The sequence below is a fragment of the Rhodococcus sp. Leaf278 genome (assembly GCF_001426085.1).
Taxonomy (GTDB): Bacteria; Actinomycetota; Actinomycetes; order Mycobacteriales; family Mycobacteriaceae; genus Rhodococcoides.
Genome location: NZ_LMRR01000011.1, coordinates 1 through 57,671, shown reverse-complemented (window position 1 = coordinate 57,671; position 57,671 = coordinate 1). Strand labels below are relative to the sequence as shown.

The window sequence follows — 57,671 nt, the reverse complement described above, 5'->3', positions numbered from 1 at the left end:
CGCTCAAGCACATCCCCGTCGACCGCGGTGCCGGGGCGCAGTCGTACAAAGCGGCCGTGGACAGTCTGCGCAACGGGGAACTGGTGGGCGTGTATCCCGAGGCCACCATCAGTCGAAGCTTCGAGATCAAGGAATTCAAGTCCGGTGCAGCGCGCATGGCCATCGAAGCCGGCGTCCCCATCATCCCGACGGTCATCTGGGGCGCGCAGCGCGTGTGGACCAAGGGCTACCCGAAGCGATTGGGCCGCACCAACACTCCGATCTCCATTGCCGTGGGTGAGCCGATTGCGCCGGTCGGACCGCCGAACGAGCTCACCGACACGCTGCGTGCGGTGATGCAGAAGATGCTGCTCGAGCTGCAGGAGGGCTACCACCACGAGCCGGGTGCCTACTGGGTGCCGGCCCGACTCGGCGGCAGTGCCCCGACTCTGGAGGAAGCCGACAAGCTCGACGCCCAGGACCTCGCGGCACGCGCGGCCAAGCGCGCCGAGTAGAACTGTGCGATGAACCTCCGCGGTGAACGGGTCGTGCTACGACCCGTTGCCGCCGAGGACGTGCAGGAGCTACGCCGAATCCTGCACACCCCCGAGGTGTACGCCCGGTGGGGTGACGGGGACGCCGACGAGAACTGGCCGTTCGACAACACCGACGAGACCCGTCTGATTGTCGAATTGAACAGTGCAACAGTCGGTTTGATTCAGTACGGCGAAGAGACCGATCCGATGTACCGGCACGCGTCGATCGACATCTTTCTCGACCCGGCCGTCCACGGCCGCGGAGTCGGACAGGATGCCGTGCGAACACTCGTGCGCTACTTGACTGTGGATCTGGGTCACCATCGCCTGGTGATCGACCCGGCCGCAGACAACGCGGTAGCAATAGCCTGCTACAGCGCAGTCGGTTTCGATCCGGTGGGAATCATGCGCAAGTACGAGAAGGGCCCGAGCGGGTGGCACGACAGCCTGCTGATGGATTTGATCGTCGAGTAGCAGGCGTATTCAGGGTTTCAGGGTTTCAAGGTTTCAGGATTCAGGGTTTTAAGGTTCGAGGGGAAGGGTCAGGCGGAATCTCGCGCCGGTAGGCCCTGCGAGGCAGGTGAGTTCGCCGCCATGTGCGCGCGCCAGTGTCCGGGCGATCGATAGTCCCAATCCGACGCCCCCGGACGAGCGATCGCGTGCAGAGTTCAGCCTGACGAGCCGCTCGAAGATGCGCTCACGGTCCGCCTCGGCGACCCCGGGCCCGTCGTCGTCGACGGTGACGATCGCCTGCGAATCCACGCCGACGGTTATCCGAATCGTGCCGCCGGACGGTGTGAATCGAGCAGCGTTGTCGAGCACGTTCGACAGGATCTGCTCGATGCGTCCGACGTCCACTCGAACCGGAACTGGTTGCGCTGCAGCGATATCGAACTGGATGTGCGGCGCGAGTAAGGCAGCGCGCTCGACCGTGCGACGCGTGACATCGGCGAGGTCCGCGTCGACCAGCTCGAGGTCCGAGGTGTTCTCTGCACGAACGGAATCGAGCATGTCCGATACCAGACGCGATGCTCTGGAGGATTCGCCGACCAGCAACTCGCTCCACCGTAAGACCCGATCGGGGCGTTGCTCGGCATCGCGCTGCAGCGACTGCGCCAGCGCCGAGATTCCGGCGACCGGAGTGCGCAGCTCGTGCGCGGCATCGGCCAGAAAGCGGCGCATGTCCTCCTCGGCAAGCCTGGCTGTGCGTGCGGCCGAGGCCTCCCGTCGTTCGGCATCCTCGAGGGCGTCGAGCATCTCGTCCACGGCCGATGCCGTGCGGCCGAGGTCGGTGTTGGGTTTGGTGGGGAGGAGCCGTCTGCCCCTGTCGCCATTGGTGATTCGACGGGCCACCGAGGTCATGGAGTCCAGTGGAGAGAGTGCACGTCGTACGGCAAACGTCAATGCAGCGGCGGCCAGCAGCAGGGTGACGGCTCCCGCCCCCAGCATCAGGATCCGGAGTTGACGTCGAACGTCGGCGATCGCGGTGGTATCGCCGAGGAGCGACAGCGTCGAACCGTCGGGTAGAGGTTCGGTGATTTCCAACGAATCCGACGGGGGTGCAGGAGGATCGGGTGGTCCGGGAGGGTTGGGAGCCCTCGTCTGGCCGCCAGGCGGAGCCGGGGTAGCGGGCCGAATGACCGGCTCGGAAGGTCCGCTGCCGGGAGCGCCGTACACAGTGCCGTCCGCAGTGGTCACGCGAACTCTGATGGCGTCGCCCTGAAGAGCCTGCACCAGATCCTCGGGGCTGACGCCGCTCTCCACGAGCTCGACGGCGCGGGTCGACCTGTCCGATAACCGTGCTTCCAAGTCGCGCCGAAGCTGCTGGCCGAGAACGACATCCACCGAAGAGCCGACGATCACCAGCAACACCGCGAACAACACGACGACAGTGGCGACCACCCGCATCCGAAGCGAGGGGGTAGGCGTCCGGTTCACTGCGGAGCCCGCAATGCATAACCGAGGCCGCGGACGGTATGGATCAACCGTGGCCCATGGGCTTCCATCTTGCGACGCAACGCACTGATGTGCACTTCCACCAGGTTGCCGTCGTACGCGCCGTAGCCCCAAACCGATTCGAGGATGGACGTTTTGGAGACGGTGCGTCCGCGCTGCGCGACCAAGAACGTGGCCAAACGGAGTTCCGTCGCCGTCAGATCGAGAACCTGACCGGCCCGAGTGACCACTCCGGCGGACTCGTCGACCAGTAGATCGCCTACCTGGACGGCGTCGGACGACCGACCGCGGCGACGCAACACCGATTTCGCGCGGGCAACCACCTCGTCGAGCTGAAACGGTTTGACCACATAGTCGTCGGCACCGTCGGCGAGTCCGCGCAGACGGTCGGCCAACTGGTCCTTGGCGGTGACCATGATGATCCCCGCATCGCTGCTCTGGCGGACGACGTCGATGAGATCGAACCCGTCGCGCGCACCGGGCAGCATGACGTCGAGGATCACCACATCGGGCCGGAAGCCTGCCATCGTCGTCTCGAAGTCGTCGCCGTCGGGTAAGGACGCGGCAGTGAAACCTGTGTCCTCGAACGCTGCCACCAGCGCTTCCCGGATCGGCAGCGAGTCCTCCACCACCATCACCCGGGGAGCGGAACTGTATGTCATGCCTCGATTGTCACCCACCACCTGAAGTGATCCTGAAGATGCGCCCAGCTTCAGGGTGTCTTCAGCTAGCGGCGGCAGTGTCGGTGACAGACCGAAACGAACGACACAGTCCCAACAAGGAGTGAACGTGAACGATCAGACTCAACCGATCCCAGCCGCATCCAACCCCGAGCCCACCCCGAGTGCCCCGGCGACTCGGGAGAACAAGCCCAAGCGTTGGAGAGGACGGGTACCGCTGGCCGCGACCGCAGCTGCAGGTCTGGCCGTCGGAGCCCTGGTGACCGGCGCGGTGTTCGCAGCAACCGGCCCCGACGTCTCGCCCGGCGTGTCCACGGTCGCGTCGTCGTCTGACCTCGGGCAGCGAACCGACGGTGGTGGGGGAACGGATGCATCCGAGGTGCCGGCGGCTCCTGCAGCACCGGATTCCGGCGATGGATCGACGGTTCCCGCGGTTCCGACCCCACCGGCACCGGGTGACGGCGCAACGCCGCCTGCTCCGCCTGCGGGTGGTCCGGGCAAGGGCGGCCCAGCCGATGGTGGTCCAGGTAAGGGTGGGCCGGGCGCAGGTGGCCCCGGTGGTGCAGTGTGTGCACCGGGAGACGGCGCGACGCCGCCTGCTCCGCCTGCCGAAGGTGATGGCGCTACGCCTCCCGCGCCGCCGGCACCGCCGGCAGCGCCGTCCGGTTCCTGAACGAGATGTTCTTCCAGCCCCCGCACCGCAGTGGTGCGGGGGCTGGTCTGGCTGCTCAGACGCGACTCACGAGCGCGCCGAAGAATTATCTTCCGCGGTACGCGGACGCCATTGCGGCGTACTCGTCGAGGATTTTCAGCGACTCGTCGTGCGGCGCGGTCGGCAGCATGAGCGCGAGGTGTCCGACTCCCAGTTCTTCGCAGGCTTTCCAGTATTCGGGGTCCGCGGGGGTGCCGAACTGGAGCAACGGAACGTCGTGCCCGAGTCCTTCGCGCATCTGATCGATGCGCGAGGACATGACATCGACGGGCTGCGGGTTGGCTATCCACCCGGCGTCGTGCCGGATGATGCGCTTGACCGTGGCATCGGAGGCACCGCCGATGTAGATCGGGGGATGTGGTGTCTGCACCGGCTTGGGGCGCAGGTAGGAGAGTTCGATATCGACGTGCTTGCCGTGATACTCGGCCGGCTCGTTCGTCCACAGGGCTTTGATTGCCTCGATTTGTTCGTCCAACAGCGCTCCCCGTGTCTTCGGGTCGGTGCCGTGGTTGCGGATTTCCTCGAGGAGCCAACCAGCCCCCACACCGAATCCGAACCGACCCCGCGAGATCACGTCGATACTGGCGGATTCCTTTGCAGTGGTGATGGGGTCGCGCTGAATGAGCAAGGCGATACCGGTGATCAGATCGATCTTGGATGTGACCGCTGCGGCCGCTGCCAGAGTGACGAATGGGTCGAGTGTCCGATAGTAGAAGTCGGGCATCTCCTCGCCCGTAGGAAACGCCGTCTCCCTACTGGCTGGGATGTGAGTGTGCTCGGCGACTACCAGCGAGTCGAATCCACGCTCCTCGATGGCGCGAGCCAGCGACACCGGGTCGATTCCGTCGTCGGTGACAAAGGTAGAGATCCCGATCTTCAAGGCTGTCCTAACGTTGGGTGATGCCCGTGCACCGGGCGTGAAGTGGGGTGTCCTGCAGGGTCACTCCAGAATGAAGACGGGAAGTTGACGGTCCGTCTGGGACTGGAATTCGGCGTACTGAGGGAAGGACTCGACGGCCAGCGTCCACCACTTCTCACGCTCGGCCCCCTCGAGCTCGCGGGCGTGGAGGGTGACAATTTTTGTCCCGTCCTGCACCGTGACGGTGGGGTTTGCCTTGATGTTGTAGTACCACGACGGGTTCGCGGTGCCGGCACCGTTGGAGCCGACCATGGCGTAACTGCCGCCGGCCTCGACACGCATCAGCGGCACGTACCGTTTTTTGCCGGATTTCGCCCCGGTGATCGTGAACAGCACAACGGGCCGGCCCTCGTACTCGGCCCCCTCTGTAGTGCCCTGCTCGAGAATCTGTTCGGTCAGCTCGCGGACCCAGGATTTGGGGCTCAGCTCGGTTTCGGTGGCGGTCTCGTTATTAAGCACGTCGGCGCCAACAATTGCCATGGCCGGAAATTCCCGATACGTCTCGCTCAACGAAACATCGACCGTGCGCCGTCGACGGTTGCTGCGCTACACCTACTCGTCGGAACGTCGCTTCGCCGAATGGGTGTCGTCAGCCTCTTGCGCAACGGTTTCCAGCTCGGATCGGTACTGATCCCACCAGGCTGCGTCGCCGTCGGCCATGTTCTCGTTGCCGAGGCGCAGTCCGACGGAGTTGTCGATCAATTCGCGCAGTATGTCTGCGTGTCCGGCATGTCGATTCGTTTCGATGCACATGTGCACCAGCACGCGATGCAACGTCACTTCTTGCTTCTCCACCGGCCAGTGCAGGACGCGTCCGACTGTGTCCAGTTCGTTGGCCTCGATGGTCTTGTCGGAGTGTTCCCAGGCCTCCCGATAGAGGGCGACAATCGATTCCGACGATTCTTCAGCGGTGGCCCACATGTCGGAATTCAGCCGGGCCACGGCCGATGCCTCCAGTTCGGCGAAACGAGCGGGAAACTCGCGACCGAAAGTGATTCCGAAATAGCCGTATTCGGTAATTGCCAAGTGCTTCACGAGACCCAGGAGATTGGTTCCGGTCGGCGTCATCGGCCGACGCTTCTGGTATTCGGTGAGGCCGTCGAGTTTCCACAGCATGTTCTTGCGGGCGATGCGGAGATACTCGTGCAGGTCCTCTTTCACGCTCGTCAGCTCACCGAGGCATGCCACACGAGGGCGGCGGCCAATGCACCGAGTCCGTTCAACGACCAGTGCAGGGCGATGGGTGCGATGAGACTCCCGCTTCGACTTCGCAGCCACGTGAACACGACGCCTGCGGCTGCGGTCGCAATGACGGCGAGCGCAATCCCCACGATTTGGCCGAACAGCCCGCCCCCGAGGAACCCACTGAGGCCGACATTGCCGGCGGTCAGACCGAGCGAGGACGCGATGTGCCACAGTCCGAAGAGCAGCGATCCCGCGGCGAAGACACCTCGTGCTCCGTAGATGCGCCCGAGCGTTCCGTGCAGAACCCCGCGGAAGGCGAGCTCCTCCGGAATGACGGTTTGCAGTGGAATCACGATCATCGACGCGATCACCGCGGCCGAGACGGTCGCATACCGATCGGCCATGAAGAACGGCCGAGTCATCGGGAGCAACGCGCCGATGGCCACGACCGTCAGGACTATTCCGACCGCACCCAGCGCGTACAGCGAGCCCGTCTTCCACTGCTTCGGTGACAGACCCAGTTCTGCCCAGCCCAAGCCACGTCGATTCGAGAGAACCACCAGCAGTACCGCCGCGATGGGAACCGTCGCGATACTGGCCCACGCCGTGGTGAAGTGCGCGATGAGATTGGTGCCCACGAGCACAAGGACGACGGTGGCGACGTCGAGGTAAGCGTGGAAGGCACGTCGGGGTGCCACGCTCCCGGCCGGATCAACAGCAAGCATTGGACCCACTGTACCGACGTCAGCTGATAGCACCTGGTGAATCGAGGCTTCTGTCGAAGCCCTTGCGGTCGTAGAGAAGGGTGAACACCAGTCCGAACACCAGGCCGATGACCAGCCCGAGCAACGTCATACCCGCCGAATGCAGCAGGCCGGCGTCGGGCGAGGCGTTGAAATACAGGATCGATCGGGTGCCGAGGAAAATCTGATGCATCGGCTCGAACTGCGCCAGCCAGGTGAAGACCGGCGGGCTGGCCTCGAGCGGAATCGTGCCACCGGACGACGGCAGCGCCAGAATGATGAAGACGATCAGGTTGATCAGTAATCCGGCTGTGCCGAACGCGGACATCACCGCCACAGCGGTAATGCCGACGGCGGTAATCGCGAAAGCGCCGTACAGCCACAGTGTCCACGCGTGCGTGATGGGCATGCCGAGCAGATGGCTGATCAGCAGATAGAGGCCGGACACCAGCATGGCCAGAACGAACATCACGAGCCACTTGACGAGCAAAGTCTGGAAGCGGCTGATCCGGGTGGGGCCGCGGTGGATGTACTTCGGTCCGATTTCGGTGGGGGTGAATCCCAACAGGCCGTCGACGAGGGTGCTGACAATGGTGGCGCCGGTGAATCCTGCCAAGACGAGCAGTAGCGCGTAGTAGAACGCGGACAGGCCCCCGCCGGTACCGTCGGGCAGTGGATCGTATTGGGCAACAATCACATTGATCGGCTGTGCCAACGTCAGTGCGCTCGCGCCGGCCAGGGGAGTGTCGCCGAGTTGTTGACGAACTTGGTCGGAGATCTGTTGTCCCACAGTCTGGTTGACGGACTCGAAGGCCGGAGTGGCCACTCCTGTGACCAGCGACATGCCGAAACTGCCTGCGCGTGGGTTGGTGTAGACGGTGATGATCGGCTTCTCGATGTCGCCGGGAATGATGCTGCCCTCGGCCAGGATTCCCATTCTCTTGGTGAAATCACTGGGGATCACGATGGAGCCGTAGACCTCGGCCGTGGACAACAGCGAGTCGGCCTGAGCGGGCCCGACCTCGCGAAAGTCGACCTTCTCGGAGTCCACATTCTGGATCAGTCCGTCGACGATGTCGTTGCCGATGTTGCGCTGCTCGCCCGCGAGCGTGTCGCCCTCGTCCTGATTGACGATCGCGATGGGCAGATCGTGCAGGTTGCCCCGCGGATCGAGAACACCGCCCAGATACAGGGCCGCGAGAAACGACATCAGAGCCGAGACGACGAGGATCGGCGCGAGCCAGAAACGCGGTGAACGAAGGACCTCGGCCATCGACCGAGGGGTTCTGTCGGAGATCACCGAATCAGTGTCGCAAGTTGCGTCACTATCTGCGCGGTAGTTCGACCCCGGTGACGAATTCAGTGGAGCCGGCAGAACGCCCGCCGGACGGTGGCTGCAAGGGCCGCTCTCCGCCGGTCGTGATCGGCGACGGGTTCGCTGGTGTCGGCGGTGTGAATGATCGCCGCCTGAGCCCACGTTCCGGCCAGCGCGATGAGCATGGACCAGATGTCGGCGGCATCCACGTCCTCGACCAGCAGGCCGCCGCGTTGGGCGTCGGCGATCGCGGCGAATTTCACGTCGTCGTGGTCCGGCCTGCGGTCGAACAGTGGCCCGACCGGTGTCCGTTCCAGCCGGGCCCACGTCAACAGGCGCACCAGCATGGGGTCACCGAGGTACATGTCGTACAGCTTGATCGCGTAGCCGGGCAGGTCCTCGGGCGTGAACGCGATGTTCGCGATGTCGGCATCGACTCGAGTGTCGAATGCGACGTCGAACAGGGCGTCCTTGTTGCCGAAGTAGCTGTAGATCAACGATTTGTTCGACGCGGCCGCCGCCGCGATTCGGTCCACCCGTGCCCCGGCGATGCCGTGCGTCGCAAATTCCTCGGTGGCTGCGGCCAGCAACCGTGCGCGGGTGGCGGTCGAATTTCCCATACGAGAACCCTACATTTCCAACTGGTTGGTTGAAAAGCGTCTCTAGAACCGCTACTGTTTCCAACCAGTTGGTTACTTTCTGAAGGGATGCGAACGTGCGAACAACTATTGGGTACCGGGCTGTCGACGAGTCCTTGCCGCTCGAACAGTGGACATTCGATCGACGGGATCTGCGCGACGACGATGTTGCCGTGCGAGTGACGTACTGCGGGGTGTGCCACACCGATCTGCACTCGACGCGGAATCCGGGAGACTTTCCTGTGGTGCCCGGGCACGAGTTCGTCGGTGAGGTGACCGAGGTCGGATCCGGTGTCACGGAATTCGCCGTCGGCGACGCGGTGGCCGTGGGAAACATCGTCGATTCCTGCGGCACATGCGACATGTGCACTGCCGGGCAGGAGAATTTTTGCCGAAAGTTCCCGACGCTGACCTACGGCGGACGCGACCGGCACGATGGAACGATCACTCGCGGTGCGTATTCCGATGAATACGTGGTACGCGATCGCTTCGTCTATCATCGCCCCGAAAACCTGGATCCCGCCGCTGTTGCACCCCTGATGTGTGCAGGTATCACCGTGTGGGAACCGTTGCGCCGGTGGAAGGTCGGCCCGGGCGTGCGGTTGGGTGTTGCCGGAATCGGCGGACTCGGTCATCTGGCGGTGAAGCTCGGTCGCGCACTCGGGGCCGAGGTCACCGTATTCACCACCAGCGCAGCCAAAGCCGCTGATGCGAAGACGTTGGGAGCGCATCACGTCGTCGTGTCCACAGAGGAAGCCGAGATGGCTCAGCAGAGAGGTGCGCTGGATCTGATCATCGATTGTGTGCCCGTCGAGCACGATCTCGCGCCCTACCTGAACACCCTCGCGCTCGACGGAACCCTGTGCACCGTGGGCTATCTCGGCTCCACGAGCGTCGACTTCATGGACCTGCTGATCGGCCGGAAAAGTCTGGCGTCGGCGGGCAGTGGTGGACGCCGCTACACCCAGGAACTACTGGATTTCTGCGGCGAGCACGGCATCGTCGCCGAGGTGGAGACGATGCCGTCCGCTCAGGTCAACGTGGCCTTCGACCGGTTGGCGGCCAACGATGTTCGATACAGATTCGTACTCGACATGTCGGACTTGCCGGGCTGACCTATGTGAGTGGAGCCTGCGGAACGACCGCAGGCTCCTCACTCACATGCGGCGGAGCCGCTCAAGCAGTTGCGCGACGCGGCAGCTTCCAGTCCGGACGAACCCAGTGGCAGGTGTAGCCCTCGGGGTACTTCTGCAGGTAGTCCTGGTGCTCGGGCTCGGCCTCCCAGAAGTCTCCGGCCGGGGTCACCTCGGTGACGACCTTGCCCGGCCACAGTCCCGACGCGTCGACGTCGGCGATCGTGTCCTCGGCGACGCGCTTCTGCTCGTCGTTCAGGTAGAAGATCGCCGATCGGTAGCTGGCACCGATGTCGTTCCCCTGGCGGTTCTTGGTGGACGGATCGTGGATCTGGAAGAAGAACTCCAGCAGATCGCGGTAGGACGTCTTGGTGGGGTCGTAGACGACCTCGAGGCCCTCGGCATGGTTGCCGTGGTTGCGGTACGTCGCGTTGGGGACCTCGCCGCCGGTGTATCCGACGCGGGTGGAGACCACTCCCGGAAGCTTGCGGACGAGCTCCTCGGCTCCCCAGAAGCATCCTCCGGCGAGAATTGCGGTTTCGGTGGCTGCAGACATCGTCACTCCTTGGGCTCTATCGATCGATACATGGGGTCCAACGAACGAGCGGCCGTCATAATTCCGAGTCGTGGGGGCGCTCGCCGACCTCGAGAACCAGTTTGCCGGTGTTGGCACCATCGAACAACAGGTTCAGTGTGGATCCGAAAGCGGCGACGCCGCCGATCTCGATCTGCTCGCGCGCTGTCATCCTGCCGCTGGTGAGCAGTTCGGACAGGGCGTCGATGCCTTCCTGGTACCGATCGAGGTAGTCGAAGATGATGAAGCCCGTCATAGACGCACGATTGATCAACAGGGACAGATAGTGCGCAGGACCGGGCTGGGGATCGGTGGCGTTGTAGCCGGAGATGGCCCCGCACAGCACTACTCGCGCGCCCTTGCGTAGACGTGAGAGGGCCGCGTCCAGGATCTCACCGCCGACGTTGTCGAAGTACACGTCGATCCCCTTCGGCGCAGCTGCCTTCAGGCCCTGGTAGACCGACTCGTTCTTGTAGTCGATCGCCGCGTCGAAGCCCAGCTCCTCGGTGAGCCAGGCGCACTTCTCGGGTCCACCGGCAATGCCGATCACAGTGGCTCCCTTGGCTTTCGCGATCTGACCCGCGATGCTCCCGACGGCACCGGCGGCCCCCGAAATGACGACCGTGTCACCCTCGGTCAGCTTCCCGACATCCATCAGGCCGAAGTACGCCGTCAATCCGGGGAATCCGAGGGCTCCGAGCCACGTGGGTGCCGGTGCGACGGATTCGTCGACCTTCTGCACTCCCGTGCCGTCCGACACTGCATGCTCGGTGACGCCGAAGGAGCCCGAAACAATCTCTCCCACAACATAATCAGGATTCCGAGATTCGAGAACCCGGCCGACGGCATGAGCGCGCATCACCTCGCCGATGCCGACGGGCGGCACGTACGACCGTGCATCGTTGAGCCAGCCGCGCATCGCCGGGTCGAGAGAGACGTAGTCGACGGTGACGACGAACTCGCCGTCGCCCGGGGTGGGAATCGGCTCCTCGGTGAGATCCCACGTCGAATCGTCGGGACGTCCCACCGGGCGCTGAGCCAATCGGATCTGACGGTTCACAGAAGTCATCTACCGTTCCTTCCACATCGAAGACATGCATGTCGAAAACAGTGCACTTCGACACTAGGGCAGAATGACGTCACGATGACCAACGCGCCGAACACCACCCGCCTCGCCCCCCGACTTGTTGCCAGCGACGTCGACGGCACCTTGCTCGACCAGCACGAACGCGTCACCGAACGCACCAAGCGTGCCGTCTCGGCCGTGGTGGCCGACGGCGTCCCGTTCGTGCTGTCCACCGGCAGGCCACCGCGGTGGATTCAGCCGGTCGTCGACCAGTTGGGATACGCACCGATGTCGGTGTGCGCCAACGGTGCGGTGATCTACGACGCGGCCACCGATCGCGTGCTCAGCGCCGAGACGTTGTCGGTCGAGACACTGCAGTGGTTGGCCGACGTCGCCTACCGCGCGTTGCCCGGCTGCGGTCTGGCCGCCGAGCGAGTGGGGGAGACCGCACACGACTCGGCCACGCCTCAGTTCGTCAGTTCACCCGGCTACGAGCATGCGTGGCTCAACCCCGACAACGTCGAAATGACCGAGAACGACGTCGTCGATGTCCCCGCGGTGAAGCTGCTGATCCGGCTCTCGGCATCGACCAGTGGCCACATGGCCGACATCCTCTCGCCGCTGATCGCCGGACGCGCCGACCTGACGTTCTCCACCGACAACGGGCTCATCGAGCTGTCGGCCCCGGGGGTCACCAAAGCGTCGGGATTGGCCAAGGTGGCCGAGACACTGTCGGTCGACGTATCGGACATCGTCGCGTTCGGTGACATGCCGAACGATGTGCCGATGCTGTCGATGGTCGGACTCGGCGTTGCGATGGGCAACGCGCACCCGGCTGCCGTCGCGGCCGCCGACGAACAGACCGTCACCAATGCGGAAGACGGAGTGGCGCAGGTTCTCGAACGCTGGTGGTGACGCTTCGGTCGTGGAGCACTTCGAACACGAGGAGGGCCGAGTCACCACGGTGACTCGGCCCTTCTTGCTGTTGGATCTCAGCCTGCGGGTGCAGGCTCCGGTGCGGGGGCAGGCTCCGGCCCGGGTGCCGGTTCCACCGGTGCCGCAACGGGGTTCTGCATTTCCGCGTTGTAGGTGTCGTTGTACGTCTTGATCACGGTGGTGACGATTCCGGTGAGTTCGTTGAAGATCAGCGAACCGTTCTCGAAGTCCGTCCGGAAGCCCTCCGGCACCTTGAACTCGTCGGTGATCGGGAGACCGAGGATGCCGTCGACGCCACCCTGCTGCAGGTACTGCTGGAATATCTTGCCGATGACGGCCACGGCCTGACCGGCCATGTTGGTGATGATCTCGCCGTTCTGGAACTGCGCCTTCTCACGGCCGCCGCTCACCTGCACCAGGCCGCTCACCGGCACACCGAGTGAGCCGGTCTCGCCGCCCGAGGCCAACCATTTCTGCGCGACGGGGCTGGTCGCAGCGAGCCGCTGCAGCTCGGCGACCAGTGCCGGAATGTTTTCGCCCAGAGTGGAACTGACGTCGGTGCCCGGGCGTGACGGAGCCGGGTCGGTCACCACGGTGTCGGGAGTGGTGTCGGTCGTATCGGGGGCCGCCGGTGCGGCATCCCCTCCGCCGAGGTTGGCTGCGGCGATGTCGCGAATCTCGCCGAGGCGGGCGTACCCGGCGTCACCGGGGCATTCGGTGTTGCCGACGTCGCGGTGCCCGAAGATCACCGGCAGATCGACGGTTTTGCCCTTGCCGATGAACGTGAAATCCGTTCCCTCGGAGGTCATCGTCGTGGTTCCCTTGGGATCGAGACCGGCCTTGCCGAGTCGCCAGCCGAGGAACTTACCGACCGAGTCGACGGTCTCCTGCGACGGATCCTGGGTGGAGTAGTCGCCCATCATGGCCACGCCGACGGTGTTCTCGTTGAATCCACCTGCGTGCGCACCCTGAACCGGCTTGTCCAAGCCGCCTGCGCGGCCCTCGAAGATCTGGCCGTACTTGTCCACGAGTGCGTTGTAGCCGATGTCGCACCAGCCCAGGGTCTGGGCGTGGTACGCGTAGATCGCGCGGACGATCTCGGCGGATTCCGCCTTGGAGTAGTCGTTGCTGCCCGCGGTGTGGTGCACGGTGGCACCGCCGATGAAGTCGTCGATTGTCGGTGTGGCACAACGGATCGACTCGTCGGCACCCCACTGAGCGCGGGTGATGACGTTGGGGCCCGAATCGCCGGCCACCGGGGTGGCGAGGTCGCTGAGTGCAGAGTCGGCCGGGGACGTACCGGGAGTGATGAGCACGGCGCTGATGTCGTCGACCGCCGCAGCCAGCTGCTCGGCAGAATTCGCCTGGCTAGGATCCGCTGCCGGATCTGCCGGTGCAGGCTCGGCCGCAGCCGGATCCATCGCGGCTGGATCGAGTGCGGCTGGATCGAGCGGGGCCGGATCTTGCTGGCGCAGTGGCTTGCTGGACGATGCCGGGGTGTAGCCGAGGGGCTGTTCCGCAGCGACAGGGGCTTCCGCGGGAGCATCGCTCGGCGCGTCGGCTGCCGGCAATTCGACCACCGGGACCTCGGGAACAGGCGCACCCGCAAAGCTCTCGGGAGCGGCGCTGCTCGTCAGCGGCGTCAGCAGCACCTGCACGGCTTTCGTCAGTCCGACGAAGATCGGTTCGGTGCCCTGCTTGTCCGCAGCGGGAACGGCGTCGCTCGCCGTGGTGTCCACCGGCGCGGTCTGCAGCCACGGGCCCCAGGATCCGTCTTCGAGCTGCCGGCGAACCTGTGCAGACGCGCCGTTCAGCTGCTCGGAGGTCAACGCCACCATGCTGAACGGAGTGTCCTGGGAAATTTCCTTCACTGCCGCTCCGAGCGGAGGCCCGGTGGGGTCGGCAGCTTCAGGGTTGACCGGCGCCGATGCGTCCACCCTGGGAATCGGTGCCTGTGCGGTGGCACCACCGGGCGCGGGCGTGGTCAGGCCCGGAATGTCGGGGATCTGGATCGGCGGGATCACGATGGAATCCGGCAACGGCAGGTACTTCAGATCGGAGAGCCGTAGATCGGGCAGCGGCAGGCCGGTGAGCTCCTGCAGCGGAATCACGATGTCCGGTGCTGCGCTCAGCGCGGTCTCGACGATCTTCGTCGGCACGGTGACCGGGGTTGTCTCGTTGGCCGGTCGAACTCCGGTGGTCGTGCTGTCTGTCAGGCCTGCGACCGCAAAAGGGGTCGCGACGGCGAGTAGTGCGACAGCACCGAGAACGATCGACGGCTTCGTTCGACGGTTCGGCAAGGCGGTACTCCCTGGTTGTTGGTAGGTACGCGTCGTAGGATCTCCATTGCTGAACAACATCAATCACATCAGCAACATGAGTCCCATCAGACACAAGGCTAAACCTTAGCTTGACAGTTAGCCACACCCGGGAAGTTGCGGCGGCGCGGCGCGTCGGACATTTCACCCGGGTCGTTCCGCAGGCTCCACTCCTGCACACCTGGGTCATGCCGCAGGCTCCACTCCTGCACACCTGGGTCGTTCCGCAGGCTCCACTCCTGCCGACCTACGCTCTACAGCTGTGACTGTGCACTTCATCGGAGCCGGACCAGGTGCTGCCGACCTGCTCACGCTGCGGGCCGTCGAGTTTCTACGATCCAGCCCGGTCTGCGTCTACGCCGGTACCTACATCGACGACGCGATCCTCGAACACTGCCCACCCGGTACCCGGCTGGTCGACACCGCGAAGCTGGACCTCGATGCCATCACCGCCGAACTCGTCGCTGCCCACGAGCGCGGCGAGGACGTGGCCCGCCTGTGCTCGGGCGATCCCTCCCTCTACTCCGCACTGGCCGAGCAGTCCGCCCGACTCGACGCCTCAGGCGTGCCCTGGGACGTCACCCCCGGTGTGCCTGCCTACGCCGCTGCTGCCGCGTCACTGGGCGTCGAGCTGACGGTCCCCGAGGTGACGCAGTCGGTGGTGCTCACCCGTGCGCAGGCGCGCTCGACGGCGATGCCCGATACCGAGGCGCTGAAGAACTTCGCCGCCACCCGCGCCACGCTGGCGTTGCACCTGGCGATCACCCGCACCCGACTCATCGCCGACGAACTGAGCGAGTTCTACGGGCCGGAGTGCCCCGCCGTGGTCGTCTTCCATGCCAGCAAGCCGGACGAGCTGATCCTGCGCGGCACCTTGGCCAATATCGCCGATCAGGTCGAGTCCGCGGGGCTGCGTCAAGCAGCAGTGATTCTCGTGGGACCCGCCCTGGCTCGACGCGTCGTCACCGAATCGCACCTCTACGACGCATGCCGGGACCGATCGTGAAGATCCACCTGATCGGCATCGGCGGTGGACATCCGGATCAGGTGACCGTTCAAGCCGTGGAGAAGCTCCGGGCCGTGGACGTGTTCATCGTGGCCGACAAGGGCGCGTCCGTCGGCGATCTCGGCGCGGCCAGACAACACATCCTCGAGCGCCACCACGGTGGCAGCTACCGGGTGATCGAGGTACCCGACCCCCCGCGTGACCGCTCGCCCCGGCAGTACGAGACCGCTGTCCTCGACTGGCACGACGCCCGCGCCCAGGCCTACGCCGATGTGCTCGACGGTCTCGCCGACGGCACCGTCATCGGGTTCCTCGTCTGGGGAGACCCGGCGCTGTACGACAGCACCATCCGCGTCGTCGAGCGGTTGGCTGCACTGCGCGGCGACATCGAGTTCGATGTCACACCGGGCATCTCCAGTGTGTCGATGCTGGCGGCGAGCCACAGGCTCGTACTCAATCGCATCGGCGGACCGATCGTCATCACGACCGGCAGGAACTTGGCGGGCGACGTCGCTGCCGGTCTGGACAACCTGGTGGTCATGCTCGACGGCAACCTGGCCTGCAGTGCGCTGACCGGCGCGGGGTGGGGCATTCATTGGGGTGCCAACCTCGGCACGGTCGACGAGAAGCTGGTGGCGGGTCCGCTCGACGACGTGCTCGACGACATCCGCCGCGCCCGCGACGAGGTCAAAGCGGCGCACGGTTGGGTGATGGATACCTACCTGCTCCGTCGCCTGCCCAGTTGACACCCGACCGGCCGACCGACGCCTGGTGGGGTAGAGCGGTCACGATCGTCGGATACCCTGGTTGCCCGTGACTGCTGTGAGCTCCGAGACCACCTCTTCCGACGCCTCCGCGACCGGCCGATACGACTTGATCGTCGTCGGATCCGGGTTCTTCGGGCTGACTGTGGCCGAACGGGCGGCGTCCCAGCTGGGCAAGCGTGTTCTGGTGCTCGATCGTCGGCATCACCTGGGTGGCAACGCGTACTCCGAGGCCGAGCCCGAGACGGGTATCGAGATCCACAAGTACGGCGCGCATCTGTTCCACACCTCGAACAAGCGGGTCTGGGAGTACGTCAACCAGTTCACCGACTTCACCAGCTACCAGCACCGCGTCTTTGCTCTGCACAAGGGTCAGTCGTATCAGTTCCCGATGGGCCTCGGCCTGATCTCGCAGTTCTTCGGCAAGTACTTCTCGCCGGCCGAGGCGCGGGCACTCATCGAAGAGCAGTCGAACGAGTTCGACTCGAAGGACGCGCAGAACTTCGAGGAGAAGGCGATCTCGCTGATCGGGCGTCCGCTGTACGAGGCGTTCATCAAGGATTACACCGCCAAGCAGTGGCAGACCGATCCGAAGAATCTGCCAGCGGGCAACATCACCCGGTTGCCGGTGCGCTACACGTTCGACAACCGCTACTTCAACGACACCTACGAGGGCCTGCCGGTCGACGGCTACACCGCGTGGCTCGAGAAGATGGCCGCCGACGAGAAGATCGAGGTCCGGTTGAACACGGACTGGTTCGACGTGCGGGAGCAGATCGTGGCCGAGAGCCCGGACGCCCCGATCGTGTACACCGGCCCGCTGGATCGCTACTTCGACTACTCCGAGGGCGAATTGGGTTGGCGCACAATCGACTTCGAGACCGAGGTGCTTCCGACCGGTGACTTCCAGGGCACGCCGGTGATGAACTACAACGACGGTGACGTGCCGTTCATTCGTATCCACGAGTTCCGTCACTTCCACCCCGAGCGCGAGTACCCGAACGACAAGACGGTCATCATGCGCGAGTTCTCCCGCTTCGCGAAGAGCGGCGACGAGCCGTACTACCCGATCAACACTCCCGACGACCGGAGCAAGCTCGAGGCATACCGTGATCGGGCCAAGGCAGAGGCAGCTTCCAACGGTGTGCTCTTCGGAGGGCGACTCGGGACGTACCAGTACCTGGACATGCACATGGCCATCGCCAGCGCGCTGAACATGTACGACAACACCCTGGCCCCGCACTTCGAAACGGGTGCATCCCTCGGATCGGACGACAAGTCGGAAGGCAACGCATGACACCCAAGCATCTCCTCGAAGACGGGCAGGAGCGAAGCCTGCAGGCGCGACCGGAAAGCGGTGCGGACGTGGTTCCAGTACTCGGAAAGTCCCTGCTGCAGCGCGTGCTGCTGCCGCGTTCCGGCGAGCCGCTCGACGTGCGGACGCTGTACCTCGAAGAAGCGAAAACGAATGCGCGGCGGGCGCATTCGTTGAGCCGGACCTCCGTTGCTATCGGCGCCGAGTCCGAGGTGTCGTTCTGCACCTACTTCAACGCCTTCCCCGCGAGCTACTGGCGTCGCTACAGCACCCTCACATCGGTAGTGCTGCGTGTCGAGGTTTCCGGGCACTGCCGCATCGACGTCTACCGGTCCAAGGCCGACGCGTCGCGCATCCACGTCGAGGGCCGTGAAGCCGTCGACGGCGACGACGCACAGGAGTTCGTCATCGACCTGGCCCCGTTCGAGGACGGCGGCTGGATCTGGTTCGACATCACCTCCGACAGCGAGGTAGTCGTCGAGAGCGCCGGCTGGTACGCGTCGGTCGATGCCCCGGGTGAGGCGTCGGTCGCCATCGGAATTCCGACCTTCAATCGACCCACCGATGCGGTGAAGGCTCTGGCTGCTCTGGGTTCCGACCCGCTCGTACTCGACGTGATCAAGGCCGTCATCATGCCCGATCAGGGCACCCGCAAAGCGAGGGACGAGCCGGGATTCGAGGAAGCCGCAGCCGTCCTCGGCGACCGTCTCGCCATGCACGACCAGGCCAACCTCGGTGGATCCGGCGGCTACGGGCGCATCATGTACGAGGCCCTGAAGACCACCGACTGCCCGTTCATCCTTTTCATGGACGACGACATCGAGATCGAACCCGATTCCATCCTTCGCTCGCTGGCCATGGCTCGGTTCGCCAAGGTGCCCACGCTCGTCGGTGGGCAGATGCTCAACCTGCAGGCGCGTAGCCACCTGCATGTGATGGGCGAAGTGATCAACCCGAAGAACTTCATGTGGACCGCGGCGAAGAACGTGGAATACGACCACGACTTCAGCGAGTACCCGCTACGCACATCCAAGCTGCTGCACCGCCGCATCGACGTGGACTACAACGGCTGGTGGATGTGCATGATCCCGCGCGTCGTCGCCGAGGAGATAGGACAGCCGCTACCGCTGTTCATCAAGTGGGACGACGCCGAATACGGTCTGCGGGCCAAGAAGGCCGGTTACCCGACGGTGACCCTGCCGGGTGCGGCGATCTGGCACATGGCGTGGAGCGACAAGGACGACGCCATCGACTGGCAGGCCTATTTCCACCTACGCAACCGTCTCGTCGTGGCCGCACTACATTCCAAGACCAACGGCCGCGACCTGGTACTGGACACCGGCAAGGCGACGGTCAAGCATCTGTTGTGCCTCGAATACTCGACCGTGGCGATTCAGAACCTCGCCATCCGCGACTTCCTGGCCGGCCCCGAGCACATCCTCGAGATCTTGCCGACGTCACTCGGTGACGTGCACGCCCTGAGGAAGACCTACTCCGACGCCGTGGTCATCGGTTCGTCCACCGATCTGCCCGTGCCGTCGCACGAGGACGTGGGCAACGTGAGCCTGCCCACCAACGTCGGCGCGATTGCCGGTCGGCTGGTCAAGGGCCTTTACAAGAACGCAAAGCCTGCGCGGGCAGATCACCTCGAGCGTCCGCAGCTCAACGTCCCGACTCTCGACGCGCGCTGGTTCCTCCTCTCCCAGGTCGACGGCGTCACCGTCACCACTGCGGACGGCCGGGGCGTCGTCTACCGCAAGCGCGACCGAGCCCAGGCTGCGGCATTGCTCAAGGAAGCGGTGTCGTTGCGCAAGCAGTTGGCAGCCGAATTCCCCGCCCTCAAGGCTCGATACCGAGATGCCGCGCCGCAGCTGACCAGTAAGGAAACGTGGGAACGTGTCTTTCGTTACCAGGCGTAAAGGCCAGACTGAGGTGCCGACGGAAGTCCGAATCCTGGAGAAGGTGCAGAGCACCGTCGGCAGCGCGCCCGGCGCGATCGCCGTCGCACGCGGGATGTCGCATTTCGGCGAACACGCGCTCGGCTGGGTGGCGATCGCCGGCATCGGTGCTGCGCTGGACGCACCGCGTCGACGGCAGTGGGCGTCGGTGGCCGTCGGTGCCGTCGGCTCACACGCCGCGTCGATCGTCATCAAGCGCATCGTGCGGCGGCCGCGTCCTTACGATCCGTCCGTGCGCATCAATGTCTCGACGCCCAGCAAGCTGAGCTTCCCGTCCTCGCATGCGACATCCACCACAGCGGCCGCGGTTCTCCTCGGCCGGGTGACCGGGCTACCGTTACCGGCGGTCCTGGTCCCACCCATGCTGCTCTCGCGCTTGGTGCTCGGAGTCCATTACCCCACCGATGTGCTGGCCGGATCGGCCCTCGGCGCGTTGACGGCTGCGGCCGTCGTGAAGTTCGAAGGAGACAAATGAGCGAGGATGCCGCACCCGTAGGCGCACCGCCGAAGAATCTGGCGGACGGCATCGTCAAGGCGCTTCGCCCGCGTCAGTGGGTCAAGAACGTGCTGGTACTGGCAGCGCCGCTGGCCGCGGGCTCGGTCACCGACCCCGACGTGCTGCTGTCCGTCGCGTTGGCCTTCGTGGTCTTCTGTTTTGCGGCCTCGGGCATCTACCTCGTCAACGACGCGCTCGATGTCGAGGCAGACCGCGCTCATCCGACCAAGCGTTTCCGACCGATCGCGGCCGGGGTGCTGCCGGTCAACGTCGCGTACGCGATGGCCGTGGTGTCCCTCGGCTTGGCCATCGGGCTCTCGTTCATCGCCAACTGGAAACTCGCCCTGGTCATCGGCGTCTACATCGCCATCCAGCTGGCGTACTGCTTCGGCCTCAAGCACCAGGCCGTGCTCGACATCTGCATCGTCTCGTCCGGTTTCCTGCTGCGCGCCATCGCCGGTGGGGTTGCCGCCTCGATTCCGCTCTCCCAGTGGTTCCTGCTGATCATGGCGTTCGGATCGCTGTTCATGGCGGCAGGCAAGCGGTACGCCGAGCTGCAACTGGCCGAACGCACCGGGGCCAAGATTCGTAAGTCGCTCGAGAACTACACCACCACGTACCTGCGCTTCGTGTGGACGCTCTCCGCGACGGCGGTCGTCATCTGTTACGGCCTGTGGGCTTTCCAACAGGACGCCGAAACCGACTCCAACTGGTTCGCCATTTCGATGATTCCGTTTACCATCGCAATCCTGCGATACGCAGTGGACGTAGACGGCGGCGAGGCAGGCGAACCCGAAGAGATCGCGTTGGGAGACAGGGTTCTGCAGCTACTCGCCATAGCGTGGATCGGAGTGGTTGGTGTCGCTGTCTACCTCGCCTGACCAGCGAGATACGCGGGAGGAGGACTCCGCTCGGGGATCGATCACCAGGCCCGTGTTCTGGATCGGGGCCGTGGTCACCGGAGCGTTGTTCCTCTGGGGTGCGTGGGAGCGCCGCTGGATAGCCGACGACGGTTTGATCGTGCTGCGCACCGTCCGCAACCTGCTGGCCGGAAACGGCCCGGTGTTCAACGCCGGCGAGCGCGTCGAGACCAACACCAGCACCATCTGGACCTACCTCGTGTACGCGGGCAGTTGGCTGACCGAGGCGCGCCTCGAGTACGTGGTGCTGACGATCGCTCTGGTGCTGTCCACCGCATCCGTCGTCATCGCCATGATCGGCACGTTCGCCCTGCGTGGTCGCACCGCGAAGCGGACTTTGTTCCTTCCCGCAGGCGTCCTGGTCTACGTCGCTGTTCCCCCTGCTCGCGACTTCGCGACGTCCGGTCTCGAGACCTGCCTGGTCATCTTCTGGTTGGCGACGCTGTGGTTGCTGATGGTGCGCTGGGGCCAACGCCGCAGCGGTGGCGTCGAACTGCTGTTGCTGGCCTTCTTCGCCGGTCTGGGCCCGCTGGTGCGCCCGGAACTGTCCATCGTCGCCGTGTTCGCGCTGGCGATGATGTTCCTGGCTCCGCAGACCTGGCTGTCTCGATTCCGTGTGTTCGCTGTCGCCGGAGCCGTGCCGGTGCTCTACCAGATCTGGCGCATGGGGTACTACGGCCTGCCGTACCCCAACACCGCGGTGTCCAAGGATGCTGGCGGAGCCAAGTGGTCTCAGGGATTCGTGTACCTGTTCAACCTGGTGGGGCCGTACCTGCTGTGGCTGCCGCTCGCACTTCTCGTGGTGGCCGCGGCGCTGTCGGTACCGCGAATTCGACTGTCCGTGCCACGGTCGCCACGCGATTGGCTCGCTGCGCTGCGGACGCCCACTGCCGTCGTCGTGTTCGCCTTGATCAGTGGTGTCGTCCTGGCCGTCTACGCCATTCGCGTCGGCGGCGATTTCATGCACGGCCGAACGTTGTTACCGGCATTGTTCACGCTGTTGTTGCCGATTTCGGTATTGCCCGTTGCTTTACCGAATCGCTGGTCCAAGGACCGGGCGACGGCGGTATTCGTCGCCGACCTCGTCGTCTGGGGTGGCATCGTCGTGTGGGCGGTCGCGGCCGCGAATACGACGGGGATGCCGCAGGGCACGACCGTCGGCCGGAGTGGCATCGTCGACGAGCGAGCCTTCTATTCCCTCAACACGGGGCACGCTCATCCGATCCTGGCCTCGGACTACCTCGACTATCCGTGGATGCGGGCAATGGTTCGGACCATCGACGACACTCCCGATGGCGGTTTGCTGCTGGCACCCGCGCAATACACCTACTGGGATGTCGTCCCGCCGCCCCTCCCGATCCCAGAGGGTGGTGTCGGTCACACCGTGTATTTCCTGAACTTGGGAATGACGAGTATGAACGTCGGTCTCGACGTGCGGGTCATCGATCAGATGGGTCTCGCGTATCCGCTGGCATCGCACACGGAGCGGCTCGAGGACGGCCGCATCGGTCACGACAAGCGCCTCTATCCGGACTGGGTCGTTGCCGATCTCGGTCTGGTTGCCGTTCACCCGTTCCTGCCCTGGTACATGGACGAGGACTGGGTCACCGAGGCTCAGGTAGCCCTGACCTGCCCCGATACCGAGGAATTGCTCGCGTCGTATCGGGCACCGTTGACGAAGGACCTCTTCGTGAGGAATTTCAAACGCTCTTTCTTCTACGCCGGATACCGGTTCGATCGAGTGCCGAAATACGAAATACAACGATGTGATCTTCCGGCTCCCATATTGAAAGCCGATAATTAGATGTCAGGACACGAGACGATCACCGGGTTGCGCCGATTCGGTCTCGACGCCAAGATGAGCTGTCTCGATCCTGTAACGGACGACGTACTTCGTGCGATATGTGCGGAGGATATGTATGCGCCAGACCCTGGGTCGTGCGCACACATGTAAAACTTGCGAGATCAATCGTTGATTGCGTAACCGATGTGACGAAGCTGCTGAGAGGTCGAGTGCATGCTGGGTAGATGGAAGAGCCGGTCCGAGGACAAGCGAGCGGGGTCCTGGGGACGCCGCGCCGCCACGTCCATGCTGATGGCGGTGGTCCTGCCACTGGGATTGGCTGTAGCGGGTGGTGGCGCCACTGCCAACGCGGCGTTCGACCAACGGGCTATGGACGTCTGGACCGACTCCAGCATGGGCCCGATCAAGAGCCGCGTCTGGCGGGCAGCGGACGGCAACACCGACCGCGTCGTCTACCTTCTCGACGGTCTGCGCGCCACCACCGACATCTCCGGCTGGGAGCACGAGACCGACGCCGGTGCAGTGCTGGCCGGCTACAACATCAACGTGGTTCAGCCGGTCGGCGGACAGTCGAGCTTCTACTCCGACTGGTACGCGCCGTCCAACTTCAACGGTCAGAAGACCACCTACAAGTGGGAAACCTTCCTGACGCAGAACCTGCGCGAAAACCTGCGCGCCAACTACGGCTTCAACCCCAATCGCAACGGTGTCATCGGCATCTCGATGGGTGGCTCGGCCGCTCTGACGCTCGCCGCGTACCACCCCGACCAGTTCAGCTACGCGGGCTCGCTGTCCGGCTACCTGAACATCTCGGCGCCCGGTATGCGCGAAGCGATGCGTCTGGCGCTGCTGGACTCCGGTCGCTACAACATCGACGCGATGTGGGGCCCGCCGTGGGATCCGGCATGGCTGCGCAACGATCCGTTCGTCTTCGCACCTCGTCTGCGCGACAACGGCACGCGTGTCTGGGTCTTCGCAGGTAGCGGTTTGCCCGGCGGACTCGATCGCCCGCGAAGCTTCATCGACTACTACAACACCGCGAACGGCATGGGCCTCGAGGCCATCGCCCTGGCGAACAGCCGCGCATTCCAGATCCGCATGGCGAGCATCGGTGCCAACAACGTCACCTACGCGTTCCCGGCCGTCGGTACCCACCAGTGGGGCTACTGGGGCGAGCAGATCCGCGTCATGGCTCCGGATCTCAGCGCCAACATCGGGTAGCCGACCGCCCGCACCACATTTCGGTCGTGTCGCCCGCTTTTCGGCCCTTAGTGATAACTCACGACTTTTCAGGGCTGTTCAGCGGGGACGACGCAGGATAGTCTCCTGTTTCGGGGAAACGGCGAGATGAAACTGCGACGCTGATCACAGTTTTGCCTTGGAACCGCTCGATGGAATAACCTCCATCGAGCGGTTCTCCTGTTCTCAGCAGAACCTCAGCTTCTCGAGACTTCGGTCTTGTCAGCATCCACAGCTTCACCTCGGCCTCACGGGGCCACCAGTTCGCCCTGTTCGATTGCCGGGGGCCGCTACGACAGCGGAGACCGCGTAGATGAGAGAGAGCACGATTCATGCGATTTGCCGGCCTCAGCAGTAACCCGAAGGCGTCCTCGCGCTGGCGTCAGCGTCTGCTCGGCGTGGGTGCCGCCGCACTCGTTCTGCCTATTGCAGCCGGTGTCGTCGGCGGTGCGGTCGCAGTCGCTGCCCCCACTGCCGTCGTCCATCAGGCCCCGGCCGGTGGCCGCGAGGACCTGATCGTTCCGTCCGAGATGGGACCCATCAAGGTCCAGGTTCAGTGGGCGGCCCGGGGCGGAAACGCTGCTCTCTACCTGCTCGACGGCCTGCGCGCCCGTGACGACCGCAACGCATGGACGTTCGAGACCAACGCGCAGGACCAGTTCGCCAACGACGACGTGACCCTCGTCATGCCCGTCGGTGGTCAGTCCAGCTTCTACAGCGACTGGTACACCTCGTCGAACTTCAACGGCCAGGAAGTCACCTACAAGTGGGAGACGTTCCTGACGCAGGAGCTCCCGGCGTTCCTCGAGAACTACGGTGTCTCGCGCAGCAACAACGGTGTCCTGGGACTGTCCATGGGTGGTTCCGCGGCCCTGACGCTCGCCGCGTACCACCGCGATCAGTTCAAGTTCGCCGGCTCGCTCTCGGGCTACCTGAACATCTCGGCGCCCGGCATGCGTGAGGCCATCCGCGTTGCGATGCTCGACGCAGGTCGCTTCAACGTCGACTCCATGTGGGGACCGCCGTGGAACCCGGCGTGGCTGCGCAACGACCCGTTCGTCTTCGCGCCGCGTCTGCAGGGACTGTCGCTCTACATCTCGGCAGCCAGTGGCCTGCCCGGACAGTTCGATCGTCCGTCTGCGCCGATCGATTTCTACAACACCGCCAACGGCATGGCCCTCGAGGCGCTCTCGCTCGCCAACACTCGTGCATTCCAGATTCGCATGGGCGCGTTGGGCATCCCGGCCACCTACAGCTTCCCGGCCAACGGTATTCACGCCTGGCCGTACTGGGGAGCCGAGCTGTGGAAGGCCCGTACCCAGATCCTGGACGCACTCAACGCCTGATTTTTTCGGGTAGTCGATGGTCCGAGAATGCCGCCCTGCATCTGTGCGCCGGGCGGCATTTTCTGGTTTCGAGGGATCGATTCCATCACCTCTGTTCACAATTGCACCATCAGTAACAGCGCGTCTGCTGTCCGTCGCCATCCGGCACGTGTAGAAAGACATACGAAGCATGTCTCCTCACGAGACCTTCGAGAGTTCACGTCGAAAGAGAGTCACCGTTATGCGCACTGGGCTTGTTCGGTTCGGTCGAATCCCCTCGGCCGGCACACGGGCCGGACGAGCGGCAGCAGCACTGGCCGTCACATCCGCGCTGATGATCCCCTTTGCGACCACGACGGTGGCGGCCGCAGCTCCGATTGCGCTGACAGCTCCGATCGCCCAGGCCGGACCCGCCTACACCCAGACGTCCGGTGCCACCGTGACGTCGGTGGACTGGCTTTCCGATCGTCGCGTCGCGCTGTGGATCCAGTCGCCGTCGATGGGTACGCCCATCCAGGTTCAGCTGCTGCTCGCTCGTGACTGGAACATCAACCCGCAGGCGACGTTCCCGCAGGTTTACATGCTCGACGGCCTACGCGCGACCGATCAGGAGAACGGCTGGACGGCCGAGACCGACGCCGAGTCGTACTTCGCCGACAAGAACGTCAACGTGGTCCTCCCCATCGGCGGCCAGTCCAGCTTCTACTCCGACTGGGTCGATCAGGACAACGGCAAGAACTACCAGTGGGAGACGTTCCTGACCAAGGAGCTCCCGCCGATCCTGGCCAAGGACTGGCGCAGCACCGACACCCGCGGCGTCGTGGGACTGTCGATGGGAGGCACGTCGGCGATGTTCCTCGCAGCGCGCAACCCCGGTTTCTTCAAGTTCGCCGGCTCGCTGTCGGGAATCCTGACCACCACTTCGCTCGGAATGCCGCAGGCCATCCAGTACGCGATGACCGATGCCGGCGGCTACGACTCCAAGGCCATGTGGGGCGCACCGTCCAATTCCCTATGGGCGCAGCATGATCCGTACCTGCTGGCCGACAAGCTGAAGGGCGTCAGCCTCTACATCTCCAGTGGCAACGGCTCCACCGGACCGTACGATCAGCCGTCGCCCATCCCGGGTGTGAGCACCAACTATGCAGGCATGGGCCTCGAGATCCTGTCGCGATTGACCTCGCAGACGTTCGCCACCAAGCTCAATCAGCTCGGTATCCCGGCCCAGGTCAACTACCGTCCTTCGGGCACGCATTCGTGGCCGTACTGGCAGTTCGAGCTGCACCAGTTGTGGCCGCAGCTCGCCACCGCACTCGGCGTCGAGGTGGACAAGCCAGCGTGCAGCGCTGCCGGACTGATCGGCAACGCCAGCGGAGCCAACTCGTGGCTCGGCCCGTGCCTGACCGAGGAATACAACGTCGCAGGCGGGCGCGCGCAGGACTTCACGTTCGGTCGAGTCTTCTTCACCCCTGACACCGGCGCGCAGGTGGTTGCCGGAGCAATCGGTGGCATCTACCAGGGCAACAAGGGCCCCGAGGGTGCGCTCGGTTTCCCGAAGACCGGCGAGATCGGTACCCCGGACGGTCGCGGACGGTTCAACGCTTTCCAGAACGGCATGATCTACTTCACGCCGCAGACCGGTGCTCACGTCGTCAAGGGGCCTGTGCTCGACGAGTGGGCAGCGCAGGGCTACGAGGGCGGGCCCCTGGGCTACCCGGTGCTGGACGAGGTCGTGACTCCGAACAAGCCCGGCTCGGTTCAGGGATTCGAGATCGGTGCCATCTACACCTCGGCCGATGCAGGAGTGCATTCGGTGCAGGGCATGATTCTCGGCAAGTACGGTGAATTGGGTTGGGAGAGTGGGCCTCTCGGGTTCCCCAAGTCCAACGAGATCGGCCCGATCCGGGACGGCGGACGCTTCAACCAGTTCGAGACCGGCAACATCTACTGGAGCCCACTCAGCGGTGCCTGGTCCACCCCGTACGGTCCGATCTTCGACGCCTGGGGATCGGTCGGTTACGAGGGTGGCCGCCTCGGCTACCCCACCAGCGACCAGTTCGACATCGACGGTGGCGGTAAGCAGCAGAACTTCCAGTTCGGCATCATCACTGTCAAGGACGGCGTGGCGACGATCGCACCGTGACCCGCGGAGTGCTTCGGAGTCGGTCACGGCTTCAGAGTTCTCTCAGAGCGTGGCTGTACGCTCGCCTGCGACCCGACGACCGAAGGATTTTCGATCGATGACGCGTAACTCTCTGGCCAGAACTCTGTCCCTCGGCGTCTTCGCCGTGGCCGCGAGCTCGATGCTGGTGGCCTGCGGAAGTGACGACTCGACGGCCACCGGGGCCCCGACGAGCACGACCACAGTGGCTGCGACGACAACCGAGGCGAGTTCGACGACGTCGGCGGCGGAGAGCACCACGCTCGCCCCGACCACGAGCCCGGGTGAGGCGGCCACTGCGCCGCCGGAGCAGCCGCAACCCGTCCCCGACGACTTCCCGGGTCCGACCGAGAGTCAGATCGACGACCGCGGTCAGAGCTTCCTCGAGGAGCTGAAGAAGCAGGGCATCACGCCGGCAGGAAACGGTGACATCGCGGTCTCGACGGCCAATTACATCTGCGCCGCGCAGGCTCAGGGTGTGGCGGCGGACGAGATCTCGACCTACGTCACCGCGAACGTCGGCGTCGAAGCCAGCGCAGCCGGGACCCAGATGAACGAGACACAGGCTCAGCAGGCTGCCCAGACCTACATCACCGCCGCGCAGGCAACGTACTGCAGGCCATAGATCCACGCTGATGGAGATGCACGCCGATGGCCAAGCGTAAGCGCAGGATCCTTCCGGTGATCGCCGTTGCGGTGATCGTCGGATTGATCATCGTTGCCCTCTGGTACCTACTGGCAGGACGGTTGCCGAAGGGCCCGGATACTCCGGTGCCGCCGCCGGGACCGGAAGAGCCGACGTCACAGCCGGCGGACTGCCCCGATGTACAGGTCATCGCCATTCCCGGTACCTGGGAGTCGTCGTCCACCGACGATCCGTACAACCCGACGGCCAACCCGGTGTCGCTCATGCTCAACGTCACCCGTCCGTTGCAGGAGCAGTTCCCCGGATCGCGCGCCGACGTCTACACCGTGCCGTACGTGGCTCAGTTCTCGAATCCCATCGCTCTGCCGCCGGACGGTCAGCAGTCCTACAACAACAGCCGCACCGAGGGTAAAGCTGTGGCCGTGCAGAAGATGACCGAGGTGAGCGCGCGGTGCCCGCTCACCAACTTCGTGCTGACGGGCTTCTCCCAGGGTGCGGTCATCTCCGGCGATATCGCGTCCGACATCGGCGCGGGCAATGGGCCCATCTCCGCCGATCGCGTACTCGGGGTGACCCTCATCGCCGACGGTCGACGCGACGGAGTCTCGGGTACCGACATCCCCGCACCGCTCGACGGCGTCGGTGCCGAGGTGGCACTCGGGGGACTCGACCTGCCCGGCATCACCATGACGGGGCGTCGGGACGGCGGGTTCGGTGCACTCGACGACCGCACCAACCAGATCTGCGCACCCGGGGACCTGATCTGTGCCTCGCCGTCGGATGGCTTGTCGCTGGGCAACATTCCGCAGAGCATCCAAATTCTGATCGGTGCGGCCGGCAATCCCGTGCACGCGTCCTACAACAGTTTTGTCGTCGACGGTTCCGGCACGACGGCTACGCAGTGGACGGCGGCGTGGGCTGCCGGACTGATCGAGAATGCTCCGACACCCGCGCATTCGTGAGTATGTGCCGTTCATAACGGACACATCACAATGCGGCGTGTCGCGAACTATTGCCGCGCACAAACCTGAGCCCGGCAACCCCCAGCCGGTGTGTTCCATTCCGGCGAGCGGCTAGAGTGACGCCTTGGACCTGCGCAGATCGGCCCCGGCCGGCTGCGTTCAGCGCCCTACCGACCAGCTACTTTCAGACCGCTTCACGCTCGAAGACCCCCGAGGAGAGCATTAGATGAGTTCCGCCGAGGCCGCGACCGCCGGGCCGCGCAAATTCCGATTCGCTGCAGGCGGAGAGGGAAACGCCGAGGAGGGCGGGGCTCGGAAATTCATCAAGCTGGCGCAACAGGCCGAGGAATTGGGTTACGACAGCTTCATGATTCCCGATCATCTGGGTAATCAGGTCGGTCCCATCGCAGCCCTCGGCGCACTTGCCGTCGCCACCGACAAGATCCGGCTCGGCACGGCAGTGTTGGCGAACGGCTTTCGGCATCCCGCCGTGCTGGCCAAGGATGCGGCGACCATCGATGTGCTGTCGGGTGGTCGCCTCGAACTCGGTCTCGGTGCGGGCTGGATGCGCGAGGAGTACGACAAGGCCGGCATCACGTACGACCGTCCTGGAGTGCGAATCGAGAAGCTCGAGGAGACCCTGGAAATTCTCGACGTGCTCTTGCGCGGTCAGGAATGCAATTTCGAGGGCAAGCACTACACGATCTCCGGACTGAAGGGCAGCCCGCGGCCGCGCCAGGGGCCGCGTCCGCCGATCTGCATCGGCGGCGGCGGACCGAAGATGCTCGCTTTGGCGGCCAAGCATGCCGACATCATCTCCGTGGTGCCGAGCACCTCGAAAGAAGGCAAGCTGCTGCTGTCCGGCATGACCATCGAGAAGACCCTCGAACGCGTCGAGCTGATTCGCGCCGCAGCCGGAGACCGGTTCGACGACATCGAACTGAACTGGGCGATCACCACCATCGTCGTGACCGACGATCGAGAGCAGATGGCAGAGATGGCGCTGGCCGCCCTCGACAACGGCTACCCGCCGAACGTGGACGTCGACGTCAAGCTGACCGTGGAGGACATCCTGTCGTCCCCGTACCTCGCATTCGGTACGTACGAAGAGATCGCCGATCAGATCCGTAACGTTCGCGCGCGGACGACGATGTCCTATGTCGGGGTTTTCCCTACTCAAATGGAAGCATTCGCGCCGGTTGTCGACTTGCTGAAAGGCGAGTGACGAAGGCACGTGTCGGTACCATGTAGCTGGCCTCGAAGCCAGGTGCCAAACCGACACCGGTAGAGCTACTAGTCAGTAACATACAAAGCTGTTCGATGTCCGTGCTTGTGCAGTCCGGCGTGCGGGTTCAGTCCACGCAGGCCGGACGGCAGCGGATTCGTGTCGGAGGAGATTGAAGTAATGAGCCATAATTTCGATGATTTCATCGATGAGAACGGCCACATCACCATCGGTGAAGGGCAGACACTCGTCCGCCACGTCGAGGTGAACGTTCAAGAGAATTCCGACACGCTGGCGTACCGCTTCGTCGACTACTCCCGCGAGCGTGACGGCGAGGCGCACGAGCTGACCTGGGCCGAGTTCGGAATCCGACTCAAGGCGGTTGCGGCCCGTCTGCAGCAGGTCACCCAGCCCGGCGATCGAGTCGCAATTCTGGCTCCGCAGGGTCTCGAGTACGTCGTCGCGTTCTTCGGCGCAATCTACGCGGGAACCATCGCGGTGCCGCTGTTCGATCCCGACGAGCCCGGACACACCGACCGCCTGCATGCCGTCCTCGGTGACTGCAAGCCCAGCGCCATCCTCACCGCAGGCAACTCGGCCGCCGGTGTGCGTGCCTTCTTCCGTGCGCTGCCCGCCGCGGAGCGCCCCCGCATCATCGCCGTGGACGCCGTCCCGGACAGTGTGGGCGAGACGTGGGTCGAGCCGACGGCGACGCTCGACGACATCGCCTACCTGCAGTACACATCCGGCTCGACGCGAACCCCGGCCGGCGTGGAGATCACCCACCGCGCAGTGGGCGTCAACGCGCTGCAGATGGTCGACAGCATGGAGATCAACCACGATTCCCGCGGCGTCACCTGGCTGCCGATGTTCCACGACATGGGTCTGCTCACCGTCATCCTCCCGGCGCTCGGTGGCAAATACATCACCATCATGAGCCCGCGCGCGTTCGTGCAGCGGCCGTGGCGCTGGATCAAGGAACTCGCTGCGGTCTCCGACGGCGCAGGCACGTTCGCTGCGGCACCGAACTTCGCGTTCGAGCACGCCGCCCAGCGAGGGCTGCCGAAGAACGGCGAGAGCCTGGATCTGTCGAACGTCATCGGCCTGATCAACGGCAGCGAGCCCGTCACGACGTCGTCGATGAAGAAGTTCAACGATGCTTTCGGCCCCTACGGTCTGCCGAAGTCCGCCATCAAGCCGTCCTACGGCATGGCCGAGGCCACGTTGTTCGTCTCCACCAGCAAGCACTCCGACGAGGCGAAGGTGGTCTACGTCGACCGCGTCGAGCTCAATGCAGGCAACTTCGTGGTCGTCGCCCCCGATGCACCCGGTGCCATCCCGCAGGTGTCCACCGGAACGGTCGCCCGCAGCCAGTGGGCAGCCATCGTCGATTCCGAGACCGCCACCGAGGTTGCCGACGAGCACGTCGGCGAGATCTGGTTGCACGGCGAGAACATCGGCCAGGGCTACTGGGGCCGCGAGACCGAGACCACCGAGACCTTCCACAACAAGCTCGTGCACCGCAACGCCGAGGGCTCGCACGCAGACGGTGCCCCCGAGGGCGGCAACTGGATGCGCACCGGCGACTTCGGTGTTTATCACGACGGCGAGCTCTACATCACCGGTCGCGTCAAGGACCTGGTCATCGTCGACGGCCGCAATCACTACCCGCAGGACCTCGAATTCTCGGCTCAGGAAGCCAGCAAGGCGCTCCGGCCCGGCTTCGTCGCGGCGTTCGCCGTCCCGCTCAATCAGCTCCCCGACATCGTGTTCGAGTTCAGTGGTGCCGCCCTGACGAAGGATTCGGACGACAGCTCCGAACAGCTCGTCATCGTCGCCGAGCGCGCTCCGGGCTCCGGCAAGGCGGACCCGCAGCCGATCGCCGACGAGGTGCGCACCGCGGTCTCCGCGCGGCACGGCGTCACGGTGCGCGACGTCCTGCTCGTGCCCGCCGGTTCCATTCCGCGTACCTCCAGCGGCAAGATCGCCCGGCGGGCCTGCAAGGCCGCCTACATCGAGGGCACTCTCCGCGGCGGCTACCAGCAGACGGCATTCCCGGACGCCGAACTGCCCGACTGATCTCTGGGCCTCCCGTTCCTTCGATACATAGCTTGGTGAGTAATGGCTGAACAAGAGACAGACAAGATCCAGAGTGCGGACGGGACGGACTTCACGGTCGCGCAACTGCGGGATTGGCTACGCAACTGGGTTGCGGACGCGACCGGGCAACCCGCGTCGGCCATCTCGGACGACCGTCCGATGGAGGAGTTCGGTCTGTCCTCTCGCGATGCCGTCGCACTGAGCGGCGAGATCGAGGAGTTGGTGGGGGTCACGTTGACCGCCACCGTCGTCTACCAGCACCCCACCATCGCCTCGCTGGCCAAGATCATCATCGAGGGCGAGCCCGACGAGCCCGTCGGCACCGTCGACGATGCGTTCTACACCGGTGGCGGACAGTCGGGAGACGCCCACGACGTCGCGATCGTCGGCCTGTCGTCTCGCTTCCCCGGCACCGGGCACACTCCCGAGGAGATGTGGTCGCTACTCATCGAGGGCCGCGACGGCATCACCGATCTGCCCGACGGCCGCTGGCAGGAATTCACCTCCGATCCCGTCATCGCCGCAGCCGTGGCCGCGACGGTGACCAAGGGCGGTTACCTCGACGACGTCAAGACCTTCGACGCCGAGTTCTTCGCGATGTCGCCCAACGAGGTCGTCAACGTCGATCCGCAGCAGCGGCTCGCGCTGGAACTGACGTGGGAAGCGCTCGAGCACGCACACATTCCGGCCAGCTCGATCAAGGGCCGTCAGGTGGGTGTGTTCATCGGCAGCTCTTCCAACGACTACCAGCTGATCGCCGTCAGTGACCCGGCCGTGCACCCGTACGCACTCACCGGCACGTCCACCGCCATCGTGGCCAACCGGGTGTCGTACTTCTACGACTTCCGCGGGCCGTCGATCGCCGTCGACACCGCCTGCTCGTCCTCGCTGGTCGCCGTGCACCAGGCGGTGCGCAGTCTGCGTACCGGCGAATCCGATCTGGCCGTTGCCGGTGGCGTCAACATGCTGCTCGCACCGCCGATCACCGTCGGATTCGGCCAGACCGGTGTGCTGGCACCCGACGGCAAGATCAAGGCGTTCTCCTCCGACGCCAACGGCATGATCCGCTCCGAAGGTGGCGGACTCGTCGTGCTCAAGCGACTCGAAGACGCCGAACGCGACGGTGATCAGGTTCTCGCCGTCATCGCCGGATCTGCGATCAACCAGGACGGCCGCTCGAACGGTCTGCTGGCACCGAACCCGGATGCGCAGGCCGACGCACTGCGCTTCGCATACCGCGACGCCGGCATCAACCCGTCGGGCGTGGATTACATCGAAGCGCACGGCACCGGAACCATTCTGGGCGATCCCATCGAGGCCGATGCCCTCGGTCGCGTCGTGGGCCGAGGCCGCGACGCCGACAAGCCGGCCCTGCTGGGATCGGCGAAGACGAACTTCGGACACCTCGAATCTGCCGCAGGCGCAGCAGGATTGATCAAGGTCGTCCTCGCGATGCAGGCGAACAAGCTGCCCGCGTCGCTGAACTACGTGGGCCCCAACCCGTACATCGACTTCGACAAGGCCCACCTCAAGGTCATCCCGGAGGCCACCGACTGGCCGCGGTACACCGGCAAGGCCGTCGCAGGCGTCTCCGGTTTCGGCTTCGGCGGCACCAACGCGCACGTCGTCGTGCGCGAGTACGTACCCGGTGAGACCGATGGCGCGTTCGATCCTACTGCCGTGGACCCGGAGGCCGCTCTCGTCGAGGGCCTCACCGATGTGGCCGGTGAGGAATTGCCGATCGTTGCCGATCCCGAGCCTGTTGTGTCGGAGCCCATCGTGTCCGCGGTCGAGACGACCGATCCCGTAGCCGAGGCCGAGACCATCCTCGCCGAGACCGTTGTGTCCGATACCACTGTGTCCGATACTGAAGTCGGCCCGGAGACAGTCATTCTCGCCGTGTCTGCCGCTCTGCCGTCGCGCCGCAAGCGGGCCGCATCGGAGCTGGCCGACTGGCTCGAGACCGAAGAGGGCAGCACGACGCCTCTCGTCGACGTGGGCCGCACGCTGGCACGCCGTAACCACGGGCGTTCGCGCGCAGTGGTTCTCGCATCCACCACGGCCGAGGCGATCGCCGGATTGCGCGCCATCGCAGCAGGCAAGCCGGGCCCGGGAGTGTTCTCCGCGGATTCACCCGCGTCCAACGGTGCAGTGTGGGTGTTCTCCGGCTTCGGCTCGCAACACCGCAAGATGGCATCGCGGCTGTACCGAACCAACGCCGTGTTCGCCGCCGAGGTGGACAAGGTGGACGAGCTTCTCGTCGACGAAGCCGGCTACTCCATCCGCGAGATCATCCTCGACGACTCGCAGACCTACGAGTTCGAGAACTCCCAGGTCGCGATCTTCGTCATCCAGATCGCCTTGGCCGCAACGCTTCGCGCGCACGGTGCCGAACCGTCCGCCGTCATCGGACACTCGATGGGTGAGGTCGCAGCAGCCTACGTCGCCGGAGGCCTCAACCTCGAAGACGCCGTCCGCATCATCTACGCGCGCTCACGGCTGTTGGCCGAGGGTCAGGACGGCCTCGGAGCCGCCTCGCAGGGTGCCATGGCGCTGGTGGAGTACACCCCCGACGAGGTCAAGACCCTCACCGACCAGTTCCCGCATGTAGAGCCCTGCGTCTACGCCGCACCGACACACACCACGGTCGGCGGACCGCGCGCCGAGGTCGAGGCTCTCGTCGAGATGGCCGAAGCCGCAGGCAAAATGGCCCGCCTGCTCGACGTCAAGGGAGCCGGCCACACCGCGGCAGTCGATGTCCTGCTCGGCGAGCTGGCCGCCGAACTGGCCGGAATCGAACCGGGCAAGCTCACTGCCGGGGTCTACTCGTCGGTCGATCGTGAGGCGCACTATCGCGTCGGACATGCGGCGATTCATGGCGTCGACTACTGGACCAAGGGAATGCGGCATCCGGTCTGGTTCACCCAGGCCGTCAATGTTGCTGTGGGAGATGGGCATACAACGTTCATCGAGCTAGCGCCCAACCCGGTGGCGTTGATGTCCGTGGCCGCGACCGCATGGGCTGCGGGCGTCGCGGACTCGACCCTGATCCCGACTCTCAAGCGCAAAGAAGACGAGGCCGAGACGTTCCTGGCCGCGCTGGCGCAGCTGTACGTCCATGGACATGCGCTCGAGTTGGCAACGCTGTTCGAGTCCGGCCCGTACGCCGCCATCCCGCGAACTGCATACCTGCGCAAGGAGTTCTGGCTCAACTCGCAGGTCAGCTCGAGTGGCAACACGCGGGTGCCCGGTGCCCGCGTCGCACTGCCCGACGGCCGCCACGTCTGGGAAGTGCAGGCCTCGGCCGTCGCCGGATTCGATGCGCTCGTCACCGCTGCGGCTTCACAGGTGTTTTCCGATGTTGCCCTGGGTGTTTCGGTGTCCCATGCCGCTGTGCCGAAGGTGGGCACGGTCGTCACCACGCTGACCTCGCATCTCGGTGGCGCGTCGGTCCAGGTGCACGCTCACGAGGGGTCGGCCTTCACATTGCTGCACGAGGCCGTCGTCACCTCGGGAGATGTGCGTCCGGAACCTGTTGTTGCCGTGGAGGAGCGATCCTCGTCCCCGATGGAGGAGCTGCCGGAGGTCGTCGAGACGTTCGGCGATCGCTGGGATCCGAACGGCAATCAGAAGCTCGAAGATCGTCTGGCCATCATCGTCGCCGAGTCCATGGGCTACGCACCCGAGGACCTGCCGCCCGAGGTGCCGCTGATCGAACTGGGGCTGGATTCGCTCAGCGCGGTTCGCATCAAGAACCGCGTGGAATACGAATTCGACATTCCCACAGTGCAATTGCAGGCCGTGCGCGACGCGAACCTGCGCGAGGTGGAGAAGTACCTGCGCTACGCGATCGAGAACCGCGACGAGGTGCAGGCGCTGGCCGACAAGCAGGCAGCAGAGAAGGCGGCCGAACAGGCGGCAGAGCAGGCGGCTGTTGCGCCGGTGTCGGCCGAGCCTGCTCCCGTGGCCGCGGATGTTGCTCCCGTCGAGAAGCCTGCGCCGGCTGTTGCTGCCGCAGCGCAGACCGACCTCGGTGGCAAGGAAGCGTTCGCCGAAGCCGCTGGTTCGGACGTACCGCCGCGCGACAACGCCGAGCGGATGACATTCGCAACCTGGGCAGTGGTGACGAAGGAATCGGCCAAGGGAATCTTCAACACCCTGCCGATTCTCGACGACGAGACAGCCGAGAAGTTGGCTGCCCGACTGACCGAGCGCGCAGGCGGCGAGATCACCTTCGACGACGTCCTCGATTCGGAAACCATCGAGCAGCTCGCAGACAAGGTTCGCCCGCACCTCGAGGACGGCGAGATCGACGGTGTCGTGCGCAATCTCCGGGCTCGCCCCGAAGGCTCCACCGCCACACCGGTGTTCGCATTCCACTCGGCGGGTAGCTCCACGGTCGCGTACGAGCCGTTGCTGCGGAAGTTGCCGGCCGGCACGCCGATGTACGGCCTCGAGCGCGTCGAGGGTCCCATTGCCGTACGCGCCGCGGAGTACGTGCCGCTGATCAAGGCCATCCAGCCCGAGGGCCCGTACGTGTTCGTCGGTTGGTCGCTCGGCGGCATTCTCGCCTACGAGGTCGCGCGTCAGATGGAGGAGGAGGGTATCGAGGTCGCCTACGTGGGCCTGCTCGATACCGTCATGCCCGGCACCGCGATCCCGGACACCAAGGACGAGGTCCGCAAGCGCTGGGAGCGGTACGCAGCGTTCGCCAAGAAGACGTACAACGTCGACTACCCGATTCCCTACGACAAGTTGGTGGACTCCGACGACGAGGGTCAGATTCGGATCATCACCGACCTGGTCAAGCTCAGTGGCGCAAAGATTCCCGGCGGAATCATCGAGCACCAGCGCACGTCGTGGCTCGACAATCGAGCGATCCAGACGGCCGAGCTCAAGCAGTACGGCGGGCACGTGACGCTGTACATGGCCGACAAGTACCACGACGATGCGATCGCGCTCGAGCCTGCGTACGCCACCCGCGAAGAGCACGGTGGTTGGGGACCGGTGGTGAAGGACCTGGAGATCGTCTACGTCGGAGGCGATCACCTCGCGGTCGTCGACGAGCCGTACATTGGAAAAATTGCGGCCCATTTGTCGAAGACGCTCGAGAACATCGAGTCTGCAAGAACCGGAGCGTAGATCTTGAGTGGCACCACTGCGGAGAAGCTGGCCGAACTACGGGCGAGGCTCGAACTGGCCAAGGAACCGGCCGGCGAGATCGGGATAGCGAAGCGCGCGAAGAAGGGCATCCCCAGTGCCCGCGACCGCGTCAACTCGTTGCTCGATCCCGGCAGCTTCGTCGAGATCGGCGCATTGGTGAAGGCCCCCAACGATCCCGGTGCTCTCTACAGCGATGGCGTCGTCACCGGCCACGGAACCGTCGACGGCCGTCCGATCGCCGTGTTCTCGCACGACCAGACCGTGTTCGGCGGCACCGTCGGCGAGATGTTCGGCCGCAAGGTCGCCGGCATCATGGACTTCGCAATCAAGATGGGCTGCCCGGTCGTCGGCATCAACGACTCCGGTGGAGCTCGCGTGCAGGACGCCGTCACCTCCCTCGCGTGGTACGCCGAACTGGGTCGACGCCACGAAGCGCTGTCCGGTCTGTGCCCGCAGATCTCGTTGATCCTCGGTAAGTGCGCCGGTGGTGCGGTGTACGCGCCGATCAACACCGACATCGTCGTCGCCACCGAAGAGGCGTACATGTTCGTCACCGGACCGGACATCATCAAGTCCGTGACCGGCGAGGACGTCAGCCTCGACGACCTCGGTAGTGCCCGCGTCCAGGCCATCAACGGCAACGTGCACCACGTGGCTGCGGACGAGAAGGCCGCGCTCGACTGGATCCGTAACTACCTGAGCTACATGCCGTCGAGCTGCCAGGAAGAGTCGCCGGTGATCAATCCGGGACTCGAGCCGGAGATCACCGAATCCGATCGCAAGCTCGACTCGTTCATGCCCGACGCAGACAACGCCGGTTACGACATGCGCGACATCATCATGCGAATCTTCGACGACGGTGAATTCCACGAACTCTCGGGTCAAACTGCACCGAACGTGATCACCGGCTTCGCTCGCGTCGACGGTCGGCCGGTGGGAATCGTCGGCAATCAGCCGATGCACCTGTCCGGAGCGCTCGACGCCAAGGCAGCGGACAAAGCTGCCCGGTTCATTCGCCTCAGCGACGCTTACAACATTCCGATCATCTTCCTGGTCGACACACCCGGATTCCTACCCGGCGTCGATCAGGAGACGCTCGGCGTAATCCATCGCGGCGGTCGTTTCATTTTCTCCTTCGTCGAAGCCACGGTGCCGAAACTGACTGTGGTGATTCGTAAGTCGTACGGCGGTGGCTACGCGGTGATGGGCTCGAAGCAGCTCGGATCCGACATCAACCTCGCCTGGCCGACCGCCCGCATCGCCGTCATGGGTGCCGAGGGTGCCATCAACATCATGAGTCGCAAGCAACTCGCCGAGGCGGGCGAAAACGCACCGGCCCTGCGCAAGCAGCTGATCAACTTCTACAACGAGCATGTCGCAACCCCGTGGATTGCGGCCGAGCGCGGGTACATCGACGCCGTCATCGAGCCGTCGAGCACGCGCCTCGAGATTCGCAAGGCCCTGCACATTCTCCGAGACAAAGAAGTGCAGAAGAGTCCGCGGAAGCACTCGTTGCTCCCGATCTAGTCTGCCCCGGTCTCGGTCCGGTCGCTGCGCTCCCTTTGGCGTCAATGGACCACTGCACCGGTCAGACGTATGCAGTGGTTCATTCACGCAACCGCTGGGGCGGTGTCAATGAACCACTGCACCGGTCAGACGTGTCCGATGGTCATTCACCCGGTCGATTCGCGCGGAACCATCACCACATCCGGTCGAGGTCTGGCGAGAGCGTGTTGGTAATTCATCCGTAAGTCGTCGAGCACCTGTGTCGGCCGATCGCGGATGTCTTGAGGTGAATGGGAAACCACGATGAGTCCGTGGGCCTGCATTCGGTTGCGTCGGGCTTGTGTCCGCTGGTAGTCGGCCGGTGACAGATGGTGGGTCACGGAATCTACTTCACGTGCCAGTGCCACGGAGTCGATCCACCCGTCGGTGTTGGCGATGAACTCTCCGCTTCGGGCGTAGATGTCGCAGTTGTGCGTCATCGCAGGCAGCCCGCTGGTTCGGTACAGACGCTGGTCTTCGAGTTCCGCCACCGAGTGCGCGTTGTCCCGTAACTCGCGGAGTACTCGGCGGGTGAGCGCGCTGTAGCGACGCGGGCCTTCGGCCAGTTCGATGGCAACCTGATCGATGGTCACGCCGCCCCGCTGGAACACCTCGGTCAACAGGGCGACGCACCGTGCCTCGGATTTCGCTGCCCGTGTGGCGTCGACCAGTGAACGCACCAGAGGAGCAACTCGGATGCTGCCCTTGGTGATCGGCTTGGGAAGCCGCCACGTCCGCTCTGCTCGGACAAAAGACACCGATGCCCGACGCATCTCCGCGGGTAGCAGTAGATGAACCTCTCCGGCGGATCCGTTGGTGCCGTATCCGAACGAATCGAGTCCGACGCATCCGGTGATCATGCTGTTCGGTCCGCCGTATGCGAGCGCCGCGGCTGACCGCTCGAGCGTCGACGGATGGCCGTTTCGCAGCAGTACGACACCCGGCAGCAACCGCTGCCACGGACCGCCGGCTGCGCACCTGCCATCGATCGCTGCGTCACTCACGCCCGCCTCGCGAAGCTGCCGGCGCGTCACGACGCCGGTCGAGCTCAGGTCGAACAATGAATCTGCGTTCCATAATCGTCTCTTCATGTCCGAAGAGTGGAATTCGGCACCGACACGTTCGTCGCGTTGTGGCGCTGTCGCAGGTTGTGTGTGGATGAACGACCACTCTGTGGATGAATCGGCTGTTGCCAGTCTCGAGGCGGACGACGCTGTCGGACTCGGATGCTGAGGCCGGCCGACGGAGTCCGCGGGCGTGGCCCCCGGAAAGGTGAATGAACCATCTACGCGCTCAGACGTATGCAAGGGTCCATTGACCCACTCCAAGCTGAAGCGTGGATGGACCCTTGCACGGTCGAGACGTGTGCAAGGGTCCATTGACGCGGAGCGGGGGGCGGGCGGTCAGTCCTCGAACACTCGCAGTTCGCCGTCCTTGTACCAACCCGAACGCGTGGCTTCCCCGGTGTCGAGGTCGGCGGGCACAGCGTTGGGGTAGTACTGCTCGTAGCGCTCCAACGATCCCCAGTCCCTGGCCCAGTCGTTCTTCAGATAGGTGGGGACGGTGACGGGCTTGGCGAGCAGTTCGGACCAGCCCAGTGGGCCGCCGTTCTCGCCGGATTGCCAGGTGTCGGTGGAGCTGACGGCCAGTGGGCGGTCGGGGAGGATGCGGTATCCGGGCACTTCGGCGACGCCGTAGCGGTGGTCGAAGGGTCGTTGGCACGGGAATTGCAGCCCGACGGCCCAGTCGAGCAGAACGGGCTGCTCACTGCCGATCATGGTGTTCAGGTTGTCCATCACCGGTACTCGCGGCGGGGTGAACGCGAGCCACTGGTCGCCGGTGAGGTTGGGGTCGTTGGCGACGATACGGACGGCGTCGGCATCGGGTGCGATGTCTGCCAACGGGATTCGGAGGTTGCGCCACGACGGTGCAGGTCCGATGTCGCGGGGCAGGTAGGTGCCTTGTGCCTGGACGGTTCCGTCGGGCTGACGCTTGCCGTATTCGAGCAGCAGTGACTGTCCGTAGGTCAGGGCTCCGGTGTCGTCGTACGACCAGATGCGGCCGGCTGCGGAGAAGACGACGAGGGGAGCGTCGTCGCTGCGAGCGGGCAGTTGGTACCAGCTCGACGTCGCCTCCGCGGGTTCCTGGATGCCTTCCTGGTACGAGCCGAGTACCGGGGTGGTGGCAGGGTCGAGACCGAAGGGCAGAGCTGCGTTCGAGCCGTTGACGCCTACGGCTCCGGTGCCACCTGCGGTGCCGGAACTTTGGCCTTCCTCGAATGCGGGGCCGACGGCCTGTTGGTCGGTGTTGCCTTGTCCTGGTTTGACTTCCACGGCATCGGCACTGAGGTCACTGGGAATGCCGTTGGCGGTGAAGTTGCGCAGGGTGGAGCTCGATCCGCCGAGCGGGCCTGCGGTGGCATCGAACTCGCCCGGCAAGGGGCTGAGTATGCCGGCGTTGGGGTTGGACTCCACGAGAACATCGTTGGCGAGTCCGCACGAATTGCCCAGTATCGATTGCACATTCGAGCGTGCGAGCGAATAGGCGGGGTACTGCGAGACGGCGCCCTTGACGAGCGAGAGCACCTCGAACAGCACCATGATCCCGGCGATGACGGTCAACGGTGCGGCAGCGAACTTTCGGATGCGTTGACCACGAGCCGACGTCGGCTTCGGTTGTGGCGGTGCGTATCCCTCGCGCAGGTACTGGAACGCCGCGATCGCAAGAACCAGGCCGAAGAGGATCAGGAACAGCGTGCCCGATTCGTTGCCACCGAGCGACACCGTCTTGTCGAACCACGGCACGCCGTAGCTCGAGACGTACCAGTAGCCGTTGATGCCCGAGAACGACAGTGCGAGAACGAACATCAGCCCGGCCGCGAACAACGAGCGGTTGCGCCGCGAACGCAGCGCGCTCGCCGAGACGGCCACGGCTGTCAATGCAGCGAGCCCACCGGCGATTCCGGCGTAGGAACCGAAGTGGTGAGTCCACTTGGTGGGGTTGAACATCATGAAGAAGATGGTGCCGAGCACGACGCCGAGCAGACGCCAGGCCGGCCCGTTGGCAATGCCGGGGATGCGACGACGACGCAGCAGTACGAACAGCGTCGTGAACAGGCACAGGATCATTGCCAGGAACGCGAAGCGGCGCGCGACGGAGCCGTCCACGGTCTGGACGAAGAGGTAGTAGTACCGCAGGAAGTCCTGGTACCAGGCCTCGTTGGGGCCGATGATGGTCCGCACTCGGGTGGACTCGATGACTGTTGCGTACGTCTGGTCGGCGAAGACCACAACGAGGACGAGCACACCGGCCGCGGCCAACGGTGCCAGCAGGGCGAGGGTGCCGACCTGGCGGTGACGCCTGACGACGATCCGCGCGATGGGCCGTGCACCCGCGAGAAGTGCTGCCACACACATCAATCCGGTGGGAGCCGCGGCGAGGGTGAAGGCTCCGATGAGACATGCTGCGGCGGCAGGAAGTAGTCGGCCGGTGGCGATCGATCGCTCCACCGAGCACCAGGTGAGCAGTGCGCCGAGGGCGACGATCGGTTCGGGGCGCAGTCCGTTGTTGTACGGGAGCCAGAAGGCGAGGAACACCAGTCCGCCGGTCCACAGCGCGACGTTGGACTTGCGTACCGCGCGTCCGAGACGCGGAACTACCTCGCGGCTGATCACCATCCAGCACAGGACTCCGGCGATGAGGGCGGGCAGGCGCATCCACGGGCTGGCGGTCGAGATCTTGGCGAAGACGGCGAGCACGTCGTAGTACCAGCCGAACGGTGCTTCGGGTACCCCGAACCAGCGGAAGTAGTTGGCCATGTAGCCGGAGTGATCTGCGGCCCGGGCCATCGTGAGCAGGTAGCCGTCGTCGGAGGTGTTGGCACCGACGAAATGCCACCCCACCAGAACGCCGAGGACGGTGACGTCGACGCCGGTGAACTTCCACCAGTGGGAGGGAAAGAAGCGGCGGTGCGCGCGGCGGTCGGTGCCGTCGAGTCGTCCGAGTGCGCCTATGGCCAACAAAGTGCACGCGATCGCCAGGATCATGATCAACAACTTGAGCACCGTCGGTGACGACGAGAAGCGGGAGTCGACGTCGACGGTGACAGACATGTCTGCGGGTGCCGCGCCGCTGAGATCACTGAAGATGCCGACGACCTGGGGCCGCAGATCGCCGTCGAGCCGGCCTTGCCGGGGCTGGCCGTCGTCGTCGGTCAGGCCGGTGAAGGCCGCCGATGTGTACTGGTCGTTCGAGGTGATTTCGATGGCCGCGCAGCGAGTGCTCTCGACGTCGGCGCGAGGTGCCGTCGCGACCACGACATTGCGATCGAGGACGTCGACGTTCGATTCACCGACGCGGACGAACAAACTGTTCAGCGCCGCGCCCTCGCCCTGTGGGGGTGCCGTCGCCAGTAGCAGCCCGCCCGACGCGGGGAGTGCGGCGACAGCAGAGCACGGCAAGGTCGCAGTGAGGCTTACGGGTGCCTGGGACACCAGTGGGGCGTCCACGTCTTGCAGGAGCCCGTTCTGCGGCCACGAAATGGTGGCGGTGGTCTGCGTGACAGGCGCGAACGGAGTGATCAGTGCGAACAGCACCCCGAGGATGCCGGCCACCATGGCGATCAGCCGGGGAACTCGTACCTGAGCACGAAGTTCGTCCGAGGCTCGCAGTGGAGCGGGGACGGGGGGACCAGCTGATGAATCTGTCACGACGTCGGGCACGAGAGTCGATGTTATGCGAGCGTGACGTAGAGGTCACACAGGCACCGGCCCCGTAACCGATCCAGAAACAGGGAATCAGTCGGTTTTCATCGGTCCGTCGCTGGACAGTCCGGACCGCGACTGCTGGTCGACGGTGATCCGAGCGGTCGCAGCGGCCGGATCGAGTGGCATGAATCTCTCGATCGAGCCCCAATCCCGGGCGTAGTCGTCGGCGAGATACGACGGCAGCGTCTGCGCCCCGAGGAGCAGCTCGGTCCAGCCCAGTGGGCCACCGCCGATCGAGTCCTGCCAGGCGTTGGTGGATTCGGCCCCGGTGCGGTCGGGCAGAATCCGGTACTCGGGCACCTCGGCGACGCCGTCCCGATGATCGAACGGTCGCTGGCACGGGAACGCCAATCCGACGGCCCAGTCCAGCAGCACCGGATCGGTCGATCCGACGAGCGAGTTCAGCGTCTGTGTCTTCGGGACCCGCGGCGGAGTGACGGCGAGCCACTGATTGCCGGCCAGATCGTTGTCCTCGGCGACGATGCGAACGACGTCTGCCTCGGCCGGTAGATCGCTCATCGGGACCCGCAGATTGCGCCACGACGGCGACGGGCCGATATCGAGAGGCGTGACGCGGCCCAGCGCCTGTGTGTCGCTACCGTCGCGGCGTCCGTATTCGAGTTCGACGGGTTGGCCCGGAGTGACGATGCCGTCCCCGTCGACCGATCGGATTCGGCCTGCAGCGGCAATGGCGATCAGGTCGCCGCGGTCACCGTCTTCGGGCAGCGAATACCAACCCGAGGTCAGGGACGCAGGCTCGGTGGCACCGAAGCTACCCAGTACCGGAGTGGTCGCAGGATTCAAGCCGAATGGCAAAGCGACTGTGCTGCCGTTGATTCCGACGTTCTCGTTGGTACCGCCCGACGTACCCGCAGAGTTCGACGACGTTGCCGCCGCGCTCTGTTCCGAGTCCTCGGGCCGGATCGAGTTGGCGCTGCCCTGCGCGGTGTCCTCGGAATCTGCGGTCAGATCCTGCGCGACGCCGTCGGGTGTGAATCCGGTACTCCCGCCTGCACCCAGTGCGTCGGCTGCGGGGTCGATCGGTTGTAGAACCGAGCCGTTGACGTCGGTCTCCACCTGCACGTCGCCGGCGAGTCCGCACGAGTTTCCGGCGAGAGCCGAGAAGTTCGATCGAGCAATGGAGTACGCCGGGTATTGCGCCACAGCGCCTTTGACGAACGAGAGCACCTCGAAGGCGACGACACCGCCGGCGACGATGGTCAGTGCGGACGGTGCGAATCGTCGACGCGTAGTGGGTTCCTTTTTACGATAGGGCAATCGGACGTGTTGGTAGGCGGCGTAGAGCAGCGTCAGAACCGTCAGACCGAGCAGGATCGTCGAAAAGCCCTTACCGGCAATGGACGGCGGCTTGTCGAACCACGGAATGCCGTAACTCGACACGTACCACCAACCGTTGGAGCTGGTGAACGCGACCGCAGTCAGAAACAGAACAGCGGCGGTGAACAGCGTTCTGTTGCGCGGGGACCGCACGGTCGCCGAAGTCACGGCCACCGCCGCCAGCGCGGCCAGCGACGCGGCGAGACCGGCGTACACACCGAAGTGGTGCGTCCACTTGGTGGGGGTGAACATCATGAAAGCCAATGCGCCCAAGATGATTCCGAGTATCCGACGCGACGGCCCGGTGGCCGTACCGGGGATGCGTCCGTTCTTGCGGAGCATCACCGCGATGCACACGACGATGCACAGCAGCATCGCGAACATGCCGAATCTTCGGGCGAGCGAGCCGTCGGGCGAGATGGTCATCAGTGCGTCCCAGCGCACGCGTTCTTCGAACCACGGCACGTTCGGTCCGATGGCCGAGCGCACTCGGGTCGCTTCGAGCACAGTGCTCAGAGTCTGGTCGGCGAAGATCGCGATCAACACCGCCAGTCCCGACGCCATCAGCGGGGCGAGAACGGCGAGCAGGCCCACTTGACGAGCCCGCTTGACCACGATCATCAACAGTGGGCGCAGCCCGGCAAGCAGAGCGGCGACGGCGATCAGTCCAGTGGGTCCGGCGGCGAGCGAGAACGCTGCGATCAGGGTGCCGATCGCGGCCGGGAGCAGTCGCCCGGTGGCAATGGCGCGCTCGACCGAGCACCACGTCAACAAGGCTCCGAGGGCGATGACCGGTTCCGGGCGTAGTCCGTTGTCGTAGGGCAGCCAGAAGGCGAGGAACACGAATCCCGCGGTCCACAGCGCGACGCGATTGGTGAGCACCGCGCGGCCGAGGCGGGGGATGACCTCGCGGCTGATGACCAGCCAGCACAGCAGCGCTGCGATGGTGGCGGGCAGGCGCATCCAGATGCTGGCGGTGCTGACCTTGGCGAGGGCGGCCAGCATGTCGTAGTAGGGCATGCCGAACGGTGCTTCCGGGACGCCGAACCAGCGGAAATAGTTGGCCATGTAGCCGGCGTTCTCGGAGACGCGGGCCATGTTGAGCAGGTAACCGTCGTCGGAGGTGTTCGCGCCGATGAAGTGCCACAGAACGAGCACACCCACCACAACGGCGTCGACCCCCGTGACGGACTTCCAGCGGGAGGGCAAGAATCGCCGGTGGCGTCGCCCGTCCATGCCGTCGATCCGATGCAGTGCGAAGAGCGAGGCGATCACGGCGAGTGCGCCGACGATCATCGCCAGCAATTTGAACGTCGTCGGAGCCGAGGAGTAGCGCGAGTCGATGTCCGCGCGCACAGTGAGACCGTCGATCGGTGCGGTGAGGTCGGTGTAGATGCCGACTACCTGGGGCCGGATGTCTCCGTCCACGGTGTTCGCCTCGCCGTCGAGGTCGACGACCGTGCGGACGGCGTTCGACGACACTGTCAGCGCGCAGTTGCCGCTCAGCTCGTCGAGGGGTGCCTCGGCAAGAACACGATCACGCAGCAGCACTTGCAGTCGGCCGTCGTCGACTCGCACGATCAATGCCTTCTGCTCGGTCTTCGCAGCCGCGATCGGTGCGGTGGAGACCAGCGTGCCGCCGTCGGTGAGAGCAGTGGCCGCGCTGCACGGAACGGTTGCCTCGAGGTCGACGGGCGAGTAGCTCACCAACGGGGCGTTCACGCTGCCGAACGAGTTCTGCGGCCACGAGAGAGCAGCGACGTCCTGCTGAACCGGTAACAGGGGAGTCGCGATGGCCAGAACCGCACCGATGATGCCGGTGATGATCGCTACCAGCCGGGCGGTCTTGAGGTTCGGAGCGGTCTCGGGCACGCCGACGATGCTATTGGACGAGCGTCCGCACATCCCACACCCACACGCCACCGGTGTATTGCGGCTGGACACCGAGCAGTTCGGTGACGGTGGCGCGCAGTGCAACGGTCCGCTTGCTCGGCGGCAGGACGACGACGTCCGCCTCCCAGAACGTCAGATCCTCGACGGCCTGCGCGCGTTGATCGTCGGTTATCTTCGGGACGGTGCCTTGGTCGTACACCGAGCCCAGCAACAGTGCCGTCGGCCGGTCGACTGCTCCGTACTTGGCAACCTTCTCTTCTTGATCGCTCGGCCCGACGAAGTACCCTGCTGCCAGCTTGAAGCCCATGTCGGCGTCCATCTGCCAGCGCAGCGGACGGGCGTCCTCGGGCCGGGGCAGGGGCACGGTGACAACGGAACCGTCGTCGACGAAGTTCTCCCATTCGCCGTCGGCGAAGAACTCCGGCGTCGGAGATTTGTCGACGGCGACCAGCGGAGTCGGGATCAGCGGAACGAGCGCGAGGGCGAGTCCGGCTATCCAGAACGCAGGTAGTGGACGCAGCCCGTTCCGGAACGTCCGATCGGTGGCCAGCACGAGCAGCAATGCCAGCGCAGGTACCGCGCCCAACGCGAAGCGGGTTTCGAGGACGGACTCGACGAGGGGATACTCGGCGAGCTTCGTCCACGGCAGGGTGATGCCGGTGTCGTTCTTGCCGATCATCAGAGTCGCGCCGAGCGAGAGCACGCTCATGACGACGGCGGTCGCCGCGGCGGCACGAGCGCAGGCGACGCGCCACATCCACAATGCCGCGACCAGGCACAGAACCAGCAGCGGCCACCCGAAGTACGCGTTTTCCTCGGTGGCGTTGATGCGGACGTTCTGACCCGGAGTCGCGACGCCGCCGATCGATTGCGTCGGGAACTGGAACAGGGCCTTTGCGTCGTTGCCCATCGGTCCGTGCTCGAGGAAGGAATACGATTGCGGCCCGAAGAACTGCCACCACAGCGGAAGCGCAACGATCGCCAGCGCGATACTCGCGGAGACAGCGAGCCGGGGCACCGCATTGCGGACGGCGGGCCAGAGAGAACGTGGCCGCGACACGTAGTAGACGACGGCGAAGATGGCGAACGACATCGCGAAGATCAGCAGCGGCTCTTCGCCGAGCAGGATCTGCAGCGCGACGATCAGGCCGAGCCCGACGGTGTTCTTGGTGGTTCCGCCGCCGTGGGCGATGCGGATGACCAGCATCGCGATGACCGGGAGCAGGAACAGCACCACGAAGTTGGGGTGGCCGTTGGCGTGGGAAATCGCGCCGGGAGCGAAGCCGCACAGTGCACCGCCCATCGCAGCTGCGCCCTTAGAGGCGTTGAGCTGGCGCGAGAACAGCCAGTACCAGGCGAAGGAAGTCCCGGCGAGGCCGGCGGTGAGGGCGATCGCCCAGGTGACCGTCGGTCCGAACAGCAACGTGATCGGAGCCAGTGGAATCGAGATGCCGAACATCGCGGTGTTCGCCATCAAATTCACCCCGAGGGGGTAATTCTGCAGGTCACTCGACAGCGGGTTGTCCAGATGCGCGACGGCATGGGCGGCGACAGAGAAGAACCACTCCCACATCGTCTGGTCCTGGCCACTGTTGTAGAGGTAGCCGCCACTCAGATTGCGCCACTGACCCTGCAGGACGTACGCCGCGGCCACAAGGAATCCCACCGCCGCAACAGCGTCACCGCGTCCGACGCCGGAGTGTCGAGCCGGTGCCGTGATCGGCTGCCGCTCGAGAACGCTCTGGTCGTGGGTGGTCATCGCGTCGAGATTACAGAAAGATCACGGTGAGCGAAAACCTGAACGACCTGGGTCACACCTGCACCGGAACCGGTCTGAGTACGTTGGTGGTGCTCGGACTTACTGGGTCGGGACAGGCGGGGGACCAACTCTCATGGAATCGTTGCACTTCATCGGCAAGAACACTCTTCGGTGGACCGAGCAGCCCGATCCGACCGTCGATGGCCCCGCGGAGGCCATCGTCCATCCTCTTGCCTCGACCACCTGCGATCTCGATCGCGCGATCGTCGGCGGTGTAGTCGATTTCGGCACCGACTACCCGATCGGCCACGAGTGCGTCGCCGAGGTGATCTCCGTGGGTTCGGGCGTCCGCACCATCGCACCGGGTGACGTGTGCGTCGTGCCCTGGCACATCAACTGCGGTACCTGTGGCAACTGCCGGTTGGGGCTGAGCGCAGCCTGCACCGCCTATCCTGGACTGTCCGGTTACGGGGCACCGATCGCAGGCACGTTCGGCGGACTGTTCTCCGAGCTCGTGCGGGTGCCGTTCGCCGATGGGATGCTCACGAAGCTACCCCCGGGAGTCGATCCGGTTCGGGCGGCGAGCTGTGGAGACAACCTCACCGACGCCTACGTGGCCGTGTGGCGCGGACTGTCCACCCGGCCCGGTACGTCGGTTCTCGTCGTCAACAGCCTGTCCAGCCTCGGCTCGTTCGCTGTGCAGCACGCCATTGCGCTGGGCGCGGGCAGCGTGACACTCGTCGACGCCGACGAGCAGCGACGCGAACACGCTCGATCGCTCGGCGCGCAGGTCTTCCCCACCATCGATGCGGCCCGCCATCACAGTAGGTTTCCGGTGGTCATCGGTGCATCACCGCATCCGAAACTGCTCGCCGAGGCCATCCGGTGTGTGGCTCCGGGCGGACATCTGTCGAACGTGGCCATGATTTTCGGTAACGCCTCACTACCGCTGTGGGACATGTATCAACGCGACATGACGCTGTCGACGGGCTTCGTCAGCGTCACGCCCCACCTCGAGGCGGTACTCGGGCTGTTGGAAGGCGACCGCATCCATCCTGAGCAGGTCTCCACCACCCATGCCTGGGCAGATGCCCCCGAGGTGCTGCTCGGACCTCACGCGAAGCCCGTCCTCGTGGCACCGCGCGCTACTGCTGTGTAGCGGCAACCGCTGGGTCAGTTCAGCGGCGAGAAGTCGAGCGGTATCCACAGTTCCGACGTCGCCTCTTTGATGTGCTCCGGGCCGCCCGGCGGCGGCCACATGCCGTCGGCGACGAGTCCGGCACGGATGGCGAGCCGCTCGTCCATGGAATCGAACGGCCATATCTGGATGATTCGATCGGGGCCGTCCATCGCGTACATGACCACGGCGATGGGATCGATCTCGTGGCGGCCGGGCAACACCTGACGCCACCCGTCGATCGACGGCGGTAGGCCGCCGGGTATCAGGTGGTAGTCGCGGGTCTCGTAGACCGTGCCGTAGTGGCCGGGCCGGATAGCGGGCATGAACGGGAACGGCGCGTAGGTGGTCATCGACAGGTCCGTCAGATGCGGCCCGGCACCGAAAGCTCGCCCACTTCGGCGGGCCCGGTCTCGTTCCACGGCCACTTCCGCGGAGTCGACGAACGCGCGTAGAACATGCGCTCGGCCCAGCACTCCGTGCTCGCTGCGCCACGCGCCCATCAGAGTTCCGGCTGCGTCTGCCGACTCGACCCACGGCCTGATTCCGGCAATCGCTTGCTCGGTGTCAGGCAGCCGGAACGACAACGTCGCCAGCTCGTACCGACGAGCCTGATCACTCGGCGACACGTCGTCGCCGGTGATGTCGGGGGCCTTGTCGTACTCGGTGCTCATCGGTCCACCTTTCCAGCTCGCGCGAGAGCGTCGAGCGTCGTGTCCAGCGCAGTTGCCAGGGCCTGCGTGTCGCCGGTGACCCGGCTCAACAGCAGGCCTCCTTGGACTGCGGACAGCATTGTCACGCTCCATGATTCGACATCGACATCATCGCGAAGTACGCCGCATTCGACCAACCGGTCGAGTGCGGCACCGATCGCCTGTTGCCAGCGTCGAAAGCCCTCACCGCCGGCGCGGCGGGCCCAGTCCTCACCGGCGAGTTCTGTGGTCAGTACTCCCAAGGGGCAGCCGAATCCCCCCGCGGCGCCGGCGACCACGTCGTCGCGCCACCCGCGCAATCCGGCGAAGTCCGTGACCGACGCGAGCGACGCGACCTGGGAGGCGACGATCTGCTCCGCCCAACGGTCCAGCACTGCCCTGGTCAGCGCGTCCTTGTCGGTGAAGTAGTGATAGATCTGCGACGAACTCACACCGGCGTCGGCACGCACCGCCGGCATCGCCGTGCCGGCAACACCCTTGCGGTGCATGATCTCGGCTGCGGAACCCACGATGCGGTCGCGGGTCGCTCGACCCTTCGCCGTCGAGACTCCGTCGTCCGTCATGATGCGACCCTCCGATCAGATTGGATTTGACGATCCAATTCTAGCGCGCAGAATGGATCGAGAAATCCAAAAACGAAGGGACGTCGACATGATCACGATCACCGGGGCGACGGGCAACGTAGGAACCGAAGCTGTCCGCCTTCTGGCTGCTGCTGGGAAACCCGTCCGCGGGTTCGCGCGCCGCTCACCGACACACACCACCGAAGGCGTGGACATGATGACCGGTGACCTCGACGACCCGCTTGCCGTCGCGAAGGCCGTCGAGGGCGCATCGACCGTCATCCTCGTGAGCCCCGCAGTGCCTCGGCAGGAGATGGCCGTGATCGACGCCGCCGTCGCGGCCGGCGTCGGCCACCTGGTCAAGATCTCCAGCAAGGCGTCGCCGCACTCACCTGTCGACCGGCGTCGCGGGCAGGCAGTCATCGAGGCACACTTACGCGAGTCCGGCCTGCCCTGGACGCTGGTGCGAGCCAACGCCTACATGCAGAACATTGTGGCGTTCGCCCCGTCGGTACGGGCAGATCGGGAGATCGTCATGTCCGCCGGCGACGGTGAGGTCGGCATGATCGACGCCCACGATGTCGCAGCCGTCGTCGCCGTCATCGCTCGGAACCCGGCCGCCCACATCGGCCGCACGTATTGGCCCACCGGTCCGGCGCTCCTGACCTACGACGATGTCGCCGACGCGTTGTCCGACATCGTGGGACAACCGGTCACTCACCGCAGCGTCGACACCGCCGCGCACCTGCGGTCGATGTTGGCCGCGGGTCTTCCCGAGCAGGTAGCCCAGTCGAACGCCGACGCCTTCCGACTCATCGGCGACGGCGACGCGGCGTGGATCACCGACGACGTCGAGGTGCTGACCGGTTCGAAGCCTCGCACCGTGCGGGACTTCCTTTCCCGAAACAGGGCGGCATTCGTCTGACGAGTCCCCGCCGACTACCCCGTGCGCACCACCAGCGCGAAGGGCCCGATATCGGTGACGGTGAAGCGTGGATCCTCGAACAGTGCTTCGGGGAAGGTGACGGTGTAGCGGCGCACATTGGGGTCGTTGGGGTAGACGTCCTCGGCCAATCGCAGTGTGTAGCCGTCGGCTCCGCGTCGGAACAAGAAGGCGTCCGGTGCGCGCCACTGGCTGGTGTTCAACGCATCGATCAACTGATCCGGTGTCTCGAGCTCGGTCCACTGCTCGATGGCAGCGGCTCGCTGATCGAACTGCGCCAGCGGGTTGGCGTAATGCGAGGTCAACCCTTGGAAACCGAAGTACGGGTAGTAGCTGAGGAAGGACGTGTCTGCGGTCAATACGACGGTCTCGTCGCGCGGGCGTTGGGTCTGCTCGGTCAAGGTCTCGTCGACCTCGCGGTAGTACGAGACCGCGCTCGCTGGACGCATGTCGGCGCGGTTACCGTCACCGTCGGTGTCGGAGTACGCGACGGTGATCTCGGTTTGCAGCACCTGGGGAATGTTCTGCGCGAAGGCCATTGCGCCGACGGTCGCCACCACGACGGCCGCGACCCGGAACTTCGGTGGCTCGTTGATGGCCTGGTAGATCGCGTGACTGCCTTCGAGAAATCCGAAAACGCCTGCGCTGCCCAGCAATACGATCAGCACCGCTTCGAGGCGGAACGAGAGCAGGGTGGTGCCCGCCGCCGTGACGGCCATGGACAACAGCGTCCACAGGTAGATCGAGGCGACGCCCACGCCGAATGCCTGCGCTCGACGCGAGGAGGAGAATCGCACTGCCAGCCATACCGTGCCGATCAGGCACAGTGCACCCGACATGGAGAACTCGAACATCGGGAAGGGAAGCGTTGCACCGGCTTCGGGAAGGTAGTGCAGAGCCGTGCCCGATGTCGACGGCGCGCCGCGCAGGAAGTCGACCAGGTACGGCAGCCACACGGTCGCAGCGATGACGCCGGAGATGGCAGCGATTGCGGCGACCTTGACCGCGATGGGCATCAGTGCGCGCCAGGCTTTGCGCTCGCGATAGGCCAGAACGCCGGCGAACAGCGCCATGAGTACGACGGTGAACGCGGCCAGGCCGAGGTAGAGGGTGTAGAACGTCGCGGCCAGTCCGAGGAAGAGGCCGGTGCCGAGCACTGCACCCCACCCGCCGGCGCGCCCCCCACTCGGGATCAATGTCCCTTTCTTGCACTCTGACTTACTGGATGCCACATTCATCCCGGTGGGCCGGTGCAACGCACCCCACGCCAGCAGCAATGCCGGGGCGAACAGCAGCACGATGACAGCGCTGTAGGCCTCGGGGGAGGCGTAGGCAACCACCAAAGCGGTCGTGACAGCACTGACGGCGACGGCCCAGTCGCTGCGGATCAGGGCCTTCCACAGTACGAAGGCCACCACCGATGTGACGGCTAGCAGCCCAATTGCGTATGGCTTGAATACTTCCCAGCCGTCCATACCCAGGATGTTGCCGACGCGTCCGCCGACCCAGAACCATCCGGCCGGGTAGAACGGTGGGATGTCCGCGTACGTCATGTCGCGCAGCGACGCCGAATCGGTGAGCCGTGTCAGGTATTCGGTGCGGAACTCCTGGTCGACCGAGATGCCGAACAGGTACAGCTTGGTTGCCGCCAAGGGCATGCCGAGGGTGACGGTGACGAAGCCGGACAGACCGACCCACGCCGAGAGTCGAGCGATCCACGGCCACTTGTGGATTCGGTACAGGTAGATCGACGTGGCGAACAGCGCCGCAGCTACTACCTGGCCCAGGGTCGTCAGAGCGCGAGTGACGTTGGACGAGTTGAACGCCGGCCACTGAACCAGTGAGAAGGCGTACAACCCGACCGCAGCCACGACGACTGCGACGAGGATTCCGGCAACTGTTTCTCCGACGGCGGACGCAGTTCTGCGCGCCGGCGCAACCCCGACAGTCATGCAGTTAGATGGGCAGCTTGCGGAAGATCGGGCGCGGAACGTGCCGCAGCACCATCATCACCAGACGCCACGGTGCGGGAGTCCAGATGAGCGGAGTGCCCTTGCGCGACGCGTTGACCGCGAGCTTGGCGATGACCTCCTTGTCGACGGTCATCGGGGCTTCCTTTACGTGCGCGCTGAACTTGGTGCGCACCATGCCCGGACGAACGACGGTGACGCGAGGTCCGAACTCGCGCAACGCTTCTCCGAGCCCGAGGTAGAACCCGTCGAGTCCGGCCTTGGTGGAGCCGTAGACGAAGTTGGAGCGGCGAACCCGCTCACCGGCCACCGAGGACATGACGATGATGCGGCCGTAGGCCTGCGCCTTCATCTTCTCGCCGAGCAGCACGCCGACCGAGACGGAAGCGGTGTAGTTGATGTTCGCGGCGAGGACGGCCTTGCGCTGGTCCTGCCAGAGCTGCTCGGCATCGAAGTCGACGGCGAAGGCAACGATGGCGACGTCGACGTCACCCTTGGCCCAGGCCGCGTCGATCACCTTCGGGTGTGACGCGGTATCGAGAGCATCGAAGTCGATGACGTCGACCGACTTTGCGCCCTTGGCGGTCAGCTGTGCGACGGCACCGTCACGGAGCGGGTCGTTCGGCAGCGCAGCGAGGATGACACGTGCCGGAGACTTCGACAGGTACTCCTCGGTGATCGCGAGACCGATCTCGCTGGTGCCACCCAGAACCAGAATCGTCTGTGGGTTACCTACGGCGTCAATCGTCACAGCAGTTCCAGCCTTCTAGCCATATCGGAGGCGAAAACGCCTGTGGGGTCTACAGATCGGCGGACCTTGATCCACTCGTCGATCCGCGGGTACATCGAATGAAACGTCTCGGCGTCGGTGCGCGAATCCTTCGCGGTGTACAGACGGCCACCGAACTCCAGCACGCGCTTGTCGAGTTCGCGGACGAACTCGTTCAGGCCCGGCTTGATCGGGAAGTCGACGCAGATGTTCCAGCCAGGAATCGGAAAGCTCAGTGGTGCTTTGTTTCCGGGACCGAACAGCTTGAAGACGTTGAGGAACGAGTAGTGCCCGGACCGCTGTATGTCGACGATGATCTTCTTGAACTCGTCGACGGCCTCGGGCGGCACCACGAACTGGTACTGCAGGAATCCCTTGGAGCCGTAAGCACGGTTCCACTCACCGAACATGTCGAGGGGGTGATAGAACGCAGTCAGACTCTGGATCTTGTTCCGATAGTTGCCGGCCTTGCGATACCAGGCTTCGCCGACCGCGGAGAACGTGAACTTGTTCGCCAGACCGTTCGGGAAGATGTCCGGAAACGTCACCAGGGGCTTCGCGTTGAAGCGCAGCGGATCCTTCTGCAACTTTTCGGGCAGCTGATCCAGACGCGCCAACGATCCACGTGACAACGCCGCGCGGCCGAGCTTGGGGGGCGGCGCAACCGCGTCGAACCAGGCACTCGAGTAGTCGTAGTTGTTCTCGCTGCCGTCACTGTGCAGCGCGATGGTCTCGTCGAGGGTGCTGGTGACGTCACCGTCGGCGATGAAGTATGCCGTCTCGGTGGGTGTCATCTCGATGGTCGCGCGCAGGATGATGCCGGTCAGGCCGTTGCCGCCGACCGTGGCCCAGAACAGCTTGGCGTTCTTGCCCGACGGTGTCAGGTGGCGGATCTGACCATCCGCGGTGAGCAGTTCCATCGAGCGGACGTGGTTGCCGAAGCTGCCCGCGCTGTGATGGTTCTTGCCGTGGATGTCGGTGCCGATCGCGCCGCCGATCGTGACCTGTCGCGTTCCCGGCAGCACCGGTACCCACAGGCCGAACGGCAGCGCAGCGCGCATCAGCTGATCGAGGTTGACCCCACCGTCGACGTCGACGATGCGCGTCGACGCGTCGATGCTGTGAATGCCGTTGAGGGCATTCATGTCGATGACGAGGCCGCCGGAGTTCTGCGCGTTGTCACCGTAGGAGCGGCCGAGGCCGCGGGCGATGACGCCGCGTCGTAGGTAGGACGGCTTGGAGTCGTTCTGCTCGGCGACCTGCTTGACCGCGCTGGAGATGAGCTCGGGGTCGGAGGTCGAGAGCACTTCTCCGGTGGAGGGCGCGGTGCGGCCCCAACCGGTGAGTGTGCGGGTCTGCGTGGGTAGCGGCGCAGTGTTCCCGGCCTGTGGTTCCAGGGGGAAGAGTGCGTCGTCGGCTGTCGTGGACATCGCTCAAGAGGGTACCCGCACCGCGGCAGCGGCTAGTGTCAGTCCTCGTGTCCACCCCCGACCGCTACGCAGAAGAAGGCTCCACGGGCGACGACTGGTCGCCCGAGGACGAAGAGTTGCAGCATCACGTTCCGCTGCCCGTCGAGCTGCCGCTGACCGAGAACATCGCCGACGCGGCCCTCGATCTCAAGACGCAGGTGCTGCGATTCTTGGCGACGGGTGTGCTGTCGGCGATCGTGGATCAGGGCGTCAACCTGATCCTGCATTTCGTGTTCGGTGTCGGGGTGACCCTGGCCAAGGCCATCGGCTTCGTACTCGGAACCACCACCGCGTACCTGATCAACCGTCGCTGGACGTTCAACGCAGCGCCGTCACGTGCCCGGTTCCTCGCCGTCGTCGCGCTCTACGGCGTCACCTTCGCCGTCCAGGTCGGCATCTACACCTGGCTCTACCAGGCTCTTCCCGACGGATTCTGGTACGCCAACGTGGCCTTCGTCGTCGCGCAGGGCACGGCGACGGTCATCAACTTCCTCGTTCAGCGCTTCGTGATCTTCAAGATTCGCTAGCTCCCCCTCGTGCGCGTTTTGCGTAGCCAGACCTACGCAAAACGCGCACGAGGGGAGGGTGCCGGCCTGGTCGGTTCCGCAAACGCGAGCGCGATTGCCATACGCGCGCAGGTTTGTCAGCGATTCCACTCGCGTTCGACGAATGCGCTCGCGTTTGCGCCGGATCGCCAGTCGCACACACAACGAGTTACCGGAAGATGGGCAGGTTTCCGGCTTCGAGAGCTTCGGCGAGGGTGGGGGCGGCTTTGTCCTTGTCGGAGAGCTCGTAGGTCAGGGGTGTGCCGTCGCGGGCGGTGGTGGGCCAGTCGATGCCCAGGGCGGGGTCGAGGGGGTTGATGTCGCGGTCCAAGGCCGGGGTGTATTCCAACGAGCACAGGTACATGACGGTGGAGTTGTCTTCCAGCGACAGGATGGCGTGGCCGAGTCCTTCGGAGAGGAACACTGCTTTGCGGTCGATGTCATCGA

At 64.9% G+C, this 57,671-nt stretch carries 45 protein-coding genes (1 of these 45 running past the window's edge); 24 read left to right on the top strand and 21 right to left on the bottom strand.

The genetic code is table 11. The annotated features are described in order from the left end of the window. Positions 1-494 carry the 3' portion of a lysophospholipid acyltransferase family protein gene (locus ASG84_RS12295; protein ID WP_057477320.1) on the top strand. It extends 247 nt beyond the left edge of the window, so only the last 494 of its 741 coding nucleotides appear in the window; the start codon falls outside the window, past its left edge; the stop codon is at positions 492-494. A 9-nt stretch (positions 495-503) separates the two neighbouring features. Beyond that, positions 504-989 (top strand): GNAT family N-acetyltransferase, encoded by a 486-nt coding sequence (locus tag ASG84_RS12290; RefSeq protein ID WP_057477319.1) that lies wholly within the window; start codon positions 504-506, stop codon positions 987-989. A 48-nt stretch (positions 990-1,037) separates the two neighbouring features. Here the strand turns inward: ASG84_RS12290 and ASG84_RS12285 are convergent, their stop codons facing one another. Together ASG84_RS12285 and ASG84_RS12280 are read right to left on the bottom strand one after the other, a co-directional pair. Then, positions 1,038-2,423, bottom strand: a complete 1,386-nt coding sequence (locus ASG84_RS12285; protein ID WP_057477318.1) for a sensor histidine kinase — start codon at positions 2,421-2,423, stop codon at positions 1,038-1,040. A 26-nt stretch (positions 2,424-2,449) separates the two neighbouring features. Further along, complete coding sequence (locus ASG84_RS12280) at positions 2,450-3,133, bottom strand: response regulator transcription factor (protein ID WP_057477317.1); 684 nt, start codon at positions 3,131-3,133, stop codon at positions 2,450-2,452. Positions 3,134-3,260: 127 nt separating this feature from the next. On the opposite strand from ASG84_RS12280, the gene ASG84_RS27415 reads away from it, so the two are divergent. After that, positions 3,261-3,824 carry a hypothetical protein gene (locus tag ASG84_RS27415; protein ID WP_156399490.1) on the top strand — a complete coding sequence of 188 codons (564 nt, stop codon included), beginning with the start codon at positions 3,261-3,263 and terminating at the stop codon, positions 3,822-3,824. 85 nt (positions 3,825-3,909) lie between these two features. Here ASG84_RS27415 and ASG84_RS12270 read toward each other — a convergent pair whose 3' ends face one another. From ASG84_RS12270 to ASG84_RS12245, 6 genes are all read right to left on the bottom strand, one after another. Then, on the bottom strand, positions 3,910-4,743 hold the full coding sequence (locus ASG84_RS12270; protein WP_057477315.1) for an LLM class F420-dependent oxidoreductase: 834 nt from the start codon (positions 4,741-4,743) through the stop codon (positions 3,910-3,912). 60 nt (positions 4,744-4,803) lie between these two features. After that, a complete protein-coding gene (locus ASG84_RS12265) occupies positions 4,804-5,262 on the bottom strand; it encodes a nitroreductase family deazaflavin-dependent oxidoreductase (RefSeq protein WP_057477314.1) in 459 nt (152 codons plus the stop codon). 72 nt (positions 5,263-5,334) lie between these two features. Next, positions 5,335-5,952 (bottom strand): DinB family protein, encoded by a 618-nt coding sequence (locus tag ASG84_RS12260; RefSeq protein ID WP_057477423.1) that lies wholly within the window; start codon positions 5,950-5,952, stop codon positions 5,335-5,337. Continuing rightward, entirely contained in the window at positions 5,949-6,692 is a 744-nt protein-coding gene (locus ASG84_RS12255; protein ID WP_057477313.1) for a CPBP family intramembrane glutamic endopeptidase, read from the bottom strand. Before ASG84_RS12255 ends, ASG84_RS12260 begins: the two co-directional genes overlap by 4 nt. Positions 6,693-6,711: 19 nt before the next feature. Continuing rightward, positions 6,712-8,010, bottom strand: a complete 1,299-nt coding sequence (locus tag ASG84_RS12250; RefSeq protein ID WP_442970928.1) for a YhgE/Pip domain-containing protein — start codon at positions 8,008-8,010, stop codon at positions 6,712-6,714. Positions 8,011-8,069: 59 nt separating this feature from the next. Further along, positions 8,070-8,645, bottom strand: a complete 576-nt coding sequence (locus tag ASG84_RS12245) for a TetR family transcriptional regulator (protein ID WP_057477311.1) — start codon at positions 8,643-8,645, stop codon at positions 8,070-8,072. Between the two features lie 95 nt (positions 8,646-8,740). Between ASG84_RS12245 and ASG84_RS12240 the strand changes: the two genes are divergently transcribed. After that, complete coding sequence (locus ASG84_RS12240; protein WP_057477310.1) at positions 8,741-9,778, top strand: NAD(P)-dependent alcohol dehydrogenase; 1,038 nt, start codon at positions 8,741-8,743, stop codon at positions 9,776-9,778. Positions 9,779-9,839: 61 nt separating this feature from the next. Here the strand turns inward: ASG84_RS12240 and msrA are convergent, their stop codons facing one another. After that, the gene (gene msrA, locus ASG84_RS12235) at positions 9,840-10,352 is read right to left on the bottom strand and encodes a peptide-methionine (S)-S-oxide reductase MsrA (protein WP_057477421.1); all 513 of its coding nucleotides are present in this window, start codon (positions 10,350-10,352) and stop codon (positions 9,840-9,842) included. A gap of 55 nt (positions 10,353-10,407) precedes the next feature. Beyond that, positions 10,408-11,439, bottom strand: a complete 1,032-nt coding sequence (locus tag ASG84_RS12230; RefSeq protein WP_057477309.1) for an NADP-dependent oxidoreductase — start codon at positions 11,437-11,439, stop codon at positions 10,408-10,410. 75 nt (positions 11,440-11,514) lie between these two features. Between ASG84_RS12230 and ASG84_RS12225 the strand changes: the two genes are divergently transcribed. Continuing rightward, positions 11,515-12,351, top strand: coding sequence for a Cof-type HAD-IIB family hydrolase (locus ASG84_RS12225; RefSeq protein WP_057477308.1), 837 nt, complete (start codon positions 11,515-11,517; stop codon positions 12,349-12,351). Positions 12,352-12,428: 77 nt separating this feature from the next. Here the strand turns inward: ASG84_RS12225 and ASG84_RS12220 are convergent, their stop codons facing one another. After that, positions 12,429-14,672: a peptidoglycan recognition protein family protein gene (locus tag ASG84_RS12220; RefSeq protein ID WP_057477307.1), complete on the bottom strand. Its 2,244-nt coding sequence runs from the start codon at positions 14,670-14,672 to the stop codon at positions 12,429-12,431. A 280-nt stretch (positions 14,673-14,952) separates the two neighbouring features. Between ASG84_RS12220 and cobM the strand changes: the two genes are divergently transcribed. The 16 genes from cobM (at position 14,953) to ASG84_RS12140 (ending at position 39,301) form a co-directional block, all read left to right on the top strand. Further along, positions 14,953-15,696, top strand: coding sequence for a precorrin-4 C(11)-methyltransferase (gene cobM, locus ASG84_RS12215; RefSeq protein WP_057477306.1), 744 nt, complete (start codon positions 14,953-14,955; stop codon positions 15,694-15,696). Beyond that, positions 15,678-16,442 carry a precorrin-6A synthase (deacetylating) gene (gene cobF, locus ASG84_RS12210; RefSeq protein WP_057477305.1) on the top strand — a complete coding sequence of 255 codons (765 nt, stop codon included), beginning with the start codon at positions 15,678-15,680 and terminating at the stop codon, positions 16,440-16,442. Before cobM ends, cobF begins: the two co-directional genes overlap by 19 nt. A gap of 67 nt (positions 16,443-16,509) precedes the next feature. Continuing rightward, positions 16,510-17,757 (top strand): UDP-galactopyranose mutase, encoded by a 1,248-nt coding sequence (gene glf, locus ASG84_RS12205; protein WP_057477304.1) that lies wholly within the window; start codon positions 16,510-16,512, stop codon positions 17,755-17,757. Further along, positions 17,754-19,694: a glycosyltransferase gene (locus ASG84_RS12200; protein ID WP_057477303.1), complete on the top strand. Its 1,941-nt coding sequence runs from the start codon at positions 17,754-17,756 to the stop codon at positions 19,692-19,694. Before glf ends, ASG84_RS12200 begins: the two co-directional genes overlap by 4 nt. Positions 19,695-19,707: 13 nt before the next feature. Further along, the gene (locus ASG84_RS12195) at positions 19,708-20,208 is read left to right on the top strand and encodes a phosphatase PAP2 family protein (protein ID WP_057477302.1); all 501 of its coding nucleotides are present in this window, start codon (positions 19,708-19,710) and stop codon (positions 20,206-20,208) included. Further along, positions 20,205-21,110, top strand: a complete 906-nt coding sequence (locus ASG84_RS12190; RefSeq protein WP_057477301.1) for a decaprenyl-phosphate phosphoribosyltransferase — start codon at positions 20,205-20,207, stop codon at positions 21,108-21,110. Before ASG84_RS12195 ends, ASG84_RS12190 begins: the two co-directional genes overlap by 4 nt. Further along, positions 21,088-22,953, top strand: coding sequence for a flagellar motor control protein ZomB (gene zomB, locus ASG84_RS12185; RefSeq protein WP_057477300.1), 1,866 nt, complete (start codon positions 21,088-21,090; stop codon positions 22,951-22,953). The genes ASG84_RS12190 and zomB overlap by 23 nt, the downstream gene beginning before the upstream one ends. A 213-nt stretch (positions 22,954-23,166) precedes the next feature. Continuing rightward, positions 23,167-24,174 carry an alpha/beta hydrolase gene (locus ASG84_RS12180; protein ID WP_200936560.1) on the top strand — a complete coding sequence of 336 codons (1,008 nt, stop codon included), beginning with the start codon at positions 23,167-23,169 and terminating at the stop codon, positions 24,172-24,174. 350 nt (positions 24,175-24,524) lie between these two features. After that, entirely contained in the window at positions 24,525-25,538 is a 1,014-nt protein-coding gene (locus ASG84_RS12175) for an alpha/beta hydrolase (protein WP_057477299.1), read from the top strand. A 220-nt stretch (positions 25,539-25,758) separates the two neighbouring features. Beyond that, positions 25,759-27,660, top strand: coding sequence for an alpha/beta hydrolase-fold protein (locus ASG84_RS12170; RefSeq protein ID WP_057477298.1), 1,902 nt, complete (start codon positions 25,759-25,761; stop codon positions 27,658-27,660). A 97-nt stretch (positions 27,661-27,757) separates the two neighbouring features. Continuing rightward, a complete protein-coding gene (locus ASG84_RS12165) occupies positions 27,758-28,303 on the top strand; it encodes a DUF732 domain-containing protein (RefSeq protein ID WP_057477297.1) in 546 nt (181 codons plus the stop codon). 26 nt (positions 28,304-28,329) lie between these two features. Then, positions 28,330-29,286, top strand: coding sequence for a cutinase family protein (locus tag ASG84_RS12160; protein ID WP_057477296.1), 957 nt, complete (start codon positions 28,330-28,332; stop codon positions 29,284-29,286). Positions 29,287-29,512: 226 nt separating this feature from the next. Continuing rightward, on the top strand, positions 29,513-30,511 hold the full coding sequence (locus ASG84_RS12155) for an LLM class F420-dependent oxidoreductase (RefSeq protein ID WP_032381083.1): 999 nt from the start codon (positions 29,513-29,515) through the stop codon (positions 30,509-30,511). A gap of 180 nt (positions 30,512-30,691) precedes the next feature. After that, positions 30,692-32,590 carry a long-chain-fatty-acid--AMP ligase FadD32 gene (fadD32, locus tag ASG84_RS12150; protein ID WP_057477295.1) on the top strand — a complete coding sequence of 633 codons (1,899 nt, stop codon included), beginning with the start codon at positions 30,692-30,694 and terminating at the stop codon, positions 32,588-32,590. Between the two features lie 42 nt (positions 32,591-32,632). Further along, positions 32,633-37,753, top strand: coding sequence for a polyketide synthase Pks13 (gene pks13 / locus ASG84_RS12145; RefSeq protein WP_057477294.1), 5,121 nt, complete (start codon positions 32,633-32,635; stop codon positions 37,751-37,753). 3 nt (positions 37,754-37,756) lie between these two features. Further along, the gene (locus tag ASG84_RS12140) at positions 37,757-39,301 is read left to right on the top strand and encodes an acyl-CoA carboxylase subunit beta (RefSeq protein WP_057477293.1); all 1,545 of its coding nucleotides are present in this window, start codon (positions 37,757-37,759) and stop codon (positions 39,299-39,301) included. Positions 39,302-39,447: 146 nt separating this feature from the next. Here ASG84_RS12140 and ASG84_RS12135 read toward each other — a convergent pair whose 3' ends face one another. The 4 genes from ASG84_RS12135 to ASG84_RS12120 form a co-directional block, all read right to left on the bottom strand. Continuing rightward, positions 39,448-40,410, bottom strand: coding sequence for a hypothetical protein (locus ASG84_RS12135; RefSeq protein ID WP_057477292.1), 963 nt, complete (start codon positions 40,408-40,410; stop codon positions 39,448-39,450). Between the two features lie 312 nt (positions 40,411-40,722). Continuing rightward, positions 40,723-44,040, bottom strand: a complete 3,318-nt coding sequence (locus ASG84_RS12130) for an arabinosyltransferase domain-containing protein (protein ID WP_057477291.1) — start codon at positions 44,038-44,040, stop codon at positions 40,723-40,725. Positions 44,041-44,115: 75 nt separating this feature from the next. After that, positions 44,116-47,328: an arabinosyltransferase domain-containing protein gene (locus ASG84_RS12125; RefSeq protein ID WP_057477290.1), complete on the bottom strand. Its 3,213-nt coding sequence runs from the start codon at positions 47,326-47,328 to the stop codon at positions 44,116-44,118. Continuing rightward, on the bottom strand, positions 47,306-49,075 hold the full coding sequence (locus ASG84_RS12120; RefSeq protein ID WP_057477289.1) for a hypothetical protein: 1,770 nt from the start codon (positions 49,073-49,075) through the stop codon (positions 47,306-47,308). The genes ASG84_RS12125 and ASG84_RS12120 overlap by 23 nt, the downstream gene beginning before the upstream one ends. Positions 49,076-49,208: 133 nt before the next feature. On the opposite strand from ASG84_RS12120, the gene ASG84_RS12115 reads away from it, so the two are divergent. Beyond that, entirely contained in the window at positions 49,209-50,234 is a 1,026-nt protein-coding gene (locus tag ASG84_RS12115; protein ID WP_057477288.1) for a zinc-dependent alcohol dehydrogenase, read from the top strand. A gap of 14 nt (positions 50,235-50,248) precedes the next feature. On the opposite strand, the gene ASG84_RS12110 is transcribed toward ASG84_RS12115, so the two are convergent. Continuing rightward, positions 50,249-50,926 (bottom strand): NIPSNAP family protein, encoded by a 678-nt coding sequence (locus tag ASG84_RS12110; RefSeq protein ID WP_057477287.1) that lies wholly within the window; start codon positions 50,924-50,926, stop codon positions 50,249-50,251. Next, a complete protein-coding gene (locus ASG84_RS12105; protein WP_057477286.1) occupies positions 50,923-51,528 on the bottom strand; it encodes a TetR/AcrR family transcriptional regulator in 606 nt (201 codons plus the stop codon). The genes ASG84_RS12110 and ASG84_RS12105 overlap by 4 nt, the downstream gene beginning before the upstream one ends. An 88-nt stretch (positions 51,529-51,616) precedes the next feature. On the opposite strand from ASG84_RS12105, the gene ASG84_RS12100 reads away from it, so the two are divergent. Further along, positions 51,617-52,453: an NmrA family NAD(P)-binding protein gene (locus ASG84_RS12100; RefSeq protein ID WP_057477285.1), complete on the top strand. Its 837-nt coding sequence runs from the start codon at positions 51,617-51,619 to the stop codon at positions 52,451-52,453. Between the two features lie 14 nt (positions 52,454-52,467). On the opposite strand, the gene ASG84_RS12095 is transcribed toward ASG84_RS12100, so the two are convergent. From ASG84_RS12095 to ASG84_RS12085, 3 genes are read right to left on the bottom strand one after another with little or no spacing between them, the layout of a single operon-like run. Continuing rightward, positions 52,468-54,423: a galactan 5-O-arabinofuranosyltransferase gene (locus ASG84_RS12095; protein WP_057477284.1), complete on the bottom strand. Its 1,956-nt coding sequence runs from the start codon at positions 54,421-54,423 to the stop codon at positions 52,468-52,470. A 4-nt stretch (positions 54,424-54,427) separates the two neighbouring features. Further along, the gene (locus tag ASG84_RS12090; protein WP_057477283.1) at positions 54,428-55,192 is read right to left on the bottom strand and encodes a decaprenylphospho-beta-D-erythro-pentofuranosid-2-ulose 2-reductase; all 765 of its coding nucleotides are present in this window, start codon (positions 55,190-55,192) and stop codon (positions 54,428-54,430) included. Continuing rightward, positions 55,189-56,640, bottom strand: coding sequence for an FAD-binding oxidoreductase (locus tag ASG84_RS12085; RefSeq protein ID WP_057477282.1), 1,452 nt, complete (start codon positions 56,638-56,640; stop codon positions 55,189-55,191). Before ASG84_RS12085 ends, ASG84_RS12090 begins: the two co-directional genes overlap by 4 nt. Positions 56,641-56,687: 47 nt before the next feature. On the opposite strand from ASG84_RS12085, the gene ASG84_RS12080 reads away from it, so the two are divergent. Next, positions 56,688-57,206, top strand: a complete 519-nt coding sequence (locus ASG84_RS12080) for a GtrA family protein (RefSeq protein WP_082520957.1) — start codon at positions 56,688-56,690, stop codon at positions 57,204-57,206. 187 nt (positions 57,207-57,393) lie between these two features. Here the strand turns inward: ASG84_RS12080 and ASG84_RS12075 are convergent. Next, the coding region (locus tag ASG84_RS12075; protein WP_162248332.1) for a dTDP-4-dehydrorhamnose 3,5-epimerase family protein at positions 57,394-57,671 on the bottom strand (278 nt) is incomplete at its 5' end.

Excerpts from the sequence above, each read along its gene's own strand:
- ASG84_RS12290 (WP_057477319.1), top strand. The coding sequence starts at position 504 with ATGAACCTCCGCGGTGAACGGGTCGTGCTACGACCCGTTGCCGCCGAG.
- ASG84_RS12285 (WP_057477318.1), bottom strand. The coding sequence starts at position 2,423 with ATGCGGGTGGTCGCCACTGTCGTCGTGTTGTTCGCGGTGTTGCTGGTG.
- ASG84_RS12280 (WP_057477317.1), bottom strand. The coding sequence starts at position 3,133 with ATGACATACAGTTCCGCTCCCCGGGTGATGGTGGTGGAGGACTCGCTG.
- ASG84_RS12265 (WP_057477314.1), bottom strand. The coding sequence starts at position 5,262 with ATGGCAATTGTTGGCGCCGACGTGCTTAATAACGAGACCGCCACCGAA.
- ASG84_RS12255 (WP_057477313.1), bottom strand. The coding sequence starts at position 6,692 with ATGCTTGCTGTTGATCCGGCCGGGAGCGTGGCACCCCGACGTGCCTTC.
- ASG84_RS12245 (WP_057477311.1), bottom strand. The coding sequence starts at position 8,645 with ATGGGAAATTCGACCGCCACCCGCGCACGGTTGCTGGCCGCAGCCACC.
- msrA (WP_057477421.1), bottom strand. The coding sequence starts at position 10,352 with ATGTCTGCAGCCACCGAAACCGCAATTCTCGCCGGAGGATGCTTCTGG.
- ASG84_RS12230 (WP_057477309.1), bottom strand. The coding sequence starts at position 11,439 with ATGACTTCTGTGAACCGTCAGATCCGATTGGCTCAGCGCCCGGTGGGA.
- ASG84_RS12225 (WP_057477308.1), top strand. The coding sequence starts at position 11,515 with ATGACCAACGCGCCGAACACCACCCGCCTCGCCCCCCGACTTGTTGCC.
- cobF (WP_057477305.1), top strand. The coding sequence starts at position 15,678 with ATGCCGGGACCGATCGTGAAGATCCACCTGATCGGCATCGGCGGTGGA.
- ASG84_RS12200 (WP_057477303.1), top strand. The coding sequence starts at position 17,754 with ATGACACCCAAGCATCTCCTCGAAGACGGGCAGGAGCGAAGCCTGCAG.
- ASG84_RS12190 (WP_057477301.1), top strand. The coding sequence starts at position 20,205 with ATGAGCGAGGATGCCGCACCCGTAGGCGCACCGCCGAAGAATCTGGCG.
- ASG84_RS12180 (WP_200936560.1), top strand. The coding sequence starts at position 23,167 with ATGCTGGGTAGATGGAAGAGCCGGTCCGAGGACAAGCGAGCGGGGTCC.
- ASG84_RS12175 (WP_057477299.1), top strand. The coding sequence starts at position 24,525 with ATGCGATTTGCCGGCCTCAGCAGTAACCCGAAGGCGTCCTCGCGCTGG.
- ASG84_RS12170 (WP_057477298.1), top strand. The coding sequence starts at position 25,759 with ATGCGCACTGGGCTTGTTCGGTTCGGTCGAATCCCCTCGGCCGGCACA.
- ASG84_RS12165 (WP_057477297.1), top strand. The coding sequence starts at position 27,758 with ATGACGCGTAACTCTCTGGCCAGAACTCTGTCCCTCGGCGTCTTCGCC.
- ASG84_RS12160 (WP_057477296.1), top strand. The coding sequence starts at position 28,330 with ATGGCCAAGCGTAAGCGCAGGATCCTTCCGGTGATCGCCGTTGCGGTG.
- ASG84_RS12155 (WP_032381083.1), top strand. The coding sequence starts at position 29,513 with ATGAGTTCCGCCGAGGCCGCGACCGCCGGGCCGCGCAAATTCCGATTC.
- fadD32 (WP_057477295.1), top strand. The coding sequence starts at position 30,692 with ATGAGCCATAATTTCGATGATTTCATCGATGAGAACGGCCACATCACC.
- pks13 (WP_057477294.1), top strand. The coding sequence starts at position 32,633 with ATGGCTGAACAAGAGACAGACAAGATCCAGAGTGCGGACGGGACGGAC.
- ASG84_RS12135 (WP_057477292.1), bottom strand. The coding sequence starts at position 40,410 with ATGAAGAGACGATTATGGAACGCAGATTCATTGTTCGACCTGAGCTCG.
- ASG84_RS12125 (WP_057477290.1), bottom strand. The coding sequence starts at position 47,328 with ATGTGCGGACGCTCGTCCAATAGCATCGTCGGCGTGCCCGAGACCGCT.
- ASG84_RS12120 (WP_057477289.1), bottom strand. The coding sequence starts at position 49,075 with ATGACCACCCACGACCAGAGCGTTCTCGAGCGGCAGCCGATCACGGCA.
- ASG84_RS12115 (WP_057477288.1), top strand. The coding sequence starts at position 49,209 with ATGGAATCGTTGCACTTCATCGGCAAGAACACTCTTCGGTGGACCGAG.
- ASG84_RS12110 (WP_057477287.1), bottom strand. The coding sequence starts at position 50,926 with ATGAGCACCGAGTACGACAAGGCCCCCGACATCACCGGCGACGACGTG.
- ASG84_RS12105 (WP_057477286.1), bottom strand. The coding sequence starts at position 51,528 with ATGACGGACGACGGAGTCTCGACGGCGAAGGGTCGAGCGACCCGCGAC.
- ASG84_RS12100 (WP_057477285.1), top strand. The coding sequence starts at position 51,617 with ATGATCACGATCACCGGGGCGACGGGCAACGTAGGAACCGAAGCTGTC.
- ASG84_RS12095 (WP_057477284.1), bottom strand. The coding sequence starts at position 54,423 with ATGACTGTCGGGGTTGCGCCGGCGCGCAGAACTGCGTCCGCCGTCGGA.
- ASG84_RS12085 (WP_057477282.1), bottom strand. The coding sequence starts at position 56,640 with ATGTCCACGACAGCCGACGACGCACTCTTCCCCCTGGAACCACAGGCC.